The following is a 57,048-nucleotide window of genomic DNA, read 5'->3' on the forward strand; positions in this document are numbered from 1 at the left end:
CCTGGCCGCGCGTCCAGCCGACCGGCCGCGGCCCGGCCGTACAGCGCGGTCTGGACTTCTACCGGCGGCTGGTGGACGCGCTGCTGGCGGCGGGCATCCGGCCGGTCGCCACGCTCTACCACTGGGATCTGCCCCAGGAGCTGGAGGACGCGGGCGGCTGGCCGCAGCGCGACACGGCGGCGCGGTTCGCGGAGTACGCGCGGATCGTCGCCGAAGCACTCGGCGACCGGGTGGCCACCTGGACCACCCTCAACGAGCCGTGGTGCGCGGCGTTTCTGGGGTACGCCTCCGGTGTCCATGCCCCGGGCCGTACGGATCCGGTCGCCGCGCTGCGCGCCGCGCACCACTTCAATCTCGCCCATGGCCTGGCCACCCGCGCGCTGCGCGACGCCCTGCCGAGGAAGTCCGAGATCTCGCTGACCCTCAATCTGCACGCCGTCCGGCCGCTGACGGACTCGGCGGCCGATCTCGACGCGGTGCGCAGGATCGATGCCGTCGGAAACCGGATCTTCCTCGATCCGGTCTTCCACGGGCGGCTGCCCGCGGATCTGGTCGAGGACACCGCCGCGCTGACGGACTGGTCGTTCGTCCGGGACGGCGATCTGGCGACCGCCGCCACGCCCATCGACTCGCTGGGGATCAATTACTACTCCCCCACGGTCGTCGCGGCGGGCTCCTGCGACACCCCGTCACCGTGGCCCGGCGCGGAGGAGCATGTGCGGTTCGTACCCGCGCCGGGACCGCGCACCGCGATGGACTGGCCGATCGACGCGGACGGACTGTACGAACTGCTGACACGGCTGCGGGACGAGCTGCCGGCCACCCCGCTGATGGTCACCGAGAACGGCGCGGCGTACGACGACTACGCGGATCCGTCCGGCGCGGTGCACGACCCCGAGCGGGTGGCCTATCTGCGCGCCCATCTCCACGCCGTCCACCGCGCGATCGCGGACGGCGCGAAGGTGCGCGGCTATTTCCTCTGGTCGCTGCTGGACAACTTCGAGTGGGCGTACGGCTACAGCAAGCGGTTCGGCGTCGTCCATGTCGACTTCGCGACCCAGCGCCGTACGGTGAAGGACAGCGCGCGCTGGTACGCGGGAGTCATCGGCCGGGGCGGTCTGGACTGAGCCGTGGCCGCCGTACTCCGGTCCTGACCGATAGGCGCGGGGGCGCCACCCGGCCGTGGCGCCCCTTTCACCGTGCTGGTGGCACAGCAAAGTGGCACAGCAATACTGTTGTACCGAGTCGACCTGTCGATCCGTCGGCCCACAGCAGCGAAAGGCGAGGCGCGGAAATGGCCACGGGGTCCGAGGAGCCGACGCTCACCGTCGATGAGCTGGCGGCCCGCGCCGGGGTCACCGTACGCACCATCCGCTTCTACAGCACCCGAGGGCTGCTGCCGCCGCCGGTGATCGGGCCGCGCCGGGTCGGCCACTACGGGCAGGACCATCTCTCCCGGCTGGCCCTCATCGAGGAGCTTCAGCACCTGGGGATGACGCTCGCCGCGATCGAACGCCATCTGGAACGGCTGCCGCCCGATCTGAGCGCGCACGATCTGGCCGTCCACCGGGCACTGGTGGCCTCCTGGGCGCCGGACTCCGCCGAGGACGCGACCCGGGCCGAGGTGGAGCGCCGGGCCGGGCGGGCGCTGTCCGAGGAGGACATCGACCGGCTCACCGCGATGGGCGTCCTGGTACGCGCCGATGGCCCGGACAGCTACCGGCTCGATCCCGGGCTGCTGCGGCTCGGCGTCGAGCTGCTGGACGTACCGATCCCGCAGGAGACGATCCTCGCGGCGCGCACGGTCCTGCTGGAGCACACGCGCGAGGCGGCGTACGAGCTGACGCGGCTGTTCCGGGACGAGGTGTGGACCCCGTACCGCGACCAGGGGTCCGACCCCGAGCATGTCGCGGCGATGAAGTCGCTCTCGGCCCATATGCGGCCGCTGGTGGTGCAGGCGCTGGTAACGGCGTTCCAGCGGTCGCTGAAGGAGGAGCTGCGGGCCGCGTTCCAGGCGGAGTGAGTCCCCTCGCGCCCCGAACGCGGCCGTGCCATGGGCCGGGTCTCCGCTCGGCCCTCCTGCCTCAGGCGTCGTCGCCGAACGTCTCGCCCTTCTCCGCCTTGTCGACCAGCAGCGCGGGCGGCTCGAAACGAGCGCCGTACCGCCGCGCCAGCTCCCGGGCGCGCGCCACGAAGCCGGGCAGACCGCCCTCGTACCCGTTGATGTACTGGAGCACTCCGCCCGTCCAGGCCGGGAAGCCGATGCCCATGATGGAGCCGATATTGGCGTCGGCCACCGAGGTCAGGACGTTCTCCTCCAGACAGCGGACGGAGTCCAGCGCCTCGGAGAAGAGCATCCGCTCCTTCATGTCGAGGAACGGGACGTCCGTACGTGCCTCGCCGGCCGGTGTGCCGAAGTGCTCGCGCAGACCGGGCCAGAGGCGGGTCCGCTTGCCGTTCTCGTCGTACTCGTAGAAGCCCGCGCCCCCGCTGCGTCCCGGCCGGCCGAACTCGTCCACCATCCGGTCGATGGCCGCGTCCGCCGGGTGCGCGGTCCAGGTGCCACCGGCCTCCTCGACCGCGCGCCTCGCCTCGTTCCGGATCTTCCTGGGCAGGGTGAGCGTCAGTTCGTCCATCAGCGAGAGCACCTTGGCGGGGTAGCCGGCCTGCGCGGCGGCCTGCTCGACCGAGGCGGGTTCGACGCCCTCGCCGACCAGCGCCACCCCCTCGTCGATGAACTGCCCGATCACCCGCGAGGTGAAGAAGCCGCGTGAGTCGTTGACCACGATCGGGGTCTTCCTGATCGCGCGCACCAGATCGAACGCGCGGGCCAGCGCCTCGTCCCCGGTCCGCTCGCCCTTGATGATCTCCACGAGCGGCATCTTGTCGACCGGCGAGAAGAAGTGCAGCCCGATGAAGTCGGCGGGCCGGGCGACCCCCTCGGCGAGCACGGTGATGGGCAGGGTGGAGGTGTTGGAGCAGAGCAGCGCGTCGGGCTCGATGATCTCCTGGATCTCCTGGAACACCTTGTGCTTGAGCGCGGTGTCCTCGAAGACCGCCTCGATCACCGCGTCACATCCGGCGAGGTCGGCGGGGTCGGCTGTCGGGGTGATCCGGGCGAGCAGCGCGTCCCGGTCGGCCTCGGTCGTACGGCCCCGGGAGAGCGCCTTGGCGAGCAGCTTCCCGGAGTACGCCTTCCCCTTCGCCGCGGCCTCCTCCGAGACGTCCTTCAGTACGACGTCGATTCCGGCGCGCGCGCAGGAGTACGCGATGCCCGCGCCCATCATCCCGGCCCCGAGGACCGCGACCCTGCGGATCTCGCGTGGTGCGATGCCCTGGGGGCGGCCCGCGCCCGAGTTGACGGCCTGGAGGTCGAAGAAGAACGCCTGGATCATGTTCTTGGCGGTCTGGCCGGTGACCAGTTCGGCGAAGTAGCGGGCCTCGATGGTCTGCGCGGTCTCGAAGTCGACCTGGGAGCCCTCGACGGCCACCGCGAGGATATTGCGCGGCGCCGGGTAAGGGGCGCCCGCCGTCTGCTTCTTCAGATTGGCCGGGAACGCGGGCAGGTTGGCGGCGAAGCGGGGGCTGGACGGCGTACCGCCGGGGATCTTGTAGCCCTTGACGTCCCACGGCTGGGACGACTCGGGATGAGCGTCGATGAAGGCGCGGGCGCGCGCGAGCATGTCGTCGGCGGTGGCGGCGACTTCATGGACGAGCCCGTTCTCCAGGGCGCGCGCCGGGGTGTACTGGGTGCCCTGGAGCAGCACCTTGAGCAGCGCGTCCGCGACGCCCATCAGCCGTACGGTACGGATGACCCCGCCGCCCCCGGGCAGCAGTCCGAGCGTCACCTCGGGCAGCCCGATCCTGGAGCCGGGCGCGTCCAGGGCGATCCGGTGGTGGCAGGCGAGCGCGATCTCGTAACCGCCGCCCAGGGCCGCGCCGTTGAGCGCCGCGACCACGGGCTTGCCAAGGGTCTCGATGCGGCGCAGGGCGCGCTTCATGACCAGGCTGCTCTCGAAGATCTGCCCGGCGTCGGCCGGACCGAGCTTGATCATGTCCTTGAGGTCGCCGCCCGCGAAGAAGGTCTTCTTCGCGGAGGTGACGATGATGCCGCGGATGCTGTCCTGCTCGGCCTCCGCGCGGTCGGCGATGGCCACGATGGACTGCCGGAACGCCTGGTTCATGGTGTTGGCGGACTGGGTGGGGTCGTCGAGGACGAGGGTGACGACGCCGGTCCCGTCCTGCTCCCAGCGAATCGCCGGGGAGGCCGGGGTGGTGGACTCGCTCATGCTGCTGCTCCGTATCGGGGGAATCCGGGCGGGGGTCCAGGAGGGGCGGACGTGCGGGCCGTCAGAGGCGTTCCACGATGGTGGCGACCCCCATGCCGCCGCCGACGCAGAGCGTGGCGAGGCCGTACCGCTTGTCCTGGCGCTCCAGTTCGTCCACGAGGGTGCCGAGGATCATCGCGCCGGTGGCCCCGAGCGGGTGGCCGAACGCGATGGCACCGCCGTTGACATTCACCTTGTCCAGCGAGAGACCCATCTCCCCGACGAAGCGCAGGACGACCGCCGCGAAGGCTTCATTGATCTCCACGAGGTCGATGTCCTCGATGGTCAGTCCGGCCTTGGCGAGTGCTTTGCGGCTGGCGGGGGCGGGGCCGGTCAGCATGATGGTCGGCTCGGAGCCGGAGACGGCCGCGGAGACGATCCGGGCGCGGGGCGTGAGTCCGTAACGTTCGCCGGTCTCGCGGGAGCCGATGGCGACCAGGGCCGCACCGTCCACGATGCCGGACGAGTTGCCCGCGTGATGGACATGGTCGATCTTCTCGACCCAGTGGTACTTCTGGAGGACGACGGCGTCGAAGCCGCCCATTTCACCGATTCCGGCGAACGACGGCTTCAGAGCGGCGAGCGAGTCGGCGGTGGTGCCGGGGCGCGGATGCTCGTCGTGGTCGAGGACGGTGAGCCCGTTGCGGTCGAGGACAGGCACGACCGAGCGGCCGAAGCGGCCCTCCTTCCACGCGGTGGCCGCCCGTTCCTGGGACAGCGCGGCGAACTCGTCCACATCGCGCCGGCTGAAGCCGCCGACGGTGGCGATCAGGTCGGCGCCGATGCCCTGCGGTGCGAAGCCCGTGGCGAAGCTGGTCATCGGGTCCATGGCCCAGGCCCCGCCGTCGGAGCCCATCGGCACCCGCGACATCGACTCGACGCCACCCGCGAGGATCAGGTCCTCCCAGCCGGAGCGGATCTTGGCGGCGGCCAGATTGACAGCCTCCAGCCCGGAGGCGCAGAAGCGATTCTCCTGGACGCCGGCGACGGAGTCGGGCAGTCCGGCGGCGATGGCCGCGACCCGGGCGATGTCCGAGCCCTGGTCGCCGAGCGGGCTCACCACACCGAGGACGATGTCATCGATCGCCGCCGGGTCGAGTCCGGGGAAGCGGCGGCGCAGCTCATGGATCAGTCCGACGACGAGATCGATCGGCTTCGTGCCGTGCAGGGCGCCATTGGCCTTGCCGCGGCCGCGCGGGGTGCGGATCGCGTCGTAGACGAACGCTTCGGTACTCACGGCGACTGCCTTTCGGGACAGCGGGATGGGGCGGGGGACGAAACGATGGGGATCGGGGGAGGTGGGGGCCGGGAGAGGTGCGGGCCGGGAGAGGTGGGGATCAGGAGGGCGGGGATCAGGAGGGGGGATCAGGAGAGGATCGAGCGGCCGATGATCTCCTTCATGATCTCGGTCGTACCGCGGAACGCCGCGTGCTCGGCGGCGAAGATCCGGCGCTTCAACTCGGCTGTCCTCCTTGGCTGTCCTCCGTGGCGCGTACGGGCAGATCCCAGTCGCGGGCCACCTCGGCGGTGTCCGCGCCGGGCCGCGCGGGCGCGCGGCGCACCGACCCCGGAGTGACGGAGAACCGCGGCGCGGGGGCGGGCTGGGTGAGTCCCGCGTGCTGGGTGAAGGTGCCGCGGGCCGCCAGATGCGGGTGGGCCGGAGCCTCGCGCAGGGAGAGCACCGGCGCGACACAGGCGTCGGAGCCCTCGAAGACCGCCGTCCACTCCTGGCGCGTTTTCGTTCTGAACCGGGCCGCGACCGCCTCACGCAGTTCGTCCCAGCGCCCGAAGTCCTTGCGCGGCGGGAGCTCTTCGGCGATGCCGAGCAGTTCCACGAACTCGTTGTAGAACCGCTGCTCCAACGCGCCGACCGCCATGTACTCGCCGTCGGCGGTCTCGTAGGAACCGTAGAACGGACTGCCCCCGTCGAGCAGATTGGCGCCCCGGCGGTCCTGCCAGCCGCCCGCGCCCATCATGGCGTGGATCATGGTGGTGAGATGGGCGGTGCCGTCGACGATCGCCGCGTCCACGACCTGTCCCGCGCCGTCGGGCGTACGCGCGTGCTGAAGCGCGGCGAGGATCCCGATGACCAGATAGAGCGAGCCGCCCGCGTAGTCGCCGAGCAGGTTCGCCGGGAGCGCGGGGGGCTCCCCGGCCGTGCCGATCATGGAGAGCGCGCCGGTGACGGCGATGTATCCGATGTCGTGCCCGGCGCGTTCGGCGAGCGGACCGTCCTGGCCCCAGCCGGTCATCCGCCCGTACACCAGCCGCGGATTACGCTCCAGACACTCCCGGGGGCCGACGCCGAGGCGCTCGGCGACCCCCGGCCGGTACCCCTCGATGAGTACGTCGGCGCGCTCGGCCAGATCGAGGACGCGGGCCGCGCCGTCCTCGGTCTTGAGGTCGATCAGTACGGACCGCTTGTTGCGGTTGGTCAGGTCGTACGCCGGATCGATCCCGAGCCCCGCGCCGCCCGGACGGTCGACCCGTACGACATCGGCGCCGAGATCGGCGAGGGTCATCGCGGCGAAGGGGCCGGGGCCGATACCGGCCAGCTCGACCACGCGTACGCCCGTCAGCGGACCGTTTCCCGCACCGTTTCCCGCACCATTTCCCGCGGCTGCCATCCGGCTCCCATCTGGCTCCAGGCACTGTGTGACACAACTGATGTCACACCGGCGATGCTAAGAACGTGTTCCACTCCGCACAACCCTTCGGCCCGAGCAAGCGCTTAGGGCCTGTATCGAGCCTATGCCGACCGGACAGGTTCCCGCGATGAGCGTTCCCGCTCACTCCACGAGATCTCACGCTAGCCTCAGCCACCGGCAATGGCGCGGGCGAACGGCGGAGGAGCCAATGGCCAGGAGGAACGGGACGGAGCGCCCGTACGACATCGTGCTCTTCGGGGCGACGGGCTTCGTGGGGACGCTGGCCGCGAAGTATCTCGCGGCCCACGCCCCCGAGAAGTGCCGCTGGGCCATCGCCGGGCGCGATCACGCCCGGCTGGAGCGGCTGCGGGAACGGCTCACCGCGCTCAATCCTGGCTGCGCCGTGCTCCCCGTGCTGCGGGCCGACTCGGCGGACCCCGATTCGCTGCGAGCCCTCGCCGAGTCCGCCCGGGTCGTCGCGTCGACCGTCGGACCGTATCTCCGGTACGGCGAGGGGCTTGTCGCGGCGTGCGCGGAGGCGGGGACCGACTACGCCGATCTGTGCGGCGAGGCCGAGTTCCTGGACCGGATGTTTCTGCGTTACGACATCCGCGCCCGGGAGACCGGGGCACGGCTCGTGCACGCCTGCGGCTTCGACGCGGTCCCCAGCGATCTGGGCGCGTACCTCACCGTCCAGCGGCTGCCGGAGGACGTACCGCTGCGCGTGGACGCGTTCGTACGCTCCAACGCCCTCTTCTCCGGCGGAACACTCGCTTCCGCGATGACGGCCATGAGCCGTGGCCGGCAGCTGCTGCACGCCGCCCGGGAGCGGCGGCTGTACGAGCCGAGGCAGGTCGACCGCCGCGTGCGCGGATCGCTCGGCGCACCGCACTTCAGCCGGGAGACCGGGTACTGGGCGCTGCCGCTGCCGACGCTCGACGCACAGGTGGTGGCGCGCTCGGCGGCGGCGCTGCCGCGCTACGGCCCCGATTTCCGTTACCGGTACTTCGCCGGGGTGAAGACACTGCCGGTGGCGCTGGGCGGCAGCGCGGCGGCCGGGGTGGGCGTCGCGCTGGCCCAACTGCCCCCGTTCCGGGAGTGGTTGACGCGGCGCTTCGAGCCGGGCAGCGGCCCGGACCTCGAACGCAGGCGAGCGAGCAGCTTCTCGCTGCGCCTGGTGGGCACGGGTGGCGGACAACGGGTCTTCACCGAGGTCTCGGGCGGCGACCCCGGCTATGACGAGTCGGCGAAGATGCTGGCCGAGTCGGCGCTCTCGCTCGCCCTGGACGAGTTGCCCGCCACCGCCGGGCAGGTGACCCCGGCGGTGGCGATGGGCGACGCGCTGCTGGGGCGGCTGCGGGCGGCGGGGCTGGGGTTCAGGATCGTGGACGCGCGCGAGCTGGATCCGGCCGGCTGAAGCCCGCCCGGTGGAGCGGACAGAACCTAGCGGGTCGACAGGACCTAGCGGGTCGCCTCGCGCAGCGCGCGGCGACAGAGCGCGTCGGCCCGCCGGGTGGACTCCGGGAGGCGGTAGTCGGGCGCCAGCCGCAGGGTGTGGGCGCAGGCGTTGGCGAGGCCGACGCGGTGGCCGACCGAGACGAACACCGGTTTGACGCCCTCCTGTGTGCGCAGCGCCCGCCCCACCTCCTCGCCGTCGTCGGCCAGCAGCGGCGAGGAGTCGCCGCGCCGGCTGCCCGGCTGTTCGTACGAGAAGGTGAACGGGTTCTTGGCCACGCCGATCACCGGGAGGCCGGTGAGCACCCCGAGATGCGCGGCGAGCCCGAAGCGCCGCGGATGAGCCAGGCCGTATCCGTCGCACACGACGAGACCGGGCTCCGAGGTGAGCGCTTCGAGAGCGGCCAGGACGGTGGGGATCTCCCGGAAGGCCAGCAGTCCGGGTACGTACGGGAAGGCGACCGTGCCGACGGCGGTGGCCTCCTCGACGACGGCGAGGGTGGCGGCGTCGAGCACGACGGCCGCGGCGGCGACGACATCCCGCTCGTCGTCGTACGCCACGTCCACCCCGGTCACCAGCCCGGTTCCGGGCGGCGGCCCCGGCTCGTCCCGTACGACCAGGCCGCGCAGCTCGTCCTGGATGGCACGGGCCTCGATCTCGTCGCCGGGCGTTCTGAACGTCTTCATGGTCATCACACAGTAGTGCCGTGACCGGGAATGTCCGCCCGCCAAGGGACGGCAGCCGACCCTAGACGGCGACGAAGCGACGGCTTCCGTCGGCCGCGATGCGGTTGCGTGCGGCGGAGGCGGCGGCCGGGTCGACGTCCCAGATTGGGTGCGCCCGTCCGGGGTCGGAATCACGCCATGGCGGAGGCCGTCGGCGGGCACGGTGACACAGCTCACTCCCGTTTTGGAGCACGTATCGAGGCGCTCCACCGTCTTTCCCATAGAAGAAGACCTCATCCAGGTCCGACGAAGGGGAGCAGTCCATGACGCTCGTCATTGAACAGGCCGTACAGGCCCGGCTGGTCGCGTCCATTCCCCGGCTGGAGACCGTACCCGCGACCCTGCGCTACGACCGGGCGGACCCCTTCGCCGTACGGATGGCGTTCCCGCCCCCGGCGACGCTGGAGGGCACCGAGGTGACCTGGGAGTTCTCCCGCGAGCTGCTGGCGACGGGCATGACCGAGCCCGTCGGGGTCGGGGACGTACGGGTGCGGCCCTTCGGCTACGGCCGTACGGTGCTGGAGTTCCACGCTCCCGAGGGCACCGCCATGGTTCATCTGCGCACCTCCGAGCTGCGGCGTTTCCTGGAGCGCTCGCAGGATCTCGTGCCGGCCGGCCGCGAACATCTCTATCTGGATCTCGACCACGATCTGACCGAGCTGCTGCGCGACGCCTGCTGAGCCCGCTGCCCGCCCGCTGCCCGCCGCCCGCCGCCCGCCGCCCGCCGCCCGCCGCCGCTCGACGCGGAAACTCGACAGAAGGTGTCGGGATTCCCGGTTAGCGTCGGGGCATGCCTCAGAACATCACCATCACGGGAGCCCGTGAGAACAACCTCCGGGATGTGTCCCTGACCATTCCGAAGGGCAAGATCACCGTCTTCACCGGGGTGTCGGGATCGGGCAAATCGTCGATCGTCTTCGACACCGTCGCGGTGGAGTCACAGCGCCAACTGAACGAGACCTTCAGCTCGTTCATCAGAAGCTTCCTGCCGAAGTACGAGCGCCCGCAGGTCGACGGGATCGATGATCTCTCGGTGGCGGTCGTCGTCGACCAGAAGCCGATCGGCGGCAACGTCCGCTCCACGGTCGGCACGATGACGGACATCTACTCGGTGATACGGGTGCTGTTCTCGCGCCATGGCGTGCCGAGCGCGGGAACGGCGACCGCGTACTCCTTCAACGACCCGTCGGGGATGTGCGCGGTCTGTGACGGGGTGGGCCGGGTGGTAGCGCTCGATATCGACCGGGCGATCGACTGGTCCAAATCGCTCGACGAGGGCGCGCTGCTGCTGCCTGGGCTCTCGGTGAACAGCTGGGAGTGGAATCTGTACGCCGAGTCGGGCCGTTTCGACCGGGCGAAGCCGCTCGGCGAGTACACCGACGAGGAGCGTGAACTGCTGCTGCACGGCGGCGACTTCAAGGTCCGGATCGAAGTGAAGTCGGGCGCGGTCGATATGCGGTTCGAGGGAATCGTCTCCCGCTTCACCCGGCTCTTCCTCAATCGTGACACCGCCAGTCTCTCCGAGAAGCGCAAGGAGGCGGCGGCACGCTTCACGGTGGAGCGGCTGTGCGAGGCGTGCGGCGGGGCGCGCCTCAACGAGGCCGCGCTCGCCTCCCGGATCGACGGGCTGAGCATCGCCGATCACAGCCGCATGGAGGTCGCCGATCTGGTGGAGGTGCTGGGCCGGATAGACGATCCCGTGGCGACCCCGATCGCGGCGGCCGCCCGTGAGCGGCTGGAGCGGCTGGTCGGGATCGGGCTCGGCTATCTCAGTCTCGACCGGGAGACCACCACACTGTCCGGCGGCGAGGGCCAGCGGCTCAAGATGGTGCGCCATCTGGGGAGTTCACTGACCGGCCTCACATTCATCTTCGACGAGCCGAGTGTGGGACTGCATCCGCGCGACGTCGGACGGCTGAACGATCTGCTGGTACGGCTGCGCGACAAGGGCAATACGGTGCTGGTGGTGGAGCACGACCCGGATGTGATGGCGATCGCGGACCATATCGTCGACATGGGCCCGAAGGCCGGGACGGACGGCGGCCAGGTCGTGTACGAGGGCCCGGCGGACCGGCTCCGGGAGGCCGATACGCTCACCGGCCGCTGTCTGCGCCGCCGTACACCCGTCAAGGAGTCGTTCCGCTCCGCCGCCGACTGGCTTCCGGTGACCGGAGCGGCGCTGCACAACCTCAAGGGCGTCGACGTACGGTTCCCGACCGGCGTGCTCACGGCCGTGACCGGGGTGGCGGGGTCCGGCAAGTCGACACTGATCTCGGAGGTGTTCACGGCGGCGTACCCGGAGGCGATCGTCATCGACCAGGGCGCCATCACCGCCTCGTCCCGCTCCACCCCCGCCTCGTACCTCGGCGTCATGGACACCGTCCGCAAGATCTTCGCCAAGGAGAACGGGGTCGCGCCGGGGCTGTTCAGCTTCAACTCCTCGGGGGCGTGCGGGGAGTGCTCGGGGCGCGGGCTGATCTACACCGATCTCGCCTTCATGGACCCGGTGACCACGACCTGCCACGCGTGCGAGGGCCGGCGCTTCCACGACGAGGTCCTGCGGCACACGGTGAAGGGCCGCTCCATCGTCGACGTACTGGACATGACGGCGGCGGTGGCCATGGAGTTCTTCGGGGACAAGGCGCCGCTGCGCAAGCTGCGTACGCTCAATGACGTCGGGCTGACCTATCTCACACTCGGCCAGCCGCTCAGCTCGCTCTCCGGCGGCGAGCGCCAGCGCATCAAGCTGGCCACGCAACTGCACCGCACGGGCAGTGTGTACGTACTCGACGAGCCGACCACCGGGCTGCACATGGCGGACGTGGACACACTGGTCGCGCTGCTGGACCGGCTGGTCGACGCCGGGAACTCGGTGATCTGCGTCGAGCACAACATGGATGTGGTCAAGCGGGCCGACTGGGTGATCGATCTCGGTCCGGACGGTGGCAAGCACGGCGGAGAGATCGTCTTCGAGGGCACTCCGCGGCAGCTGCTGGAGCACCCCAAGTCCTTCACCGCCGAATATCTGCGCCGGGAGCTGGAGCGGGCACCTCTGCCGGCCTGAGCGGGCACGGGCCGGGTCCGGTGGGCACAAGGCCCGGTGGGCACGGGCCGGACCGGTGGGCACAGGTCGGACTGGCGGGCACGGGCCGGACCGGTGGGCACAGCCCGGGTCATGATGGGTGGTCCGGAGCCATACGGGTCCGGCCCCCGCACCGATCTGGAGACTCACCCGTGCCCAGCAGGAAAGCCCTGATCCGACGCCCGAGCCCGCGCCTCGCCGAGGGATTGGTCACCCATATCGAACGCACCCCCGTCGACACCGGGCTCGCGCTGCGCCAGTGGGAGCGGTACACCGAGACGCTGCGCGCACACGGCTGGGAGACGGTGGAGGTGGCGCCGGCGGACGACTGCCCGGACGGGGTGTTCATCGAGGACACCGTCGTGATGTTCCGGAACGTCGCCCTCGTCAGCCGGCCGGGCGCCCTTTCCCGCCGACCAGAAACGGCGGCTGTGGAAACGGAGTTGGCCCGGCTCGGCTGCTCGGTGAACCGCGTACGGGAGCCGGGCACGCTCGACGGCGGGGATGTGCTGAAAGTCGGCGACACCGTGTACGTGGGGCAGGGCGGCCGGACGAACACGGCGGGCATCCAGCAGCTGCGCGCGGCCTTCGAACCCCTCGGGGCGCGGGTCGTCGCCGTACCCGTACGTACCGTGCTGCATCTCAAGTCCGCGGTGACGGCTCTGCCCGACTCCACCGTCATCGGCTACGAGCCACTGGTGGACACCCCGACCGTCTTCCCGCGCTTTCTGCCCGTGCCCGAGGAGCCGGGCGCTCATGTGGTGCTGCTCGGCGGCGGAAAACTGCTGATGGCCGCGAGCGCGCCGCGGAGCGCGGAGCTGTTCGCGGGGCTCGGGTATGAGCCCGTACCGGTCGACATCAGCGAGTACGAAAAGCTCGAAGGGTGCGTGACGTGTCTCTCTGTGCGGCTTCGCGACCTCTCCGACCTGCGTGCATGACCGAGCGTAGAGATGTTCGACGTCGACGGGCTTGGCCTTCGCCTTACCGCGGCCTTAACCTACGGTGTCGTAACCTACGAACCCGTAGGTAAACCTCCCGTCCCCCCTGGAGTACCCCCGTGTCGATCACCTCTCCCCACCTCGGCAGTTCGGACGCGTGGACCGACGCCCGACTGCTGTACGCCCTGGAAGAGGTGGTGGAGAAGGAACTCAACCGCCATCTCAAAGTCGCCAAGGACTGGATGCCGCACGAGTACGTGCCCTGGTCCGACGGCCGCAACTTCCCGGGCATCTTCGAGAACGGCGAAGCCTGGGACCCCGAGCAGTCGAAGGTCACCGACATAGGCAAGATCGCGCTCGTGGTCAATCTGCTGACCGAGGACAACCTCCCCAGCTACCACCACGAGATCGCGAGCCTCTTCGGCCGCGACGGAGCCTGGGGCACCTGGGTGCACCGCTGGACCGCGGAAGAGGGCCGGCACGGCATCGTGATGCGGGACTATCTGCTCACCTCGCGGGCCGTGGACCCGGACAAGCTGGAGCAGTTCCGGATGGCGCACATGGCGGAGGGCTTCGAGTCCGACAACCGCCACTCCATGCTGCACTCCGTCGCCTACGTCGCCTTCCAGGAGCTGGCGACCCGGGTCTCGCACCGCAACACCGGACACCAGTCGGGCGACCCGGTCTGTGACCGGATGCTGGCGCGGATCGCCACGGACGAGAACCTGCACATGGTCTTCTACCGGAATCTGCTGGGCGCCGCCTTCGAGATCGCCCCGGATCTGACGATGCGGTCCGTCCGCGATGTCGTCGTCAACTTCCGGATGCCCGGACACGGCATGCCCGGCTTCGAGCGCGCCGCCGCGCAGATGGCCATTGGCGAGATCTACAACATGCGGATCCATCACGACGATGTGCTCCAGCCGGTGCTGCGCTACCTGAAGGTCCTGGACATCGACGGGCTGGGCCCGGAGGGGCTCAAGGCGCAGGAGGAGCTGGGCATGTACATGGGCGGTCTGAACAGCGAGGCGAGCAAGTTCGACGAGAAGCTCGCCGCGCGCAAGGTGCGAATGGCGGCGCGCGCCGCGGCCGCGGGCTGATTCCGCCTACCGGTTCCGCGTAGCGGCTGCCCACGCCCGTATCGTCGCCGTCGCCGTCGCCGTGATCTTCGGCGGCGGCGACGATCCACTCGGACGCGCTCCGTCCACGCCCTTGGTGCACGCGCTCGTTCACGCGCTCGGTTCACGCGCTCTTTCGCGCGCTCGGTTCAGCTGCTGCGAAGACCGGCCGCGTCGCGCCGGAGGTTCTGCCGCTCCTTCTCCGAGAGACCGCCCCAGACGCCGAATCGCTCGTCATTGGCGAGTGCGTACTGGAGGCAGGCCACCCGGCCCTCGCAGGCGCCGCAGAGCCGCTTCGCCTCCCGGGTGGAGGAGCCGGGGGCGGGGAAGAAGAATTCCGGCCCTGTCTGGGCGCACAACGCGCTCTCCTGCCAGGAGAGTTCGTGTTCACTGCGGTCGGTCGCGTCGCTCGTGCTGGTGGTGATGTCGGTGATGTTGATCGGCATGTCGGACAGGCTGCCCGGCCGCGATAAACAGGTGATTGACGAACCGTCAACGAGATGGACGGTCACGGGACGGTCGGCCCATGAAGGACCGGGGGCCTCCCCGCGCCGCCGTCAGCCGGCCCGGTCCACGCCCTGCATCAGCGCGAACCGAGTCCCCGAGGGATCGGCGAGCTTCGCGAACCGCCCGACGCCTTCGATATCGGTCGGCGCGACCCGGACCGTACCGCCCAGCTTCCGCGCGGTCGTCACAGAAGCGTCGCAGTCCGTGACCGCAAAGTACAGGAGCCAGTGCGGCCCCGTGTCGGACTCCGCCGGGTCGGTGCCGAGCGGCACGAAGCCGCCGAACATCCCCTCGGCGCCCTGGCCCGCCGGGTTCACCATCCGATAGCTGCCGCTTCCGTCCGGCATCGGCATGCTGGTGGTCTCCCAGCCGAAGACCGAGTTGTAGAAGCGGTACGCGGCGTCCTCGTCCGGGGTGTACAGCTCGCCCCAGCAGAAACTGCCCGGCTCGTTGACGGCGTCCATGCCCTTGTTCCTGCCCGGCTGCCAGACCGAGAAGCCCGCGCCCGACGGATCGGTGAAGACCGCCATCCTGCCGAGGTCCATCACGTCCATCGGCTCGAAGACAACGGAACCGCCGCCCTGCTGAACGGACTTGGCCGTGGCGTCGGCGTTGGGCGTCTGGAAGTACAGGGACCAGGCAGGCGGTGCCTGGCCGGGCTCCACGGGCATGACACCGGCCGCTGTCCTCCCGTTCAGCTGGAGCAGGCCGTAGCCGCCCGCGTCGGGGCCGGCGGAGACGAAGTCCCAGCCGAATATGCCTTTGTAGAAGGCGGCCGCGCCCTCGATATCGGGGGTGCCGAGGTCGATCCACACCGGGGAGCCAGTGACAAACGGGGTACTGACCATGGCGCGCTCCTTCATGGGATCCCATAGCCCTTCCTTCCCTCCGAGTTTCCTCCCGGCGTGGCGCCCCCGCATGTGCTGCCGGGCCCGACAGGAGGCCGCACGATCGTGCGTTCAGTAGAGTGGGGGAATGAGCGGCACACGCGGCGACGGACATACGCGGATCCGTACGGGCGGCCACACCGGACGCGGTACCGACGGACGCGGTACCGACGGGCGCGTCGAGCGCGGCAATCAGACCCGGCGGCTGGTGCTCGACCGCACGATGGACATCGCGTCGGTCGAGGGGCTGGAAGGGCTCTCCCTCGGCCGTATCGCCACTGAGCTGAAGCTGAGCAAGAGCGGCGTCTTCGCCCTCTTCGGCTCGAAGGAGGAACTTCAGCTGGCGACGGTACGGGCAGCCACCGATGTCTACACCACGCATGTCGTCCGCCCGACGCGCGAGCTGCCCCCGGGCGCCGGGCGGGTGTGGGCGCTGTGCCGCAACTGGCTGACGTACTCCTCGACCCGGGTCTTCTCCGGCGGTTGCTTCTTCTACGCCGTCGCCGCCGAATTCGACGCGCGCAGCGGTCCGGTGCACGACGCGATCGCCACTTCCCTGGACGACTGGGTGAGTTATGTGGAGCGCACCATCGAGAAGGCACGTCTCGCGGGTGGATTCGGGGCTGAACTGGACGTGCCGCAGCTGGCGTTCGAGGTCATCGCGCTGATGGAGGCGGCCAACGCCAAGTCCGTACTGCACGGCGACGGGGTCGCGTACGAGAGGGCGGCCCGGGGCATCCTGAACCGGCTGCGCGCCGCCGCGACCGACCCGGCCGCCCTGCCGGAGAGCCCTGACTTCGGGAGGGACGCCGTACGGACGTCAGGGACGGCCGCGTCAGAGGACGGCTGATCCGGGGCGCGGAGCGGCGTCCCGCACGACCGGCTCGATCCGTGGCTCCAAAGCGGGCTGCCGCTGCCGCCGCTGACGTACGAAGTCCACAGCGGCGGCGACTGGCGGATACGGCTGCGGCCGGCGGGACGGAGAGAGACGGCGAAGGCGGCGCGTCCGGCCAGCCGGGGGGCGAGGAACGAGGTGGTGTTAAGGGCGGTGCGCAGGGCGGTACGAGAGACGGTCTGGACGAGCGCGGTCATGGGTGACATGGCTCGGATCTCCTTGATCGGCCGGCGAATGGGAAAATGCTAGCACGATCGTTCGTTTAGTTTTGATGGCCTGCCTGGGCCGGGCCGGAGCGTTACGTCCGGTGGGCGTGGGAGCATATGAGCCGGTCAGGTGCGGACAGAGCGGGTCAGTCCGGTATGGGGTGTCGGGTGGAGCGGCGTATGAGAGGTGCGGGAACCACGCCGGGACGCGCTCCGGTGCCCGCGGGACGAAAAGCGGCGGCCGTGCTCGACGCGGCGATGTCGCTGCTCGACGGCGCGCAGCGGCTGCTCGACGACCACGACCGGGCCGTCACCGCCGTACGGGACGTCTACCGTCCGCTCCAGCGGGAGCTGACGGGCGCGGAACTCGCCGCCATCCCGGTCTCCCGGCTGAGGGACGTCACCGCCGGCCGGTTACGGCTCGGCGCGCTCGAACAGGCCGGTTTCACCTCCGTGGGCGAGGTGTACGAGGCGGGCCGGCACGCCCTGCGCCAACTGCCCGGCGTCGGTGGACACACCGCCGACCAGGCGGTGGCCGCCGCCACCCGGATCGCCGAGGCCGTCGGGGAAACCGTCTCCGTACGCATCGACATAGACCGCCCCGAGCCACGCACCACGGCGCTGGTGAGCGCTCTGCACCGGCTGGTCGAGGCGGGACCGGGGCTCCGGCGCGCGCATGACTCCGCCGAGCGGATCACCACGGAGCTGCGCGCACTGCTGCCGGAAGCCGAGCCCACGCGCGGCCGGCTGCGTATGGCTCTCGCGGGACGGGACCGGCGGGAGCGGGCCCTCGGCGCGGTCGGCCGGATCCGGCAGCGGGTCGACGAGGCCGCGGAAGCGGATGTACCGCTGCTGCTCGCGCAGATCTCGGTGGATCTGCTGCGGGAGCCGGCCTCGGACATCGAGTGCTGGGTCGACTTCGAGCTGCGCTCGGCCGAGTACTACAGCGTGCTCGCGGAGACCACGGGCAGCGCTCCCGACGTCGCCGCGTCCGAGGGGTTCATGCCGTCCGAGATCGCGGGGCGGGTACGGGCCCAGCAACTGGACGACACCAGACTGCGAGTGTCGCTGCGCGGCTACCAGTCGTTCGGGGCGCGCTTCGCGCTGAGCCAGCGGCGGGTGATCATCGGCGACGAGATGGGGCTCGGCAAGACGGTGCAGGCCATCGCCGCGCTCGCGCATCTCGCGGCGCGCGGCGGCACGCACTTCATGGTGGTGTGCCCCAACAGTGTGCTGATCAACTGGACCCGGGAGATCCGCGCCAGGAGCACGCTGCGGGCGGTTCCGGTGCACGGCCCGGAGCGGCGGGAGGCGTTCACGGAGTGGCGCGAGCGGGGCGGCGTCGCCGTCACCACCTTCGACTCCCTGCATACGCTGCCACTGGCCGGGGACGCGGAACCGCCGGCCGGGGCCGTGAAGCCGCTGCCCCGGGAGCCCCGGATGCTGGTGGTCGATGAGGCTCACTACGTGAAGAACCCGGACACCCGCAGATCCCGTGCCCTCTCCGGCTGGACGGCACAGGCCGAGCACGTCCTGTTCATGACGGGTACGCCGATGGAGAACCGGGTCGCGGAGTTCCGCAGCCTGATCCAGCGCCTCCAGCCCGAACTGGCCCCGGCTGTCGAGGGAATCGACGCGGTCGCGGGCTCCCATGCCTTCCGCCGCGCGGTGGCCCCCGCGTATCTGCGCCGCAACCAGCAGGACGTCCTCGCCGAGCTGCCCGCGCTGGTCCAGGTCGACGAGTGGGAGGAGCTGAGCGCCGGGGATCTGGCGGCCTACCGGGAGGCCGTGGCCTCCGGGCACTTCATGCGGATGCGCCGGGCCGCGTACGCCCGCCCGGAGACATCGGCGAAACTCGGGCGGCTGCGTGAGCTGGTGGCCGAGGCGGCGGAGAACGAACTGAAGGTCGTTGTCTTCTCGTACTTTCAAGATGTCCTCGCCACGGTCCGAACGGCCCTGGGCGAGGGGGCGTTCGGCCCGCTCTCCGGCGACGTACCGGCGGCGCGCCGCCAGGGGATTGTCGACAGCTTCACCGCCGCTCCGGGCCACGCCGTGCTGCTGAGCCAGATCCAGGCGGGCGGCATCGGGCTCAACATGCAGGCCGCGTCGGTGGTCATCCTCTGCGAACCACAGGTCAAACCCACCCTGGAACACCAGGCGGTGGCCCGCGCCCACCGGATGGGACAGGTCCGTCCGGTGCAGGTCCACCGACTGCTCGCGGTGGACAGTGTGGACCAGCGCCTGCTGGACATCCTCGCGAACAAAAGCCGCCTGTTCGACGCGTACGCACGACGCAGCGACCTGGCAGACGCCGCACCCGACGCGATCGACATCTCGGACCGCGACCTCGCGCGCAGGATCGTGGAGGAGGAGCAGCAGCGGCTGGCGGAAGAGGGGGGACCCGACCACCCCGGCGGTGAACACCGCCCCGGCCGACGCGGTGACACGGCGCGGGTGAGGACCGAGGGGTAGTCGGGGTGGGCCGGAGGGCCAGTCCTGTGACCGGGATGGTTCACCGTGGTCGGGAGACGGCTCGCGGGACGAGCGCGGTCCGCGAGGCAACTGGTATTACTGGTGCATGCAGGAAGAAACCGCGCGGTCCGCGATCGACACGTTCATCTCCGCGTTCAACGCCTCGGACGACAGCTATGTGACTGCGCTGCTCTCCCAGGCCCTCACCTCGGACGTGGTCTTCTGGGGACCGTTGGGCCGCAGTGAGGGGATCGAGGCGGTCGAGCGGTTCGTGCTGGACATCCGGCGCCACCCCGCGGGGACCGGCACGATGGTGCGCTGTTCGGCGGTGGACATGCCGGACGAGTGGGCCCGGTACCAGTGGGTCTTCACGACGCCGGACGGAGGCCCCCGCCTGGCGGGAACGGACGTCGTCCATCTGCGGCGGAGCCTCATCGACCAGGTCATCGTCTTCGCGGGGGAGATCGAGCCGTCCGCCTCCTGAGTCATTCTCCTCTGGCGCCGTCCTTCTCCTGAACCGGCCCCGTTCGGGGCTCCGGGTCTGCCCAGCCGAGATCATCTTCACAACGCTTCGGCCCGGCCCCGGTTCAGCGGGCAGGTGTGGGTGGGTAGTTGGGCTTCATGCCCCGCTGGTGAGGGTCCGCTGTCGGCCGCTCCTGTAGCCCAAGGCGGACGAGACCTGCAACCCGCCCCCTATGTCCCAGTTTAGTGAGCCTTTCGGAGGGTCCTCGGACCGGTGATGCGTCCTGCGGCCAGTTAACCGGGCTCCACGACACATCACGGACTCTCAGGAGCCCACTCACCAACTCCCCCGTCACACCCACCCCACCACCCACACACCGTCATCAGCGGGGCATGAATCCCGGCCCGCCACGGGGGCAAGTCGCCGAGCCGGGGCCGGGCCGGCCCCACACCACTGGTGCGCAGCCCCGCAGGGCCCCCGGACCTGCGGTCGGCAACCGGCCCCCGGAACAAGGGAGCGGCTCCCGGGACCCCTCCCCCCGGGGCCGACCCCCCTCGAAGCCGCACTTGCGGTGGAGGGGTGGGTGTCCAGGGTGGAGCGCAGCGGAATCGGCGCAGCCGACGCGACGCAGGAGCGCCCTTGACGCCCAACCCGCAACCGCGAAACTGAAACCTCAGGGGCGGCCCCCACCCGACACCACACCCTCCGGGTGAGCCCGACTACCCCTCGGTCCTGACCGGCAGTTGCCCCCTCGGGCCCCGCCACGCCGCCCCACCCCACACCCCCGCACTCCCTAATGCCCCGAATGCTCCGATCCCTGCTCCGATCCCGACTCCGACCCCTTCATTTCCCCCGCCCCCATCGGGTGATCCGGATGGTGCGGCTCGTACCCCGGGATCGTGCCGTCCGGCTTCGCCACCAGGAACAGGCCGGCCATCCCCATGTCCGAGTGGCTCTGGACATGGCAGTGGTACATCCAGGCACCCGCGCCCACGAGTTCGCCCGCGATGATCTGGAAGCCGAAGGAGTCCGCCGGGCCGGTGATCTTGTTGTCGATCACACGGCTGGGGTCGTCCGGGCCGGTGAGCAGGCCCGTTCTGTTGTCCGCCCAGCGATGACCGTGCATATGGAACGTGTGATAGAACTCGCCGTGCGTGATCATGATGATCTCGACGCGATCCCCCACCGTGGCCTCGAAGTTGGGGCTCTCCGCACCCGGCTTGTTGTTGATCGTCATGTCGTTGAAGACGATCGTGAACTGCTTGTCCGGGAGGATGTCACCCTTCCTGCGGACAACCACCGGACCGTAGAGGCCCTTCCTGATACCGCCCGTGCCGTGATCCGTGCCGACGACATGGTCGTGGTAGTGCCAGTACCCCGCGCTGCCCGGCCGGTAGGTGCCGTCCGCGCGCCTGCCGGGCACATGGGTGCGCCAGGTGTACGTACGCGTACCGCCGGGCTCCACATGGCTCTTACTCATCCTGGTGCCGTCGCTGGCGATGTCGTAGTCCACGCCGTGGACATGGAGGCTGGCCGCCACATCCGTCGTGTTCTCGAACTCGATATGGAGGGTGTCCCCCTCCGTGATCTCGATCAGCGGGCCCGGGACGCTCGCCTTGCCCTTCTCCAGGCCGTAGCCCATCTGACCGTTCGGCAAGGTCTCGGCGTACAGCTTGAGATGACGTACCTGACCGCCCGCCGGTGCGGTTCTGGGCGGAGTCACCGCCGAGGGCGCCGAAGTGGCCGCGGGGGCCGAGGCCAACGACAACGATGTCGCCCCCGTCGCGGCGACCGCGCCTCCCGCCAACAGCCGCCGATTGAAGCTCCGTCTGTCCATGGCCATACCGAACTCCCCAGTGCCGTACGGATATTCACGGGGCACATGAGGCCCCGGGGACGGCCACACGGTAGACCAGTGATCTTCGTTTATCCACACTCAGGACAAAGTTGGTGGGATTGCGGTCGTACCTATTGGCGAACTGACGAAAGAGGTCTAGCTTCAGGCGCTGTTGCTGTGACCAAAGAGGGGTGGGTGAACACATGCAGCGCGCACCACATCACCGGTCAAGATCCAGGCGCGGAATGGCCGCGGCCCTGGTGGCCGGAACCATGGCGGCGTCCCTGCTCGGCGGCACCGCCGCCACGGCCAAGCCGTACCCGGAGCCGCCGTCGACAACGTTGTCTCTTCCGTCGCCGCCCGGCGGCGAGAACGTCAAGGTCCTGGTCTTCCACGCCTCGGCCACCGCGGAGTCGCCGGTCGTCAACGCCGGTATCGAGGCGATCGAGACGATCGGTCTGACGGGACCCGCGGCCGGACGCTTCAAGACCGAGGCCACGGACGACGCTTCGGTCTTCACCAACGCGACGAGGCTCGGCAAGTTCAACGCGGTCGTCTTCCTCACGGGCGGCGGCGATGTGCTCGACCCCGATCAGGAGGCGGGCCTCGAAGCCTATGTGGAGGCCGGTGGCGGCTTCCTCGGCCTTCATGACGCGGCCCGTACCGAGCCGTACTCCGACTGGTTCACCGGGCTGATCGGAGCGCGTCCCACGACCAGTCCCACCACCGTCCAGCGCGCGACGGTCGAGGTCGGCGACCGCGTCAACCCGGCCACCAAGAGCCTGCCGCTGGAGTGGAAGCGGCCGGACAAGTGGCTCAACTGGGCCACCAACCCGACCGGCAAGGTGCATACGGTCGCCCGCGTCAGGGAGGCCAGCTACAAGCCCGGCACGGGTGCCAACGGCGCCGACCACCCGATCTCCTGGTGCCGTGACTACGACGGCGGCAGGTCCTTCTACACCGGGATGGGCGGTACGGCCGACTCGTACGCCGAGACCGACTTCCGCACCCATCTGCGCGGCGCGCTCCAGTGGACCACCCGTATCTCCCCCGCCGACTGCAAGGCGACGATCGACTCCAACTACAAGGCGGAGCGCGTCACTCAGGCGAACCAGGCGGGCCAGCAGGACCAGATCGGCGAGCCGCACGGCCTGGTCGCGGCGCCCGACGGCCGCGTGCTGTACATCGGCCGCGGCGGTGGCGACAACAGCGCCCCCGTGGTGACCGACTGGGCCGACCCGAACATCGGCAAGGGTCTGGGCCAGATCCATGTCTATGACCCGAAGACGAAGAAGGTGACGCTCGCGGGCGCGCTGACGATCTTCGGGAACAAGGGCGGCGGCGATGAGCTGATCAAGGTCGAGGAGGGGCTGCTCGGTATTGAGCTGGACCCCGCCTTCGAGACCAACGGCTATGTGTATCTGCACTACACCCCGCACTCCCAGCTCAACCGTGACACCCGGATGGCGGAACGCCGCGTCTCCCGCTTCACGCTGGACCTGGCGACCAACAAGCTGGATCTCGCCTCCGAGAAGGTCCTGCTGAAGTGGCCGGTGCAGGTGAACAGCTGCTGCCACGCCGGCGGCGGTATGGCCTGGGACTCGAAGGGCAACCTCTACATCGCGACCGGCGACAACAACTCGTCCGGATTCAGCGACGGTTACTCGGGCAACAACCCGCAGCCGAACTACAAGGGCGTCTCCTTCGCGGACGCGCGCCGCACCGCGGGCAACACCAACAACCTGAACGGCAAGATCCTCCGTATCCACCCCGAGTCCAACGCCACGTACACGCTGCCCGAGGGGAACCTCTTCACGGGCAAGGAGGAGGCCGAGGGCGGCGGCAAGACCCGTGGCGAGATCTATGTGATGGGCGTGCGCAACCCGGCACGTATCTCCATCGACAAGAAGACCGACACGCTGTACGCGGGCTGGGTCGGCCCGGACGCCGGTTCGCCGTCCACCGTCTGGGGCCCGGCGAAGTACGACACCTTCGCCGCGATCACCAAGGCGGGCAACCACGGCTGGCCGTTCTGCATGGGCAACAACCAGCCCTACCGGGACCGTAATCTGCCCGACCCGTCCAAGCCGCTCGGCTGGTACAACTGTGCCGCGCCGAAGAACGAGTCGCCCAACAACGACGGCCTGGTGAACCTGCCTCCCGTCACGGGCAACACCATCTGGTACTCGCCCCAGGGCGGCGCCCCGGACTACCCGCGCGACGCCAACGGCGTGCCCAGCTACAAGCCGGAGGAGGCCAAGTACCTCCTGCCGTGGCTCAAGGGCGGCGGCCAGGCCACCATGAACGGCCCGCTCTACCGGTACGACGCGCAGAGCGCCAGCACCGAGAAGTGGCCGGAGTACTGGGACGGCAAGTGGTTCGTGGGTGACTTCTACGACGCCGCGGACAGCCCGCGCCACGCGGTGGTGACGGACCCGAAGACCGTCGGCAAGGGCGGTCTGCCGGTGACGGCGGAGTCGCTGAAGAAGATCATTCCGGTCGGTCAGGGCGGTATCCGCAACCTGATGGACTGGAAGTTCGCCCCGGACGGCTCGCTCTATGTCCTGGACTACGGGCGGGGCTTCTTCACCTCGGACAACCAGTCCGCGCTGTGGCGCGTGACGTACAAGGGCGGCGCGGCGACACCGGCCGCCGACAACCTCGTCAGGAAGGCGGCGCAGTGAGACACCGATCTCCCCTGAGGCATCGGCCTCTACGCCTGTGGACGGCCCTGGTGGGTGCGTTCCTGATGGTGCTGGGGCTGACCTCGACGGCGGCGTACGGGCGTGGCGACGACCGTACGGACGGCGGGAAGGCGGCCGCGGCCCAGGTGCTGACCTGGACGGCCGGCGACCCCATCGACAAGTACCTGTCTTTCCCGACCACCGCGCTGGCCGGGCCGACCACGATCGTCTTCGAGAACAGCGCGGCCACCGGCAACACCACCGGGATGCCGCACACGCTGACCTTCAACGTGTCCGATCCCGAGTACAACAACGATGTCCAGCTGAACATCCTGGCCAACCCCAGTGACGCCAACGGCGGCAAGTACACGGCCGAGGTCAATCTGACCCCGGGCAAGTACCGCTTCCACTGCTCCATCCCGGGGCACGGGCAGATGACCGGTGTGCTCACCGTGACCGAGGTCGGTCCCGGGGACACCACGGCTCCCGAGACCGCCGCCAAGGTGGAGGGGCAGCAGAACGCCGACGGCGCGTACGTCGGTTCCGCGACGGTCTCGGTGACGGCGACCGACGCGGGCTCCGGGGTGGCGACGACCGAGTACGCGGTCGGCGCCGACGGACCGTGGCAGCCGTACACCGCTCCGGTGGTGGTCGACCAGGTCGGTGACCACACCATCAGATACCGGGCCACCGACCAGTCGGGGAACGTGGCGGCGGAGAAGTCCGTCTCGTTCAAGGTCGTCTCCCCGCCGACCGATGACACGACCCCGCCGGAGACCTCGGCGACCGTGAGCGGCGAGAAGGACGAGGACGGCAACTATCTGACGATGGCCACGGTCACCGTCACCGCCTCGGACACCGGCTCGGGCGTCAACACCATCGAGTACGCGCTCGGGGCCGATGCCTGGCAGCCGTACACCGCTCCGGTGATGGTGCACGAGACCGGTACCCACAAGGTTCGCTACCGCGCGACCGACAAGGCGGGCAACGCGGCGGCCGAGAAGTCCGTCGACTTCACGGTCGTGGAGGCGCCGGCGAAGGACACCACTCCGCCGGTGACGGGTGCGGTCGTGACCGGTGACAAGAACTCCAACGGCGCGTTCATCACCAGCGCCAAGGCGACCGTCACCGCGACCGACTCCGAATCCGGAGTGGACAAGATCGAGTACTCCCTCGACGGCGGCCCGTATCTCGCGTACACGACGCCCGTGATCGTCGACCAGGTCGGCTATCACGTCCTCGCGTACCGGGCGACCGACAAGGCGGGCAACACCTCGCAGGCCGCGCAGGCGTCGTTCACCATCGCGCAGGGCGGCGGCGTTCCCGCGCCCAACTGCCCGGAGTTCGACGAGCGGTTGACGGTCATCGTCGGTACGGTCGACACGGGCGTGCCGAACCGGCTGACCCGTAACCGGTGCACGATCAACGAGCTGATCGAGGACGAGAAGGACTGGAGCTCGCACGCCCTCTTCCTCAAGCACGTCGACACGGTGCTCGACAAGCTGCTGGCCGACAATGTCATCGACCAGCGCGAGTTCAACAAGATCACCAGGGCCGCCAAGCAGTCCAAGATCGGCAAGCCCGGACAGACCGAGGGCTACCGCGATCTCTTCGACGGCACGGCGGCGTCCCTCGCCAAGTGGCAGCAGGTCGGAGGCGGTAAGTTCGCGCTCTCCGGCGACGGTGCCATCACCAGCAGCACCACGGTCGCGGGCATGGGCATGCTGTGGTTCCCGGAGCGCAAGTACGGCGACTTCTCGCTGAAGCTCCAGTTCCGCGACGACGCCCCGGGCAACGGCAACGCCAACGGCGGTGTCTTCGTCCGCTTCCCGAACGTCCATGACCACCCGGAGGAGTCCCGGCCGGAGTGGGTCGCCATCAACTACGGCCACGAGATCCAGATCCTCGACAGGCCCGACGGCGACATGTACAAGACCGGCTCGGTCTACGGCTTCGACCGTGTGGGTCTTGGCGGCGCGGGAGTCACGCCGAAGGGCACCTGGAACGACTACGAGATTCGCGTGGTCGACCAGCACTTCACGATCCTGCGCAACGGTGTCGTGATCAATGAGTTCGACAATGTGGGCGGGCAGACCTTCTACCCGGAGCGCGCCGGAGACCCCGGCACGGACGGCCGGCGGTACGCCACCGGTTATGTCGGGCTTCAGGTCCACGGCACCACGGACGTGATCTCGTACCGCAACATCCGCATCCAGGAGCTGTAGGCCGCGGAAGCGTCACCACGTGTGTGCCCCCTCTCCACGGAGAGGGGGCACATCCGCGTCTACGGTTCGTCTTTCCTGGCCCGGCTCGGCTGGACCCGCTTCGGCTCGCCCGGCATCTTCGGGTAGTCCGGCGGGTACGGCATGTCCCCGAGGCCGTGGTCCCGCTCGTAGCGGTCGGCCAGTTCGAGCAGCCCTTCCAGGCTGTGCGGCCGGTCCGCCATCTCGGCGTGCGGATCGCCCACTTCGGTGAAGCGCACCGGCATCGTCGCCAGATCGAAGTCCTGCGGTGCGACCTCGTCCAGCTCGTCCCAGCGCAGCGGCGCGGAGACCGGGGCGTGCGGCTTGGGGCGTACGGAGTAGGCGGAGGCGATGGTGCGGTCGCGGGCTGTCTGGTTGTAGTCGACGAAGATCCGCCGGCCGCGTTCCTCCTTCCACCAGGCGGTGGTCACCCGGCCGGGCATCCGCCGCTCCAGTTCATGGCCGACGGTGATGGCGCACCGGCGTACCTCGGTGAAGGTCCAGCGCGGTTCGATCGGTACGAACACATGGAGGCCGCGTCCTCCGGAGGTCTTGGGCCAGCCGCGCAGCCCCTGTTCCTCCAGGAACGCGTGCAGTTCATGGGCGGCGGCGACCGCGTCCTTGAAGTCCGTGCCGGGCTGCGGGTCGAGGTCGATACGCAGCTCGTCGGGGTGGTCGGTGCGGCCCTTGCGCACCGGCCAGGGGTGGAAGGTGAGACAGCCGAGGTTGGCCGCCCAGAGGACGGCGGCGACCTCCGTCGGGCAGATCTCGTCGGCCGAACGGCCGCTGGGGAAGTCGATGCGGGCGGTGGGGATCCAGTCGGGCAGGTTCTTGGGGGCGCGCTTCTGGAAGAAGGACTCGCCGTCGACGCCTTCGGGGAAGCGCTCCAGCGTCGTGGGCCGGTCGCGCAGGGCGCGCAGGATGCCGGGCCCGACGGCGAGGAAGTAGCGCGCGACATCCAGCTTGGTGAAACCGCGCTCGGGAAAGTAGATCTTGTCCGGGCTGGACAGCCGTACGGCCCTGCCGCCCGCTTCCAGCTCCACCGCTGCACCACCCATGTGCGCCACGGTAGGCCGGGCCCGCGCGGAGCGCATATCGGGCGCGGCTCGCTGTTCCCGAGCACAATCGGGGCATGGATCTGCCGGTGATGCCTCCCGTGAAACCCATGCTCGCCAAGTCAGTGGCGCGTATCCCGCCGGGGATGCAGTACGAGGCCAAGTGGGACGGCTTCCGGGCGATCGTCCACCGGGACGGCGACGAGGTGGTGATCGGCAGCAGAACCGGGAAGCCCCTGACCCGGTACTTCCCGGAGCTGGTCAGGGCCCTGCGCGCCGAGTTGCCCGGTCGCTGCGTGGTGGACGGCGAGATCGTGATCGTCCATGAGGACCGGCTGGACTTCGACCGGTTGACCGAACGCATCCATCCGGCGAAGTCCCGGGTGGATCTGCTCGCCGAGCGGACCCCGGCGAGCTTCGTGATCTTCGATGTGCTCGCCCTCGGGGACACCTCACTGCTCGCCATGCCCCAGGCGCTGCGCAGAGAGGCGCTGGAGGCCGCCTTCGCGGTGCTGCACCCTCCGGTGTATCTCGCGCCCGCCACGAGCGATATCGAGGTGGCCCAGGAGTGGTTCGAGCGGTACGAGGGCGCCGGTCTTGACGGGGTGATCGCCAAACCCCTCGATCTGCCGTACCGGCCGGACACCCGGTCCATGTACAAGATCAAGCACGAGCGGACGGCGGATGTGGTCGTCGCCGGCTACCGCCACCACAAGAGCGGCCCCGTGGTGGGCTCGCTGCTCCTGGGGCTGTACGACGCCTCGGGCGCGCTCCAGCATGTCGGGGTGTGCGCGGCGTTCCCGATGAAGCGCCGGGCGGAGCTGATCGAGGAACTGGCGCCGCTGCGCATGGAGTCGGCGCAGGGCCATCCCTGGGCCGCGTGGGCGGAGGAGTCGGCGCACGAGAGCGCCCGGCTGCCGGGCGCGCCGAGCCGCTGGTCGGGTACGAAGGATCTGTCGTGGCTTCCGCTGCGGCCCGAGCGGGTGTGCGAGGTCGCGTACGACCATATGGAGGGCGACCGGTTCCGGCACACCGCGCAGTTCCGCCGTTGGCGGCCCGACCGTACGCCCGCGAGCTGCACCTACGCGCAGTTGGAGGAGCCGGTGCGGTACGACCTGGCGGAGGTGCTGCGGGCGCCGGGCCACTGAGCGCGCCCCGCGCGCACCAGGTCGGCCACACGGGGGCCGCGATCTTACGGACCTGTGACGCCCCGGCGCGTGGCCGCGCGTGGCGGCCGGGCGCCGCATAGCGTCCCCGCCATGCGTGTACTCGTCACCGGAGGCGCGGGCTTCATCGGCTCGCACATCGTCACCGCTCTCGGCTCCCTCGGCCATCGGCCCGTCGTCCTGGACTCCCTGCTGCCCTCGGCACACCCCGTGCCACCACCGCGTCCCCCGGAGGCGGAGTGGATCCACGCCGACGTACGGGACCGGACGGCCCTCGCCGCCGCCCTGGTGGGTGTGGACGCGGTCTGCCACCAGGCGGCGATGGTCGGGCTCGGTAAGGACTTCGCGGACGCCCCCGACTACGTCAGCTGCAACGATCTGGGCACGTCCGTCCTGCTCACCGCCATGGCGGAGGCGGGGGTGCGGGATCTGGTGCTCGCCGGGTCGATGGTCGTCTACGGCGAGGGCCGCTACGACTGCCCCCGGCACGGCCGGGTCGCGCCGGGGCCACGGACCGTGGGTGACCTGGACGCCGGGCGCTTCGAGCCCGGCTGCCCGTCCTGCGGCGCGGAGTTGGCGCCGGGGCTGATCGGTGAGGACGCGGCCACGGACCCGCGCAATGTGTACGCGGCGACGAAGCTGGCCCAGGAGCATCTGGCGGCGGCCTGGGCACGGGCCACCGGCGGCCGGGCCGTCTCGCTGCGCTACCACAATGTGTACGGGCCGGGGATGCCGCGCGACACCCCGTACGCGGGGGTCGCCTCGTTCTTCCGCTCCTCGCTTGCCCGGGGCGAGGCGCCACGGGTCTTCGAGGACGGCGGGCAGCAGCGGGACTTCGTTCATGTACGGGATGTGGCGTCGGCGAACGCGCTGGCGCTGAGTGCCGTACGGATCCGGGAGCCCGGCGTGCTGAGCGCGTTCAACACCGGCAGCGGCGAACCGCACACGGTCGGCGAGATGGCCGGGGCGCTGGCGGCGGCGCACGGCGGCCCCGATCCGGTGGTCACCGGGGAGTACCGGCTCGGCGACGTCCGGCACATCACGGCGTCGTCGGCGCGGCTCAGGGCGGAGCTCGGCTGGCGGCCCTCGGTCGGATTCGCCGAGGGTATGGCGGAGTTCGCCGCGGCGGGCCAGCGGGCGGCCGCGGTCCTCTGACCGCCGGGTACGCGCCGGTCCTCCGACCGCCGGGCGGTGTGCTGTGACCCGAACGGCCCGGGGCCGGTCGCCACCACGCCGATGTCCGTGTTTCGTAAGGCCTCACATCCCTTTTGTCGGTTCCCGAATTCATACGGTGATGGACGTGACCCCCTCCGAACCCACGACGGTTGACGTCGTACTTCCCTGTCTCGACGAGGCCCTGGCCCTGCCATGGGTGCTGAAGCACATACCGGAAGGCTGGCGCGCGATCGTCGTCGACAACGGCTCGACCGACGGCTCGGCGCGGATCGCCGCCGGACTCGGCGCGACGGTGGTGCCCGAACCGCGGCGCGGATTCGGGGCCGCCTGTCATGCCGGACTGCTCGCGGCCGAGGCGGAGTTCGTCTGCTTCTGCGACTGCGACGCCTCCCTGGACCCCGGGCTGCTGCCCGGCTTCGTGGCGGAGATCGCGGCGGGCCGGGCCGATCTGGTGCTCGGCCGCCGCAGGCCGCGGGAGCGCGGGGCCTGGCCGGCGCACGCGCGGGCCGGGAATCTGGCGCTGGCGCGGATGCTGCGCCGCAGAACCGGCCTGCGGCTGCACGACCTCGGGCCCCTGCGCGCGGCGCGCCGCGAGGCGCTGCTCGGACTCGGCCTCACGGACCGCCGCAGCGGCTACCCGCTCCAGATGGTCGTACGGGCGGCCGACGCGGGCTGGCGGGTGGCGGAACGCGATGTGCCGTATCTGCCGCGTACCGGCAGGTCGAAGGTGACCGGCACCTGGCGCGGCACCTGGCAGGCGGTGCACGACATGCGCGGAGTGCTGGCGGAGCCGCCGGCCGGGGCCGGAACGGACGGCTCGCGCGCCGGGCGGAGCGGCACGAACCGGGCGGGTGCCCGATGACCACTCTCCTTGTGCTGGCGAAGGCGCCCGTGGCCGGGCGCGTCAAGACACGGCTCACTCCCCCCTTCCGGCCGGACGAGGCCGCCCTGCTCGCGGAGGCGGCGCTGTGCGACACGCTCGCGGTGGTGCTGGCCGCGCCCGTACGACGGCGGTTGCTCGTCCTCGACGGTGTTCCGGGAGACTGGCTGCCGGCCGGGATCGAGGTCATACCTCAGTCGGGCGGCGGGCTGGACGAGCGGCTGGCCGCCGCCTTCGGACTCTGTACGGGGCCCGCCGTGCTCGTCGGGATGGACACCCCGCAGCTCACCCCCCAGCTGCTGGCCCCCGCTCTCGCGCCCGACGCGTGGCAGGGCTGTGACGCGTGGTTCGGGCCCGCTCTGGACGGCGGGTTCTGGGCGCTGGGCCTCGCCGCGCCGGACCCCGCGCTGCTGCTGGGCGTACCGATGTCGGTGCCCGAGACCGGGGCCGTACAGCGCGCTCGGCTGCTGGGCGCGGGACTCGTCGTACGGGATCTGCCGCCGTTGCGCGATGTCGACACCGCGCGGGACGCCACGCTGGTCGCGGCCGAGGCACCGGACAGCCGGTTCGCCGCGGCCCTCGGCCGGCTCGCCGGGGCCGGGGTGCGATGACGACCGCCGAGACCACCGCCCAGGCCCAGGCCCAGGCCCGCGCCCAGTCGCGCGCCCCGGCCCCGCCCCGGTCGCCCGCCGCGGGCGCCCTGCGGCAGCGCCGTGCGGCTCCCTGGCAGGCGGACCCGTACACCGACGCGCTGCGTAGCGGCCGCGGCCCGCTCTTCCTGCGGCGCTCCGACGGCTGGCTGCTGCCGCTGGAGGTGGAACGCTGGTGCTCGGAGCCCGACAGCGCGGATCTGACGGTGCTTGAGCGCTGCCGGGGCACCGTACTCGACATCGGCTGCGGTCCCGGCAGGCTGGTGGCGGCGCTGGCGTCCCGGGGCCGGCCCTCCCTGGGCATCGACATCAGCCCGGCTGCCGTGGCGCACGCCGTGCGCGCGGGCGGCAGCGCGCTGGTGCGGTCGGTGTTCGATCCGCTGCCGCGTGAGGGTGGTTGGCACACCGCGCTGCTCATGGACGGCAACATCGGTATCGGTGGAGATCCGTTGGCGCTGCTCTCCCGGCTCACCCGGGTGGTCGGCACGCCCGGTTCGCTGATCGTCGAGACGGCCGCGGCCGGAATGGACGCCGAGTTGGACGAGCGCGTGCGGGTACGGGTCGACAATGGCAACGGCGCTCCGGGCGAGGCGTTCTCGTGGGCCCGGGTCGGCGCCCGCGCGCTCGTACGGCACGCCCGCGCCACGGGCTGGGCCCCGTCCGAGCAGTGGGCGGTGGCGGGCCGCCGCTTCGTCGCGCTGGAACGTCCGGACCGCACGGCCGGGCGCGGGGCGCACGCCTCATAGGCCCTGTCCGGTCGGACAGAACACCCAGCCAGGCGGCCGCTCGGCGCGGTCCCCGCCATCTCGCCCCCGTGAGCGGCGCATCGGCGTGACTCCCCCGACAAGAGCGTGTTACCAAGAGTCATGGCTGCACAAGCGGAATTCACCCAGGACGTCTACGACGTCGTCATCGTCGGTGGTGGTCACAACGGGCTGGTGGCCGCCGCCTATCTCGCTCGGGCGGGGCGCTCCGTGCTCGTACTCGAACGTCTCGGCGTCACGGGCGGCGCCGCCGTCTCGACCCGGGCCTTCGCGGGCGTGGACGCGCGTCTGTCGCGCTATTCGTACCTCGTCTCTCTCCTGCCGTCGAAGGTCGTCGACGACCTGGGGCTGAGCTTCGCCGTACGGAAGCGCTCCGTGGCCTCCTACACGCCCACGGTGCGCGACGGCCGTGCGACCGGGCTGCTCGTCGGCGGCGGTGAGGAGCGCACCCGCGCGTCCTTCCGGGCCCTCACGGGATCCGACGCCGAGTACGAGGCGTGGCAGGACTTCTACGCCACGACCGGGCGCGTCGCCCGGAGCGTCTTCCCCACGCTCACCGAGCCGTTGCCCACCCGCGAGGCGCTGCGCGCGCGGATCGGCGACGACGCCGCCTGGCACATGCTCTTCGAGCAGCCGCTGGGTGTCGCGATCGAAGAGCGGTTCAGGGACGACCTGGTGCGCGGTGTCGTTCTCACCGACGGCATCATCGGTACCTTCAGCGATGCGCACGACGCGTCCTTGGCCCAGAACGTCTGCTTCCTGTACCACGTGATCGGCGGTGGCACGGGAGACTGGGACGTCCCGGTCGGCGGCATGGGCGCCTTCACCGACGCGCTGGCCCGAGCGGCCCGAGCGGCCGGGACCGAGATCGTCACCGGCCATGAAGTGCTCCGTATCGACCCGGACGATCCCCACTCCGTCGTCACATATCGCACCCGGGCGGGAGAAGGCACCGTCGCGGCGCGCAAGGTCCTGGTGAACGCGTCCCCCGAGGCCCTGGCCCGGCTCGTCGGCGACGAGGCTCCGACCGACCGGCCCGAGGGCGCCCAGCTCAAGGTCAACATGCTGTTGCGCCGGCTGCCGCGGCTGCGTGACACGTCCGTCGACCCGCGCGAGGCGTTCTCCGGTACGTTCCACATCGCCGAGGGCTACGGCCAGCTGGCCAGGGCCTACCGGGAGGCAGCCGGAGGAGCGCTGCCGTCGTCACCGCCTTCGGAGATCTACTGCCACTCGCTGACCGACCCCAGCGTCCTCGCCCCCGAGCTGGTCGCCCGCGGCTACCAGACGCTGACGATGTTCGGAGTCCACACGCCGGCGCGGCTGTTCGAGGATGACAACGACACAAAGCGGGAGGCCCTGCTCAAGGCGGCTCTCGCCGAACTCGACGCGGTGCTGGACGAGCCGATCGCCGACTGTCTGGTACGGGACGAGGACGGCAGGCCGTGCGTCGAGGCGAAGACACCCCTCGATCTGGAGGAGGAACTGCGGTTGCCACGGGGGAACATCTTCCACCGGCCGCTGGCGTTCCCGTTCGCCGACGAGGACAAGGGCACCGGCCGCTGGGGAGTGGAGACCTCGCACACGAACGTACTGCTCTGCGGCGCGGGAGCGGTGCGCGGCGGCGGTGTGAGCGGTATCCCCGGGCACAACGCGGCCATGGCCGTGCTGGAGCAGTGAGTTCGTCATTGCCGTGCCCTCGCGCGGAGGCCGGGACGGTCCCGGCCTCCGCGTTCGAAACGGTCCGACGCGGTCGGACAGCGAGTCTTCGCTCGGCGCGAGGGTGAGGGTGAGGGTGAACAGGCGATTGGCCTCAGCGCGGGCCGCCAGGGCCGCCTGCGATGGGGTGTGCTGTTCCGGCGGCCCCGGCGTGCCGGCCGAACCTGGCCTCGATGTGAGCGATCTTGCGGTCGACCACTCCGAGAGCCGCTTCACGCGGTGTGACGCCGTGCTTCTCGGCGTCCGAGAGCATGTCGGTGGTGAGGCGGCGCATGGCCTCCCTCACCTTCGCGTGGGCCTGGGCGGAGTCGGCGCCGATGTCACCGAAGAGCGTCCACCACCACCAGGCGTTCGTCGCCGAGTTGGCCACGAAGTCCGGCAGGACCAGGGTGCCGCGCGCGTGCAGCGCGGCTTCCGCCTCGGGGAGCGTGGGCATGTTGGCGGCCTCGGCGATGATCCGGGCCGTGATCCGCGCCTGGTTGGACGCGTCGACGCAGTAGGAGACCGCCGCCGGGACGAGGATCTCGCAGTCGATGTCGAGCCACGCGTCGTCGGCGGCGGTCCGGGAGTCGCCGGGGCGCAGCCGTGAGCGGTCGATTCCGCCCAGGCCGTCGCGGGTGAGGAGCAGTCGCTCCACGTCGAGCCCTTCAGGGTTGACGATCACTCCCCGGGCGTCGGCCAGCCCCACCACGGTGACACCCGCCCGGGCGAGATAGCGTGCGGTCGCGCCCCCCATCGATCCGAATCCCTGGACGACGGCCCGTGCCGACGTGCGGGCGATACCGAGGTGGTCGAGCGCGGTGAGGGCCGATTCGGCGACACCGAGGCCGCCGACGAGTTCGGGGAGCGGAATACCGTCGACAGCGATGGCGAACGCGTCCGCCAGTCGTTCGCGTGCTTCCGCGGCATCGTCCAGCAGCGGGTAGATGGCCTCGATGGAACTGCCCAGGCCCAGTTCGGCGAGGACTTCGTCGATGGTGTCCTGGCGCAGTCCCAGGTCCTCGCCGGTGGTCCAGTGGTGCTTCAGGACGGACCGTACGGCGTCGAGGAAACGCCCGAGGACGGCCCGCGCCTCCGGGTCGTGCGGCCCGCAGTCGATGCCGCCCTTCGCGCCACCGAGCGGGACGTAGCGGCCGGCCGGGTCGTAGTGGAGCGCTTCCTTACGGGTCATTCCGGCCGCCAGGCCGCGCACTTCGTCGAGTGTGCAGCCCTCGCGCATGCGGAGTCCTCCGCTGGCGACGCCTCTGACCAGCCGGTCGATGACGACGAATCCCTGCCGTCCGGTGACCGGATCGGTCCAGATCAGCTGAAGGTGCGGCGGTGCGGCGACGGTGGTGGGGCCGGGGGTACTCGGTGGGTCGGCTTTCATGTAAGCGCGTCGCTCGGGGGCGTCGTTCACGCGTGCCCCACGTACACCCAGGCGCCGTCGTGGCGCGCGAACCGGCTGCGCTCCTCCAGGACACCCGGCTCGCCCCGCTGGGTGAAACGCGCCCGGAAGGTGACCGTGCCCGTGGTGTGGAACGGGCTGCCGTCGGTGGTGTCCAGGACCTCCAGGCCGGTCCAGCGCGTCGCGGGGTCGAGATCGACGGTCGGCGGGCGGGTGGCCGGGTCCCAGGACCGCAGCAGATAGGCCGCGTCGAGGACGGCGAAGGCGCTGTAGCGGGAGCGCATCAGCAGCTCGGCGGTGGGCGCGGAGGCGGGACCGGTGTGGAACCGTCCGCAGCAGGCGCCGTACGTGGCGTCCAGCCCGCAGGGGCAGGGCGAGCCGGCGGTGACGGCGGACCGGCCGGGGCGTGCGGGGCGGCTGGGGCGTGCGGGGCGTCGGGCCATGCGCCCATTCTCGCCGCCGAGCCGCGCCCCTCCCACATGGGGCCGGCCCTCATCGACGCCGGCATCCGCGTCGCGGTCACCGCCCGCTCCCACGGCTTGTCCCTCCACCTCGACCTCGCGGTCAGCCACACGCGCTGATCGCGGGGCGGTGCCGGGCACACCGGGCTCGTGGGGCGGTGTGAAAGCGCCCGGCGCCTCCACACCGTCTGCCGGCCGTTCAGAAGTCGGGCCGGTCGTCCGGGACAACGATCCGGGCGACGTAGACATTCGGCCTGCCCTGACCCGCTGACCTGGCAAGATGACAACGATCGGTCATCTGATGCACCGCACTTCGGTGTATGGACTGGACACGTGGGGGGATGGATGACGACGGGTACGACGACAGACCGGCGTGGTGTGGCCGTGGTCGGTGCACTGATGTTGGGCGCGTTCGCCTTCAACACCACTGAGAATCTGCCGATCGGCATTCTCGAACTGATGTCCGATGACCTGGGACAGTCGTTGCCGGCTGTCGGCCTGCTGGTCTCCGGTTACGGCCTCACGGTGGCCGTCGTCTCCGTGCCGATCGCCAAGGTGACCCGGTCGGTTCCGCGTCGCCTCGTCCTGTGCGTACTGCTGGCCGCGCTGTTCCTCGCGAGCGTTGCGGCGGCCGTGGTCTCTTCGTACTGGGTGCTTCTGGCCGGCAGGTTGGTCACCGCGGTGGCCCAGGCGCTGTTCTGGGCGGTGATGGGGCCCGTCGCGGTCGGTCTGTTTCCCCCGCATGTCCGTGGGCGCGTCATCGGGGCGCTGTCCGTGGGCGGTTCGCTCGCCCTCGTACTAGGAGTGCCCGGCGGCACCTGGCTGGGCCAGCACGCCGGCTGGCAGGCGCCGTTCCTGGTGGTTGGCACGATCGCCATCCCTTCCTTCATCGTGATCGCCGCCGTGCTGCCGACGTCCCGCCCGGAAGAAGGACACGCCGTGCGCGGTGTCGCGCCGGACACCCGCCGGTTCGCGGTCGTACTGACCGTCACCGGGCTCACGGTCACCGGCGTCTTCGCCGGGTACACGTACATCTCCCAGTTCCTCGTGGACGAAAGCGGGTTCGGCGAGTCCTCCGTCAGCACCGTTCTCCTGGCTTTCGGTATCGCCGGCATCGTCGGCGTCGCGGTGTACGGGCGGTTCCTCGACCGCTGGCCACGGGCGACCCTCGCCCTCCCCGTGACGACGCAGGCGGTGGCGCTGCTGGGCTTGTACGCGGCCGGTGGGTCGCGGATCGTGGCGGTGATCATGGTGATGTTCCTTGGTGCCTCCGTGGGGCCCGTCTTCATGGCCACGCAGAGCCAGGTCATGCACTTCGCGCCAGGCCGGACGGAAACGGCCATCGCCGCGAACGGCGCCGCCTACAACTCGGGCGTGGCGGCCGGTGCCTTCGCGGGTGGCCTGCTGCTCTCCCACCTTGGTGTGCGTGGTGTCTTCCTGGTCGGCGGCCTGATGACGGTTGCTGCCCTGCTGGTCCTGCTCGAAGAGCAATTTCTCTCCCTGGGCGGCAAGGACCGGTGGACCGACATCCCGGAACTGGCACGGGACGCGGGTGCCGTCCGCTCTCAGCCCTGAGGGGCTGGGCCGACCGGTTGCGAGTACCGGAGCGAATCGGACTCGGCCGAATCGGGACGCGGCAGCGCACCGCGGCCGCCTCGGTCACCGTCGGCTCGTCACCGCCCGCGGTGGCCGAGCCGCGCCGAGAGCGCGCCCGCGCCCTTCACAGCGAGCCGGGCAAGCTCCTCCTCGCGCGCGTCGCTCCACCGGATCATCGGCACGGAGATGGACAGGGCCGCGACGACCCGGCCCGCGCTGTCCCGTACCGGCGCCGCCACACAGCTCACATCGGGGTTGGACTCGCGGTGCTCGACGGCGACGCCACGCTCCCTGATCCCCGCCAGTTCCGCCCGCAGTACCTCCGGATCGGTGATGCTGGCGGGCGTCATCGCGGTGAACTCGTGCCCGGCGATACGATTCTCCAGCTCGTCGGCGGGCAGTGAGGCGAGCAGCATCTTGCCGACCGAGGTGCAGTGGGCGGGCAGCCTGCGGCCGGCCGCCGAGACCATCCTGACCGCGTGCGTGGAGTCCACCTTCGCGATGTAGATGACATCGGTCTCCTCCAGGATCGCGACGTGTACGGTCTCGTCGCACGTCTCGGCGATCTCGCGGGCGACATGCCCGCCTTCGGCGGCCAGATCGAGCTGCTCCGCGTATCTGCTGCCGAGTTGGTAGGAGCGCACACCGAGCCGGTAGCGCCCGGGCTGTCCCGGGACGGCCGCCAGATACGAGCGGGCCGCGAGCGTGGTGAGCAGTTCGTGCACGGTGGTGCGCGGCAGTTGGAGTTTCCTGATGACATCCGGCGCGGTGAGCGTGCCGTCGCCGTCCAGGAAAAGTTCGAGTATGTCCAGGGCCCGCGTCACCGCGGGGACCAGCCGTCCCACGACCGCTCACCCACCCCTCTTGTTCGGTGTCTCGGCCATCGGCCGGAATGACGAACACAGGCTAGCCGCCGCGCTACCCATTGACACCCTTCGGAGTGCCTGAATACCGTCACGCCACGATTTCGAACGGGTGACGAAATACCGAACGAGATGAGGGCAACTTCCGTGCGCATGACGGGAATCAGCACACACGTGGTCGGTACGCCCTGGCGTAACCTCACCTATGTCCTCGTTCATACGGACGAAGGGCTCACCGGGGTCGGCGAGACCCGGATGCTCGGCAGAACGGACGCGCTGCTCGGCTATCTGCGCGAGGCCGAGGCCAACCACATCCAGGGCTCGGACCCGTTCGCCGTCGAGGATCTCGTACGGCGGATGAAGTACGGCGATTACGGGCGGGCCGGCGAGATCGTGATGTCGGGCATCGCGGTCGTGGAGATGGCCTGCTGGGACATCAAGGGCAAGGCGCTGGGCGTGCCGGTGTGGCAGCTGCTCGGCGGCAAGGTCACCGACCGGGTCAAGGCGTACGCCAACGGCTGGTACACCACGGAACGGACCCCGGAGGCGTATCACAAGGCGGCCGAGGCGGTGATCGCGCGCGGCTACCGGGCCCTGAAGATCGACCCGTTCGGCACCGGCCACTTCGAGCTGGACCGGGCGGCGTCGAACGAGGCGGTGGCGCTGATCGAGGCGGTACGGGACGCGATCGGGCCCGACGCGGAGCTGATGCTGGAGATGCACGGCCGGTTCAGCCCGTCGACCGCCGTACGGCTGGCGCGCGAGCTGGCGCCGTACGCTCCGGCCTGGCTGGAGGAGCCGGTGCCGCCGGAGAATCTCAAGGCGCTGAGCAAGGTCGCCGGGAAGGTCGAGCTGCCGATCGCGACCGGTGAACGGATCCATGACCGGATCGAGTTCCGTGAGCTGTTCGAGTCGCAGGCGGCCGACATCATCCAGCCGGACGTGGGGCACATCGGCGGCATCCTGGAGACCCGGAAGCTCGCCGCGACCGCCGAGACGCACTACACACTGATCGCGCCGCACAATGTCGGCGGTTCGGTGCTGACCGCCGCGAGCCTTCAACTGGCCTCCTGCACACCGAACTTCAAGATCCTTGAGCACTTCAATGACTTCGCGGACGCGGAGATCAAGAAGGTCGTGACCGGCGCTCCTGAGGTCGATCCCGAGACGGGCTGTTTCGAGGTGTCGTACGCGCCGGGTCTCGGGGTCGAGTTGGATGTGGCGGCGGCGGCCGAATTCCCGCAGCAGCACGCGCGGTTCGACCTGTGGGCCGAGGGCTGGGAGAAGCGCGACCCGAAGGAACCGCGATGACCGGCCGGGCCGCGGACGCAGCGGCCGGTCGGGCGATCGTCGTCGACCGGCCCGGCGTCCACCGGCTGGTGAGCGGTGCTGTGCCCGTCCCCGGGCCCGGCGAGGTGCGGGTACGGGTCGCCGCCGCCGGGATCTGTATGAGCGACCGCGAGGTCTACGACGGCCGTCGCGACCCGGCCTATGTGCGCTATCCGGTGACGCCGGGTCATGAATGGGCGGGGACGGTCGACGCGGTGGGCGAGGGCGTCGACGCGCGGCTGACCGGCCGCGCCACGGTCGCCGAGGGGTTCCGTGCCTGCGGGACCTGCGCGCGGTGCCGGGCCGGTGAGACGTCGCTGTGCGCCGGCGGCTACGACGAGACGGGCTTCACCGTTCCCGGCGCGTTCGCCGACCATGTCGTGGTGCCCGCACGGCTGTTGCATCCGCTCCCCGACGACGCGGATCTGCGGGCCGCCGCGTTGCTGGAACCGGCCGCCGTGGTGGCCGCGGCCGTACGGTCCTGCCGGCCTGAGCCCGGTGAGCGGATCGCGGTGGTGGGCGCGGGCACGCTGGGGCTCCTCGCCGTACAGCTGCTCGGGGCCTCCTCCCCCGCCGAGCTGGCGGTGATCGATCCACGGACCGAACGGACCGTGCTGGCGACGCGGTTCGGCGCGACCCTGACCGGGAGGCCCGAGGACACGAAGGAACTGCGCGGCCGGTACGACCTGGTGGTGGAGACCGCGGGCGCACCGTCCACGGCCGCCTCGTCCTGTCTGCTGGCCCGGCGCGGCGGCCGGGTGGTGCTCACGGGCATGTTCGCCCCCGGCGCGGCCGGGATCGATCCCGTACTGCTGACGCTGAATCAGCTGACGGTACGGAGTGTCTTCGGCGCGCCGTCCGCCGCCTGGGCCTTCGCCGTACGGGCGTTCAGCGCCGGGCTGCTGGCCCCGGCCCCGCTGATCACCCATGAATTCCCGCTGGAGCGGTACGGCGAGGCCGTGGCGCTGGTCGGCGGCGGCGCTCCCGGCACCGGAAAGGTGCTGCTGCGCCCCTGACCCGGGTCCGGACCCGCACCACACCGCGCACCACCGAACCGGAGGACTCGTCCGTGACCGACGTATCAGCCCCCGCCCCCCGCCGCCCCGGCGAACCGGCGCTCACCACGCTCGGACTGACCGCGCCCGCACCCCACCCCGCGGACGCCTCCCCGCACACATTCCCCGACGGTGGCCGCTGGCGTACCGAGATCCCCTCGGTCGAGGGCCTCGAGTGCCTGGCGGAGGTCCTCAAGGAGTCGGCCCGTCTCGATGTGCCCATCCACCGCGTCAGCCAGGGCAGCGGCGTCTGGATGCTCTCCGACGCCGACATCACCGAGATGGCCGACGCCTGCGCGGCCCGCGACATCGAGCTGTGCCTGTTCACCGGGCCGCGCGGGACTTGGGACACCGGCGGCTCGACCCGTACGGATTCCGGCGGCGCGGGACTGCGCGCCCGGGGACATGACGCCCTGGCCGGCTGTGTCGAGGACGCCCTGCGCGCGACCGGGCTCGGGGTGAAGTGCCTGCTCGTCGCGGACGAGGGCGTGCTGTGGACCCTGCACCGGCTGCGTGCCCGGGGCGTGCTGCCCGCCGACACCACGATCAAGGTGTCGGCGCTGATCGGCCCGGTCAACCCGGCGTCGTACGCGGTGTTCGAGCAGCTGGGCGCCGACTCGATCAATATCCCCTCGGATCTGGCGCTCGCGCATTTCAGCGAGATCCGCCGGGCGAGCCGGGCGCCGATGGACCTCTATATCGAGGCGCCCGACGATCTCGGCGGCTATGTGCGGATGTACGAGACGGCGGAGCTGATCCGGCGCGGCGCCCCGCTGTATCTCAAGTTCGGACTGTCGAAGTCGCCCGGAATCTATCCGTACGGCGCCCAGGTGCGGGACACCGCCCTCAGCAGCGCCCGCGAACGGGTCCGCCGGGGCCGGCTCGTCCTCGATCTGCTCATCCGGCACGGCGCCGACGGCGGAATGTCGCCGCTCGGCTCCCGGCTGCCCGGTCCGCTCAGCCGCTTTCCCCTGACCCCGGACCAGCCATGACCACAGGCCGGCCAGGACCAAGACCAGCCAGGACCTCGTACCAGCCACGACCCCGGACAAGGACTGATGCCCCCATGCGCACTCGCCGAGCCGCACTCGCCGTCACCGCCGTATCGCTGGTCCTCTCCCTCGCCGCCTGCGGGCAGAACAGCGAGGGCGGCAGCAAGGACGACACGAAGGACAGCGCGGGCTCCACCATCGGTATCGCCATGCCGACCAAGTCGTCCGAGCGCTGGATAGCCGACGGCGCGAACATGGTCGCCCAGTTCGAGAAGCTGGGCTACGAGACCAACCTCCAGTACGGCGAGGACAACGTTGCCCAACAGGTCGCCCAGATCGAGAACATGATCACCAAGGGCGTGGACGTTCTGGTGGTCGCGGCCATCGACGGCCGGGCCCTCAGCGATGTCCTCCAGCAGGCGGCCGACCGGAACATCAAGGTGATCTCCTACGACCGGCTGATCCTCGGCACGAAGAACGTCGACTACTACGCGTCCTTCGACAACGAGAAGGTCGGCGTCCTCCAGGCCACCTACCTGATCGAGAAGCTGGGTCTGAAGGACGGCGGCAAGGAGGGCCCGTTCAACATCGAGCTGTTCGCCGGTTCGCCGGACGACAACAACACCCGCTACTTCTTCGACGGCGCGTGGAAGACCCTCAAGCCGTACATCGACGGGAAGCAGCTCGTCGTACGGAGCGGGCAGACCGCGCTGGACCAGGTCACCACGTTGCGCTGGGACGGCGGCACCGCGCAGAAGCGGATGGACGACCTGCTGACCGGGGCGTACGGATCGCAGCGGGTGGACGCGGTGCTCTCGCCGTACGACGGCATCTCCATCGGCATCCTGTCGGCGCTCAAGTCCGACGGTTACGGTACGGCGGCCCAGCCGTATCCGCTGGTCACCGGGCAGGACGCGGAGATCGCCTCGGTCAAGTCGATCATCGCGGGCCAGCAGACGCAGACGGTCTACAAGGACACCCGCGCGCTGGCCAAGCAGGCCGTGCGGATGGCGGACGCCGTGCTCAACGACAAGAAGCCGGAGGTCAATGACGAGAAGACCTATGACAACGAGGTGAAGGTCGTCCCGTCCTATCTGCTCGATCCGGTCAGCGTCGACAAGTCCAACTACCGGGCGGAGCTGGTGGATTCCGGCTATATCAAGGCGAGTGATCTGTCATGACCGACGGCCACCCCGACGGGCCGGCCCCGGTCCTGGAGATGCGCTCCATCGTGAAGACCTTCCCGGGGGTCAGGGCGCTCTCCGATGTCAGCCTCACGGTCGCCCGGGGCGAGGTGCACGCCGTCTGCGGTGAGAACGGCGCGGGCAAGTCGACACTGATGAAGGTGCTCAGCGGGGTTCATCCGTACGGCAGTTACGACGGGGAGATCCTGTTCGAGGGCTCTCTCTGCGCCTTCCGCGACATCAGGGCCAGTGAGGCCCAGGGGATTGTGATCATCCATCAGGAACTGGCCCTGATCCCCTACTTGTCGATCGCGGAGAACATCTTCCTCGGCAACGAGCACGCCACCCGTGGCTTCATCAGCTGGAACGACACCCTCGGACACGCCGCCTCGCTGCTCAAGCGGGTGGGTCTGGACGAGCGTCCGGGGACCCGGGTCGCCGATATCGGGGTCGGCAAGCAACAGCTCGTGGAGATCGCGAAGGCGCTCGCCAAGAGGGTGAAGCTGCTGATCCTGGACGAGCCGACCGCCGCGCTCAACGATGGCGACAGCGCCCAGCTCCTGCTGCTGATAAGGGAGTTGAAGGAGCAGGGCATCACCTCGATCATCATCTCGCACAAGCTGAACGAGATAGCGGAGGTGGCCGACTCCGTCACGATCCTGCGGGACGGCCGGACCATCGAGACCCTTGATGTGAAGGCCGGGTCGACCACCGAGGACCGGATCATCCGGGGCATGGTCGGCCGCGATCTCGACCACCGCTTTCCCGAACGCACCCCCTACGAGGGCGATCCGGCCGCCCACCCCGCGCTGGAGGTGCGCGACTGGACGGTGCACCACCCGATCGACCAGCAGCGCAAGGTCGTCGACGGTGTCTCGGTCCAGGTGCGCAGGGGCGAGATCGTCGGGATCGCGGGGCTGATGGGCGCGGGCCGCACCGAGCTGGCGATGAGTGTCTTCGGCCGCTCGTACGGCAGGAACATCAGCGGGACCGTACTCAAGGACGGCCGGGAGATCGGTACGCGGACGGTGCCGGAGGCCGTCGCGCACGGCATCGCGTATGTCACCGAGGACCGCAAGCGGTACGGGCTCAATCTCATCGACACCATCGGCCGGAACATCACCCTGAGCGCCCTGTCGAAGGTCGCCAGACATGGGGTGGTCGACGAGCACGAGGAGACGCGGGTCGCCGAGTCGTACCGCGCGAGGATGAACATCAAGGCGCCGACGGTCTTCGAACAGGCCGGCCGGCTGTCGGGCGGCAATCAGCAGAAGGTCGTCCTCAGCAAATGGATCTTCGCGGGACCCGAGGTGCTGATCCTCGACGAGCCCACGCGCGGGATCGATGTCGGCGCGAAGTACGAGATCTACACCGTCATCGACCGGCTCGCCGCCGAGGGCAAGGCCATCATCCTCATCTCCTCCGAACTCCCCGAACTGCTCGGCATGTGCGACCGCGTCTACACGATGGCGGCGGGCCGGCTCACCGGTGAGATCCCTCGGGCGGAAGCGACCCAGGAAGTCCTGATGCGTCACATGACCAAGAACACGAGGTAGTCGACATGGGTCCGGTCACCACCGGTACGCCGAAGGGCGACACACCGAAGGAATCCCCACCGTCGCCCCCGTCCGGGCGGAGCGGTACGGGGGCGCTCCTGCTGGAGGCCGCGCGCCGCGATATGCGGCAGTACGGCATGCTGATCGCGCTCGGCCTGATCGTCGTCCTGTTCGAGATCTGGACCGACGGCGTCCTCCTCAAGCCGAACAACGTCACCAATCTGGTGCTCCAGAACAGCTACATCCTGGTCCTCGCCATCGGCATGATGATCGTCATCATCGCGGGCCATATCGATCTCTCGGTCGGCTCGCTGGCCGCGTTCGTCTCCGCCGCCTGCGCGGTGATGATGGTCGAGCACGACATCCCGTGGGTGCTCGCGCTGGTCCTCGGACTGCTCATCGGGGCGGTCGCCGGGGCCTGGCAGGGATTCTGGATCGCGTATGTCGGTATTCCGTCATTCATCGTCACGCTCGCCGGGATGCTGCTGTTCCGGGGCGGTACGCAGATCTTCCTGGGGTCGCGTTCGCTCGGCCCGTTCCCCGAGGGCTTCCAGAAGATCTCGACCGGCTATCTGCCCGAGATCGGCCCGGCCACCAACTACCACAATCCGACACTGCTGATGGGGCTGGCGCTGCTGGCGTTCGCGCTGTTCCAGGAGTTCAGGGACCGGCGCCGGCAGCGGGCGTACGACCTGGAGGTGCTTCCCCGTAACCTCTTCCTCGTCAAGTGCGTGGCGCTCGCCGCCGCCGTACTCGCCTTCACGATGACGCTGGCCAGCTACCGCGGGGTGCCGGTCGTCCTGCTGCTGCTCGCGGCGCTGCTGATCGGCTTCGGCTACGTCATGCGCAACGCCGTCGTCGGCCGTCATGTGTACGCGCTCGGCGGCAACCAGGCCGCGGCGAAGCTGTCCGGGGTCAAGGACAGGCGCGTCACGTTCCTCGTCTTCGTCAATATGGGGGTACTGGCGGCGCTGGCCGGAATCGTCTACGCGGCCCGGCTCAACGCGGGTGTGCCCCAGGCCGGGATCAACTTCGAACTGGAGGCCATCGCGGCCGCGTTCATCGGCGGCGCTTCGATGAGCGGCGGCGTCGGCACGGTCTTCGGCGCGATCATCGGCGGGCTGGTGCTCGGCGTGCTCAACAACGGCATGTCGCTCGTGGGCATCGGCACGGACTACCAACAGGTCATCAAGGGGCTGGTGTTGCTGGCCGCGGTCGGCTTCGACGTCTGGAACAAACGCCGAGTGGGCGCCTGAGAAAGCGGAGAAAGCCACTCGCGCGCGGCGTCCGCATGACTTGCGCGCGGCGTCGCAGCACACCTGAATAGTGCTGCGACGCCGCGCCCCCGTTACCGGTTACAGCTTGCGTGCCACGGCCGCGTACCCCGGGATCGGCTCGTTGCCGGGGACCGGCACGACCTCACCCAGCTCCGGACGCCAGTCGGCGGCCAGCGAGACCCCGGGCTCGACCAGATCGAGCCCGGTGAAGAACGCGGCGAACTCGTCCCGCGAACGGAGGGCCAGGGTCAGACCACGCTGCCGGTACAGCGCACGGGCCTGGTCCGAGCTCTCCCGGTCGAAGTCGCCCGTGGCGTGGGAGACGACAAGATAGCTGCCGGACGGCAGCGGGTCGAGCAGTTGGCGCACCAGTTCGTACGCGCCGTCCTCGTCCGAGACGAAGTGGAGCAGCGCGACGAGCGAGAGCGCGACCGGACGGGTGAGGTCCAGGATCGTGCCGGCGGCCTCGATGATGCTCGCCGGCTCGCGCACATCGGCCTGGACGTACTCGGTGACGCCCCCCGGGGTGCTGCGCAGCAGCGCCTCGGCGTGCCTGAGGACGATCGGGTCGTTGTCCGTGTACACGATCCGGGAGTCGGGTGCGACCTCCTGGGCTATCTGGTGGAGATTGGGCTCGGTGGGGATGCCCGTACCGATGTCGAGGAACTGGCGCACCCCGCCCTCGGTGCCGAGCCAGCGGGTGGCGCGGTGCATGAACGCCCGGTTGACCCGGGCCATTTCAGGACCCCGGGCGTCCAGTGCGAGAAGCTGCTTCGCCATCTCCTCGTCCACCGGGTAATTGTCCTTGCCGCCGAGGAACCAGTCGTACACCCGGGCCGGATGCGGCCTGGTGGTGTCGATCGGGTCATGCCCGGTCATGTGCGCTCCACGGTTCTCAGGTCAATGAGTCGTCGATGAGTGGAGATATGCGGATGGGGAGAAGAGGAGAACGGGGAAAGCAGGGGTTGAGCGGGTTCGGCTGGGGGGACCGGCTGAGCGGGTCCGGCTGAGGGGATCAGGTGAGCAGGAAGTCCGCCTGGCCCGACTTGGCACCCTGGATGAAGGCGGCGATCTCATTGGTGGTGTAGATCAGTGCGGGGCCGTCAGGGTCGGCGGACTGGCGCACGGCGACTCTGCCGTCGGCCAGCTTCATGGCCTCGATGCAGTTGCCGCCATTACCACCACTCCACGGCTTGTGCCAGCCTTCGGCGCCGAGGTCGGCGGCGGGCATGCCGTTGTATATGGGATCCATTCACAGCTCCTTGCGGACATCCTTGAGGATGTCCTTCGTGCGTTGTGCAGTTGCGGCCTGGGCCGCCATCCGGTCCATGACCTCCAGGTGGGTGGCCACTTCGGGACGAGCGTCGAGGTAGACAGCACCGGTGAGATATTCGCTGTAGACCATGTCCGGCAGCTCCGGTTCGGCGAAACGGAAGATCACGAACGGCCCGTAGGTACCGGGGTGGTGTCCGGTCGCGAATTCCGCGATCTGCAGGGTCACATTGGGCAGGGCGGCGGCTTCGAGCAGCCGGTCGATCTGTTCCCGCATGATCTCCGGGCTGTCGCCCACCGGGCGGCGCAGCACCGTCTCATCCATGATCACCCAGAATTTGGGCGCGTCCGCACGGGTCAGCAGCGACTGGCGTTCCATCCGGAGCGCCACATGGCGCTCGATGTCCTCCGGCTGCGCCTGTCCCACGGCGCCGGCGTTCATGACGGCGCGCGCGTAGCCCTCGGTCTGGAGCAGCCCGGGGACGAAGTGCGGTTCGTACGCCCTGAGCAGCGCGGCGGACCCCTCCAGGCTGACATACATGCTGAACCAGTCGGGCAGGATGTCGTGGAACCGCTGCCACCATCCCGGCTTATTGGCTTCCTCGGTGAGTTCGACGAACGCGTCGGCCTCGGCCTCGGGGATCCCATAGGCCCTGAGCAGCACCTGCACATAGGGGATCTTGAGAGCGACCTCGGCCGTCTCCATCCTGCGTATGGTCGCCGGTGCCACGCGGAGGAGTTTGGCGGCCTCCTCACGCTTCAGGCCGGCACGCTCACGCAGATCCTGTAGGCGTCTGCCCAGTACGACCTGTCCCACGGTCGGGGCGGACCGCGGTTCACTCACTTTTGGGTCCTCCCCACGCACGGTTGACAGCAGTCTGCCATGTCTCTTCCACGAAGAACACGGCACTCTGGAAAATTCAGAGTGCTACTTGCCAAGTGTCCTCGGCGGGTGGAGAGTGGATCGGTGAACCAGTTCACGCGGTTGTCGCGCTCTGCCACGGGAGAGGTCTTGCGCGCGAACGCCGCTCCCCCACCGTTAGGAATCGGTCGTGGCACCTGGTAACGCGCTCACCCCCCAGCTCATAGCCCTGTGCCCCGGCAACGTTGTCCGCCGTTACGGGTTTCAATTGCCGGCTCACGCCGAGTCCGTCTGTCGCGCGAGACAGCTGACCCGCGACCGGCTCGTCACCTGGGAGGTGGACGAGGAGACCCGCGAGACCGCGGTGCTCGTCGTATCGGAGCTGGTCACCAACGCGGTGGTGCACGCCGCGGGCGACCATGTCATCTGCGAACTACGGCAGAGCAACGGAAAGCTGCGGATCGCCGTGGAGGACCAGGGGTACGGGCCGACGGGGCCGCAGCTGCACCGCACCGCGGAAGGCGAGGCCGAGGGCGAGGGCGGCCGTGGACTGTTTCTCGTGGAGTCCATATGCGGCAGCTGGGGAGCCCACGACACCTCGGGATACGGACCCGGGCGGGTCGTCTGGGCGGAACTGCCACAAGGAGCGGAGCAGTCATGCTGAAGACCGCGCTGCAGCGCATTTCGCGCGGCCTGCGCACGGAGTCGTCTCCCGGACACGTACAGCTGCCGCTGCCGCCGACCCTGCCCGCCTCGCTGGGGTGCGACGCCGTGGGAGTCCCGGCGCAGCACGGCTTCCGGCTGATGGCGCGGCTGCCGAGGAAGGGCTGTGTCTTCGCCGACGCCGAGTGGTGGTGGTGGATCGTTCCCGCGGGCTCGGACCTCGATCTGACCTGGCCGTCCCCGGCCCGCTATGTCGCGGGGACGACCGTACCCGCGACGCACCCCCGGCTGATCCACTGGCCGGAGGACCCCACGCCGTACACCCCGCCGATCCCCTTCTACCTCATGGTCTGCCAGCTGACCGGCACGGCCCCGTCCTGGACGCCGGACGGCACGGCGGGGACGGTACCGGCACAGCGGGGCTAGCGTCCGTCCGGCCCCGGGTCCTCTCCTGGAGCGGGACCGACTGATCGGCCGGTCGGCTTGGCGCTCCACTCCCGCCACCACGGGCCGATCACATAGGCTCGTCAGCGAGATGAACAACAACCACACTTCCCTCGGCCCGAAGGCCGACAAAGAGACCGTGCGCCGGCACAATCTGAGCCTTGTGCTGCGAGCGGTACGGGACGAGGGCGAGGCGACCCGGGCCGGTGTCGCGGCGCGGGTGGGCCTGACCCGGGCGGCCGTGTCGTCCCTGGTCGAACAGCTGCTGGACAGCGGGTTCCTCTCCGAGTCCGGCAAGACGTTCAGCGGTCAGGCCGGGCGCCCCGGCACGGTGCTGAAGGTGACGCGCACGGGACCCGCGGGCATCGGCGTCGAGATCAATATCGACTATGTGTCGGTGTGCGTGGTCGACCTGTCCGGCACCGACCGGGTCCGGCTGACCGAACACCTCGACAACCGGGGCTCCCGGCCCACCGATGTGCTGGCCCGCTGCGCCAGGATCGCCGCCCGCACCCTGGAGTCCGCCGCCCAGCAGGACTTGCTGCCGGTCGGGGTTCAACTCGCCCTGCCGGGGCTGGTGTCGGGCGGTACGGTCCGACAGGCCCCGAACCTCGGCTGGAACCTCGTTCCCGCCGACGAGCTGTTCGCCGCCGCGCTGGCCGAACTGCGTCCCGAACTGCCGCCGCTGCCGGTGAGTTCGGAGAACGAGGCCAATCTGGCGGCGCTGGCGGAGCTGTGGTTCGGCGAGCTCGGGCCGCTGCGTACCTTCCTCTATCTGACGGGCGAGATCGGCGTCGGCGGCGCACTGGTGCTCAACGGCGACCTGCTGCGCGGGGCCCATGGGTTCGCCGGGGAGATCGGCCATGTGGTCGTCGATCCGGAGGGTCCGCTGTGCCGTTGTGGGTCCCGGGGATGTCTGGAGCAGTACGCGGGCCAGTCCGCGCTGCTGCGGGCGGCCGGGATCGACGAGAACGCGGGAGTGCCGGGCGTGGCCGAGCTGGGGCTGCGGGCGGACGCGGGCGACCCGCAGGCCGTCGCCGCCGTGGAGCGGGCCGGGCGGACGCTGGGCCGGGTGCTGTCGGGCGCGGTGAATCTCTTCGATCCGGACGCGGTCGTCCTCGGCGGGATCTACCGGGAGCTGATGCCCTGGCTCTCGCCGGCGGCGGACCGGGAGCTGACCGCCCGGGTGGTGTCGGGTCTGTGGGAGAGCGACAGCGGGCGGCTGCGCGGGTCCTCCTCGGCGGGGGACGCGGCACGCGGCGCGGCGGCTCTGGTCGTCCAGGCGGTGCTGGCCGATCCGGTGGCGTACGTACACCGCGAGGCGCGCGGGACGGGCTGACGTACGCCCGTCCCGCGCGCCCGCGGCACAGCCCCCGCGGCCTCTGCTCTCAGCGGACGCCGAGGAGGTGGTCCATGGCGAGCTGGTCAAGGTGCTCGAACGCCATGCCGCGCGCGGCGGCGGCGTCGACATCGAACTCCTCGTAGGCGGTGCGGTCGGCCAGCAGCGCGGTCACACCCTCGGGGGCGGTCGGCTGGGCCAGTTCGTCCACGCGGGAGGCGCGCAGCGCCTCCTGGACGAGCGGGTCGGCGCGGAAGGAGGCGGCGCGCTCCTTGAGGATCAGATAGTTGCGCATACAGCCGGCGGCGGAGGCCCACACTCCGTCGAAGTCCTCGGTGCGCGGCGGCTTGAAGTCGAAGTGCCGTGCGCCCTGCCAGCCCGCGTTCTCCAGCAGGTCGACCAGCCAGAAGGCGGCGCGCAGGTCTCCGGCGCCGAACCTCAGGTCCTGGTCGTAGCGGGTGCCGTGCTGGCCGTTGAGGTCGATGTGGAAGAGCTTGCCCGACCAGAGGGCCTGGGCGATGGCGTGCGGGAAGTTGAGCCCGGCCATCTGCTCGTGGCCGACCTCGGGGTTGACGCCGAACAGCTCGGGGCGCTCCAGGCGGTCGATGAACGCCAGGGCGTGGCCGACGGTGGGCAGCAGGATGTCGCCGCGCGGCTCGTTGGGCTTCGGCTCGATGGCGAACTTGAGGTCGTAGCCCTGCTCGACGACATACTCCCCGAGCAGGTCGAACGCCTCCTTCATCCGGTCGAGGGCGAGGCGGATGTCCTTGGCGCCGCCCGACTCGGCGCCCTCACGGCCGCCCCAGGCGACAAAGGTCCTGGCGCCCAGCTCGGCCGCGAGGTCGACATTGCGCAGCACCTTGCGCAGCGCGTAGCGGCGGATGTCGCGGTCGTTCGCGGTGAAGCCGCCCTCCTTGAAGACGGGATGGGTGAAGAGGTTGGTGGTGACCATCTCGACCGTGATGCCGGTCTCCTCGGTCGCCTGCCTGAACCGCTTGATGTGCCCTTCACGCTCCGCCTCCGTCGAGCCGAACGGAATGAGGTCGTCGTCGTGGAAGGTCACACCCCACGAACCGAGCTCCGCGAGTCGGTGAACCGATTCGACGGGATCCAGCGCCGGGCGGGTCACGTCGCCGAACGGGTCCTTGCCCTGCCAGCCCACCGTCCAGAGGCCGAAGCTGAACTTGTCCTCGGGGGTGGGTGTGAAGCGTTCCGTCATGACTGTGGCCGCCTTCGATACCTCAGGTCCGGCACGTGCCGACCTTATTTGTTTCCTGACATGACTAATAATGCACGGGGATGCGGGTACGCAAAAGCCCCCGCACGCCCACGGACACAGGATGATGATCGTCGGCACGGTTCCCGTGTGTCACGCCATCGCGTAATTTGTTTCCTCGACGCTCAATCTGGAGGTACGCCCATGTCGCGGAACCCGGTCGTCATCGGCGTGGACAGCTCAACCCAGTCCACGAAGGCGGCTTTCACGGACGCCACCACAGGCCGGCTGCTCGCCGTGGGCCGCGCGCCGCACCGGGTGACCGGTGAGGGCGGCGCCCGGGAGACGGACCCGGAGGTGTGGTGGAACGCGCTGCGCGAGGCGGTCGCCGCCGGTCTGAAGGAATCCGGGGTGGACGCCTCGGACGTGACCGGTATCGCCGTCGCCGGGCAGCAGCACGGTCTGGTGGTGCTCGACCGCAGCGGCCGGCCGCTGCGCCCCGCGCTGCTCTGGAACGACACCCGCTCCGCCCCGCAGGCCGCCGCGCTCACCGAGGCGCTGGGCGGCCCGGACGCCTGGACGGCGCGCACGGGCTCCGTGCCGGTGGCCTCGATGACGGCTTCCAAATGGCAGTGGCTGCGGGAGAACGATCCCGCCATCGCGGAGGCCACGGCGGCCATCCGGCTCCCCCACGACTTTCTCACCGAGCGGCTTTCCGGCACCGCGGCCACCGACGCGGGTGATGCCTCGGGCACCTGCTGGTACTCCACGGCCACCGGCGAGTACGACCCCGAACTGCTCGCGCTCCTCGGTCTCGACGCCGATCTGCTGCCCGCCGTCGCCGCGACCGGCGCGGCGCGCGTCGGCTCGCTCACAGCGGGATCGGCGGCGGAACTGGGCCTGCCGGCGGGCATCGCCGTCGCCGCGGGCACCGGCGACAACATGAGCGCGGCCGTCGGTCTCGGCTTCGGCGGCGCCGGGCTGCTGGACCATCCGGTGCTGAGCCTCGGCACGTCGGGTACGGTCTTCGCCGCCACCCGCACCCGCCCCGACGCCCCCGCGCTCGCCGGGTTCGCGGCGGCGGACGGTACGTATCTGCCGCTGGCCTGCACGCTCAACTGCACGCTCGCCGTCGACAAGGTGGCCTCGCTGCTCCGGCTCGACCGGGAGGACGCGGTACCGGGCGGCGAAGCCGTACTGCTCCCCTATCTGGACGGCGAGCGCACCCCCGATCTCCCCGCCGCCTCGGGCCTATTGACCGGGCTGCGCCACGACACCAGCCCGCAGCAGCTGCTGGGCGCCGCCTACGAGGGCGCGGCCGTCACCGTACTGCGCGCGCTGGACGAGGTGCTGCGCGCCTGCGGCCTGGACCCCGCGGCCCCGGAGGTGGCGGGCCGCCCGCTGCGTCTGGTCGGCGGCGGTGCGCAGGGCCGGATGTGGGTGGATACGGTCCGCAGGCTCTCCGGCCGCCGGGTGATCGTCCCGACGAGCGGCGAACTGGTCGCGCTGGGCGCCGCCGCGCTGGCCGCGGGCGCGGCGACGGGCGAGGACCCGGTGGCGATCGCGACCTCCTGGGGGACCGGTGACGGGCCCGAACTGCCCTCGGTGGAGCGGGACATCGAGACCTGGGAGCGCGTGGGATCGGTACTGGACAGGGCGGCGCCGAGCCTGCTGGGCTGAGCCCCCCACCGTGGCGTCAACCACGGGTTGACACCAGCTGGACTGTCAACCTAGGGTTGCCTCATGGTGGAACCGACTCAGATCAATAACTCCGTCCGCCTCGACGACCTCATCGAGGCGATCAAGAAGGTGCACGGCGACGCTCTCGAACAGCTCCAGAGCGCTGTCGTCGCCGCTGACCATCTCGGTGAAGTGGCCGATCACCTCATCGGCCACTTCGTCGACCAAGCCCGCCGCTCCGGCGCCTCATGGACCGAGATCGGCAAGTCCATGGGGGTCACACGGCAAGCCGCCCAGAAGCGGTTCGTGACGAAGGACGAGCCGGCGCCCGACACGGACCAGAACTTCGGCAGGTTCACCCCGCGGGCCAGGAGCGTCGTCGTCGCGTCCCAGAACAAGGCCCGCGAACGTGGGCACACACAGATCGGCACAGGGCATCTCTTGCTCGGCCTGCTCGACGACCCGGAGGGGCTGGCCGCACACGTACTCGTCGCCCAGGACGTACAGCTGGAGGCGATCGCGGCCGCCGTCGCCGAGACGCTGCCGAAGCCCTCCGGCGACCCCGTGCCCGACCTCGTCCCCTTCGACGCCCGGGCGAAGAAGGTCCTCGAACTCACCTTCCGCGAGGCACTGCGGCTGGGCCACAACTACATCGGCACGGAGCACCTGTTGCTGGCGCTGCTGGAGCAGGAGGACGGCGAGGGCGTACTCAGCGGGCTCGGCCTCGACAAGACGAGCACCGAGGAGCGCGTGTCGGCCGTCCTGAGTTCGATCCAGGCGAAGCCCCAGGAGTAGGAGCGAGGGCGCACCGGCCCGCCCGTGTCCGGCGGGCGGGCCCGCACCCCCAGCGGTCCCGCCGTCAGTCCGTCGTCAGGCCGCCCGCCGCGCGCGCCAGCGCGTCGAGGACCGGACGGATCAGCGGGTGCGCCTCCGCGCCCCGGCGTACGGCGGCGAAGACCCTGCGGGTCGCGGCCGGGCCCGCCACGGGGCGTACGACCGTACCCTTCAGCTCCATACCGCGCAGCGCGGAGCGCGGGACCAGCGCCACTCCCGCGCCCGCGCCCGCGAGGGCGACGACCGCGCGGAAGTCGTCGGAGGAGTGCGCCAGGCGCGGCTGGAAGCCCGCCAGTTCGCAGGCGAGCTGGATCACGTCATGGCAGGGGTTGCCGGGGTACGGGCCGATCCAGTCGCTGTCGGCCAGCTCGGCGAGCTCGACCACGGTGCCGAGGCCGAGCGGATGCGCGGCGGGCAGGACCGCGTCGAACGGCTCCGCGTACAGCGGCACCCGCCACAGCCGCAGATCGTCCTCGCGCGGGGCGCCCCGGTACTCGACCGCGACCGCGAGATCCGCCTCCCCGTCGAGCACCATCGGCAGGCTCTCGTCACCCTCGGCGTCCCGTACGCGTACCCGGATGTCGGGGTGCGGCCCGCCGAGCAGCTGGAGGGCCGGGGCCAGTACTTCCGCGATGCCCGTGGCGAAGGCGGCGACCGTGACCTCACCCGCCGCCCCGCCCGCGTACGCCGCCAGCTCCGCCTCGGCGCGCTCCAGCTGGGCGAGGACGGCGTGCGCGTGGGTGAGCAGGATCTCCCCGGCGGCGGTCAGCCGTACGCCCCGGCCGCTGCGGGTCAGCAGCGCGTGCCCGGTCTCGTGCTCCAGCGCGGCGAGCTGCTGGGAGACGGCCGAGGGGGTGAGATAGAGCGCGGCGGCCGCGGCGGTCACCGTACGGTGGTCCGCCACGGCCCGCAGGACGCGCAGCCGCCGGGGGTCGATCACCCGGCCCATTTTGCCAGGTCTGCCCGGAACTCCACCCCCACCGGCATCGGCCGCCCCACCCGCATCGGCGCTCAGCCCTCCCGCTTCATCGCCTCGCGCGCGTCGACGAACGCCGCGACCGCCCGCTCCACGTCCGCCGTGGAGTGCGCGGCGGACAGCTGCACCCTGATCCGCGCCCGGCCCATGGGGACGACGGGATACGAGAAGCCGATCACGTACACCCCGCGCTCCAGCAGCAGTTCGGCCATCCGGCCCGCCTCGGCGGCGTCGCCGATCATGACGGGAGCGATGGCGTGGTCGCCGGGCAGGATCTCGAACCCCGCGTCCGTCATTTCCCGGCGGAAGAGCGCGGTGTTGGCGTTCAGCCGGTCCCGCAGTTCGTCCGCGCTCTCCAGCAGATCGAGGACCTTGACCGACGCGGCGGCGATGACCGGGGCGAGGGAGTTGGAGAAGAGATACGGACGGGAGCGCTGGCGCAGCAGCGCGACGATCTCGGCGCGGGCCGCGACATAGCCGCCGGAGGCGCCGCCGAGCGCCTTGCCGAGCGTGCCGGTGATGATGTCGACCCGGTCCATGACGCCGTGCAGTTCGGGGGTGCCCCGGCCGCCGGGGCCCACGAAGCCGACGGCGTGCGAGTCGTCGACCATGACCATCGCGTCGTACCGGTCGGCGAGATCACAGATCTCGGCCAGCGGGGCGACGTACCCGTCCATCGAGAACACGCCGTCCGTGACGATCAGCCGGCGACGGGCGTCCTGGGATTCCTTGAGCCTGCTCTCCAGTTCGGCGAGGTCGCGGTTGGCGTACCGGAGACGACGGGCCTTGGAGAGCCGGATGCCGTCGATGATGCTGGCGTGGTTGAGGGCGTCGGAGATGACGGCGTCCTCCGGGCCGAGAAGCGTCTCGAAGACCCCGCCGTTGGCGTCGAAGCAGGAGGAGTAGAGGATCGTGTCCTCCTGGCCGAGGAACGCGGACAGCCGCTGCTCCAGCTCCTTGTGGATCTCCTGCGTGCCGCAGATGAAGCGTACGGACGCCATGCCGTAGCCCCAGCGGTCGAGCGCGTCCTTGGCGGCGGCGACGACCTCGGGGTGGTCGGCGAGCCCGAGGTAGTTGTTGGCGCAGAAGTTGAGGACATCACCGGGGGCGCCGCCCGCGGTGACGGCGACGGAAGCGCTCTGCGGGGTCGAGATCACGCGCTCGGGCTTGAAGAGACCCGCGTCGCGGATCTCGTCGAGGGTGGCGGACAGGTCGTCCCGGACGGACGCGTACATGAAAGGCTCCTTCTTCTGGGGCTCGTGGGGCCCGGTGCGCTGCGGGGGCCGGTGGGGCGGTCGGACGCTCAAGCGGTCAGACGGCTCCAGTCGAGGATGATCTTGCCGCTGCGGGCGGAGGACGCTTCGTCGAACGCGGCGTCGAAGTCCTCGTACCGGTAGCTGCCGGTGATGACGGGCGTGAGGTCGAGCCCGCCTTCGAGCAGGACCGTCATCGCGTACCAGGTCTCGAACATCTCGCGTCCGTAGATGCCCTTGACCGTGATCATCGAGGTGACGATCTTCGACCAGTCGACGGCGAACTCCTCGGCGGGAAGCCCGAGCATGGCGATCCGGCCGCCGTGCGTCATGTTGTCGACCATGTCGCGCATGGCCTCGGGGCGTCCCGACATCTCCAGACCGACGTCGAAGCCCTCCTTGAGGCCGAGCAGCCGCTGCGCGTCGGCGATGCCGATGTCGGCGGGAGAGACATCGAGGGCGAGGGTGGCGCCGGCCTTGCGGGCGAGTTCGAGACGGTGCGCGCTGACGTCGGTGATCACGACATTGCGCGCGCCGGCGTGCCGGGCGACGGCCGCGGCCATGATGCCGATGGGGCCCGCGCCGGTGATCAGTACGTCCTCGCCGACGAGCGGGAAGGAGAGCGCGGTGTGCACGGCGTTGCCGAACGGGTCGAAGATCGCGGCGACATCGAGATCCACCTCGGCGCGGTGCACCCAGACGTTCGCGGCTGGCAGGGAGACGTACTCCGCGAAGGCTCCGTCGCGGCCGACACCGAGCCCAACGGTGCTGCGGCAGAGGTGCCTGCGGCCGGCGAGACAGTTGCGGCACTTGCCGCAGACGAGATGGCCCTCACCGCTGACCAGATCACCGACGGCGACGTCCTGTACGGCCGGCCCGACGGCGGCCACCTCGCCGACGAACTCGTGGCCGA

Annotated in this window: 48 protein-coding genes (2 of these 48 cut by a window edge); 30 read left to right on the plus strand and 18 right to left on the minus strand. The window is 70.3% G+C overall.

Features of this window, described 5'->3' with window-relative positions:
• A protein-coding gene (locus tag ACFRMN_RS14960; protein WP_383018774.1) for a GH1 family beta-glucosidase crosses the window boundary here: on the plus strand, positions 1-1,127 show its 3' portion. Its footprint begins 271 nt before the window's first position; the window shows 1,127 of its 1,398 coding nt (coding positions 272-1,398); its start codon lies beyond the left edge, outside the window; it ends in the stop codon at positions 1,125-1,127.
• Positions 1,128-1,294: 167 nt separating this feature from the next.
• Positions 1,295-2,023, plus strand: a complete 729-nt coding sequence (locus tag ACFRMN_RS14965; protein ID WP_383018777.1) for a MerR family transcriptional regulator — start codon at positions 1,295-1,297, stop codon at positions 2,021-2,023.
• A gap of 61 nt (positions 2,024-2,084) precedes the next feature.
• On the opposite strand, the gene ACFRMN_RS14970 is transcribed toward ACFRMN_RS14965, so the two are convergent.
• From ACFRMN_RS14970 to ACFRMN_RS14980, 3 genes are all read right to left on the minus strand, one after another.
• The gene (locus ACFRMN_RS14970) at positions 2,085-4,289 is read right to left on the minus strand and encodes a 3-hydroxyacyl-CoA dehydrogenase NAD-binding domain-containing protein (protein WP_383018780.1); all 2,205 of its coding nucleotides are present in this window, start codon (positions 4,287-4,289) and stop codon (positions 2,085-2,087) included.
• Positions 4,290-4,350: 61 nt separating this feature from the next.
• The gene (locus tag ACFRMN_RS14975) at positions 4,351-5,565 is read right to left on the minus strand and encodes an acetyl-CoA C-acetyltransferase (RefSeq protein ID WP_383018783.1); all 1,215 of its coding nucleotides are present in this window, start codon (positions 5,563-5,565) and stop codon (positions 4,351-4,353) included.
• Between the two features lie 217 nt (positions 5,566-5,782).
• The gene (locus tag ACFRMN_RS14980; RefSeq protein WP_383018786.1) at positions 5,783-6,955 is read right to left on the minus strand and encodes a CaiB/BaiF CoA transferase family protein; all 1,173 of its coding nucleotides are present in this window, start codon (positions 6,953-6,955) and stop codon (positions 5,783-5,785) included.
• A gap of 229 nt (positions 6,956-7,184) precedes the next feature.
• Between ACFRMN_RS14980 and ACFRMN_RS14985 the strand changes: the two genes are divergently transcribed.
• Complete coding sequence (locus tag ACFRMN_RS14985) at positions 7,185-8,393, plus strand: saccharopine dehydrogenase family protein (RefSeq protein ID WP_383018789.1); 1,209 nt, start codon at positions 7,185-7,187, stop codon at positions 8,391-8,393.
• Between the two features lie 44 nt (positions 8,394-8,437).
• On the opposite strand, the gene ACFRMN_RS14990 is transcribed toward ACFRMN_RS14985, so the two are convergent.
• Complete coding sequence (locus tag ACFRMN_RS14990; protein WP_383018792.1) at positions 8,438-9,118, minus strand: endonuclease V; 681 nt, start codon at positions 9,116-9,118, stop codon at positions 8,438-8,440.
• Positions 9,119-9,420: 302 nt separating this feature from the next.
• Between ACFRMN_RS14990 and ACFRMN_RS14995 the strand changes: the two genes are divergently transcribed.
• The 4 genes from ACFRMN_RS14995 to ACFRMN_RS15010 all read left to right on the plus strand — a co-directional run bounded on the left by ACFRMN_RS14995 (position 9,421) and on the right by ACFRMN_RS15010 (position 14,277).
• The gene (locus ACFRMN_RS14995) at positions 9,421-9,837 is read left to right on the plus strand and encodes an SsgA family sporulation/cell division regulator (RefSeq protein WP_383018794.1); all 417 of its coding nucleotides are present in this window, start codon (positions 9,421-9,423) and stop codon (positions 9,835-9,837) included.
• 110 nt (positions 9,838-9,947) lie between these two features.
• Positions 9,948-12,221: an ATP-binding cassette domain-containing protein gene (locus tag ACFRMN_RS15000; RefSeq protein WP_383018797.1), complete on the plus strand. Its 2,274-nt coding sequence runs from the start codon at positions 9,948-9,950 to the stop codon at positions 12,219-12,221.
• A gap of 170 nt (positions 12,222-12,391) precedes the next feature.
• Positions 12,392-13,177 (plus strand): dimethylargininase, encoded by a 786-nt coding sequence (ddaH, locus tag ACFRMN_RS15005; RefSeq protein WP_383018800.1) that lies wholly within the window; start codon positions 12,392-12,394, stop codon positions 13,175-13,177.
• Positions 13,178-13,296: 119 nt separating this feature from the next.
• On the plus strand, positions 13,297-14,277 hold the full coding sequence (locus ACFRMN_RS15010; protein ID WP_383018803.1) for an acyl-ACP desaturase: 981 nt from the start codon (positions 13,297-13,299) through the stop codon (positions 14,275-14,277).
• 167 nt (positions 14,278-14,444) lie between these two features.
• On the opposite strand, the gene ACFRMN_RS15015 is transcribed toward ACFRMN_RS15010, so the two are convergent.
• Both ACFRMN_RS15015 and ACFRMN_RS15020 read right to left on the minus strand, forming a co-directional pair.
• Positions 14,445-14,741 (minus strand): WhiB family transcriptional regulator, encoded by a 297-nt coding sequence (locus ACFRMN_RS15015; protein WP_383018806.1) that lies wholly within the window; start codon positions 14,739-14,741, stop codon positions 14,445-14,447.
• A 111-nt stretch (positions 14,742-14,852) separates the two neighbouring features.
• The gene (locus ACFRMN_RS15020) at positions 14,853-15,650 is read right to left on the minus strand and encodes a VOC family protein (RefSeq protein ID WP_383018809.1); all 798 of its coding nucleotides are present in this window, start codon (positions 15,648-15,650) and stop codon (positions 14,853-14,855) included.
• Between the two features lie 127 nt (positions 15,651-15,777).
• Between ACFRMN_RS15020 and ACFRMN_RS15025 the strand changes: the two genes are divergently transcribed.
• The 3 genes from ACFRMN_RS15025 to ACFRMN_RS15035 all read left to right on the plus strand — a co-directional run bounded on the left by ACFRMN_RS15025 (position 15,778) and on the right by ACFRMN_RS15035 (position 19,746).
• Complete coding sequence (locus ACFRMN_RS15025; RefSeq protein ID WP_383018812.1) at positions 15,778-16,539, plus strand: TetR/AcrR family transcriptional regulator; 762 nt, start codon at positions 15,778-15,780, stop codon at positions 16,537-16,539.
• Positions 16,540-16,970: 431 nt separating this feature from the next.
• A complete protein-coding gene (locus ACFRMN_RS15030) occupies positions 16,971-19,262 on the plus strand; it encodes a DEAD/DEAH box helicase (RefSeq protein ID WP_383018815.1) in 2,292 nt (763 codons plus the stop codon).
• 106 nt (positions 19,263-19,368) lie between these two features.
• Positions 19,369-19,746, plus strand: coding sequence for a nuclear transport factor 2 family protein (locus tag ACFRMN_RS15035; RefSeq protein WP_024757633.1), 378 nt, complete (start codon positions 19,369-19,371; stop codon positions 19,744-19,746).
• A 772-nt stretch (positions 19,747-20,518) separates the two neighbouring features.
• On the opposite strand, the gene ACFRMN_RS15040 is transcribed toward ACFRMN_RS15035, so the two are convergent.
• Positions 20,519-21,562 carry a multicopper oxidase domain-containing protein gene (locus ACFRMN_RS15040; RefSeq protein WP_383019083.1) on the minus strand — a complete coding sequence of 348 codons (1,044 nt, stop codon included), beginning with the start codon at positions 21,560-21,562 and terminating at the stop codon, positions 20,519-20,521.
• A 203-nt stretch (positions 21,563-21,765) separates the two neighbouring features.
• On the opposite strand from ACFRMN_RS15040, the gene ACFRMN_RS15045 reads away from it, so the two are divergent.
• Positions 21,766-24,246: a ThuA domain-containing protein gene (locus ACFRMN_RS15045; protein WP_383018818.1), complete on the plus strand. Its 2,481-nt coding sequence runs from the start codon at positions 21,766-21,768 to the stop codon at positions 24,244-24,246.
• Complete coding sequence (locus tag ACFRMN_RS15050) at positions 24,243-26,471, plus strand: OmpL47-type beta-barrel domain-containing protein (protein ID WP_383018821.1); 2,229 nt, start codon at positions 24,243-24,245, stop codon at positions 26,469-26,471. The genes ACFRMN_RS15045 and ACFRMN_RS15050 overlap by 4 nt, the downstream gene beginning before the upstream one ends.
• Positions 26,472-26,530: 59 nt before the next feature.
• Here the strand turns inward: ACFRMN_RS15050 and ligD are convergent, their stop codons facing one another.
• The gene (ligD, locus tag ACFRMN_RS15055; RefSeq protein WP_383018824.1) at positions 26,531-27,547 is read right to left on the minus strand and encodes a non-homologous end-joining DNA ligase; all 1,017 of its coding nucleotides are present in this window, start codon (positions 27,545-27,547) and stop codon (positions 26,531-26,533) included.
• 74 nt (positions 27,548-27,621) lie between these two features.
• On the opposite strand from ligD, the gene ACFRMN_RS15060 reads away from it, so the two are divergent.
• The 6 genes from ACFRMN_RS15060 (at position 27,622) to ACFRMN_RS15085 (ending at position 33,857) form a co-directional block, all read left to right on the plus strand.
• On the plus strand, positions 27,622-28,692 hold the full coding sequence (locus tag ACFRMN_RS15060; protein ID WP_383018829.1) for an ATP-dependent DNA ligase: 1,071 nt from the start codon (positions 27,622-27,624) through the stop codon (positions 28,690-28,692).
• 111 nt (positions 28,693-28,803) lie between these two features.
• Entirely contained in the window at positions 28,804-29,865 is a 1,062-nt protein-coding gene (locus ACFRMN_RS15065) for an NAD-dependent epimerase/dehydratase family protein (RefSeq protein WP_383018832.1), read from the plus strand.
• A 139-nt stretch (positions 29,866-30,004) separates the two neighbouring features.
• Positions 30,005-30,748, plus strand: coding sequence for a glycosyltransferase family 2 protein (locus ACFRMN_RS15070; protein WP_383018835.1), 744 nt, complete (start codon positions 30,005-30,007; stop codon positions 30,746-30,748).
• Complete coding sequence (locus ACFRMN_RS15075; RefSeq protein ID WP_383018838.1) at positions 30,745-31,377, plus strand: DUF2064 domain-containing protein; 633 nt, start codon at positions 30,745-30,747, stop codon at positions 31,375-31,377. Before ACFRMN_RS15070 ends, ACFRMN_RS15075 begins: the two co-directional genes overlap by 4 nt.
• Positions 31,374-32,162, plus strand: coding sequence for a class I SAM-dependent methyltransferase (locus ACFRMN_RS15080; protein ID WP_383018840.1), 789 nt, complete (start codon positions 31,374-31,376; stop codon positions 32,160-32,162). Before ACFRMN_RS15075 ends, ACFRMN_RS15080 begins: the two co-directional genes overlap by 4 nt.
• Before the next feature lie 120 nt (positions 32,163-32,282).
• The gene (locus ACFRMN_RS15085) at positions 32,283-33,857 is read left to right on the plus strand and encodes a phytoene desaturase family protein (RefSeq protein ID WP_383018843.1); all 1,575 of its coding nucleotides are present in this window, start codon (positions 32,283-32,285) and stop codon (positions 33,855-33,857) included.
• A 133-nt stretch (positions 33,858-33,990) separates the two neighbouring features.
• Here ACFRMN_RS15085 and ACFRMN_RS15090 read toward each other — a convergent pair whose 3' ends face one another.
• Positions 33,991-35,265 carry a Glu/Leu/Phe/Val dehydrogenase dimerization domain-containing protein gene (locus tag ACFRMN_RS15090; RefSeq protein WP_383018845.1) on the minus strand — a complete coding sequence of 425 codons (1,275 nt, stop codon included), beginning with the start codon at positions 35,263-35,265 and terminating at the stop codon, positions 33,991-33,993.
• 26 nt (positions 35,266-35,291) lie between these two features.
• Entirely contained in the window at positions 35,292-35,726 is a 435-nt protein-coding gene (locus tag ACFRMN_RS15095; RefSeq protein ID WP_383019085.1) for a YchJ family protein, read from the minus strand.
• Positions 35,727-36,089: 363 nt separating this feature from the next.
• Here ACFRMN_RS15095 and ACFRMN_RS15100 point away from each other — a divergent pair, with 363 nt between their 5' ends.
• Entirely contained in the window at positions 36,090-37,319 is a 1,230-nt protein-coding gene (locus ACFRMN_RS15100; protein ID WP_383018848.1) for an MFS transporter, read from the plus strand.
• Positions 37,320-37,417: 98 nt separating this feature from the next.
• Here ACFRMN_RS15100 and ACFRMN_RS15105 read toward each other — a convergent pair whose 3' ends face one another.
• On the minus strand, positions 37,418-38,185 hold the full coding sequence (locus tag ACFRMN_RS15105; RefSeq protein ID WP_383018850.1) for an IclR family transcriptional regulator: 768 nt from the start codon (positions 38,183-38,185) through the stop codon (positions 37,418-37,420).
• Positions 38,186-38,350: 165 nt separating this feature from the next.
• Here ACFRMN_RS15105 and ACFRMN_RS15110 point away from each other — a divergent pair, with 165 nt between their 5' ends.
• The 6 genes from ACFRMN_RS15110 to mmsB all read left to right on the plus strand — a co-directional run bounded on the left by ACFRMN_RS15110 (position 38,351) and on the right by mmsB (position 45,575).
• A complete protein-coding gene (locus ACFRMN_RS15110) occupies positions 38,351-39,514 on the plus strand; it encodes a mandelate racemase/muconate lactonizing enzyme family protein (protein ID WP_383018852.1) in 1,164 nt (387 codons plus the stop codon).
• A complete protein-coding gene (locus tag ACFRMN_RS15115; protein ID WP_383018855.1) occupies positions 39,511-40,548 on the plus strand; it encodes a zinc-binding dehydrogenase in 1,038 nt (345 codons plus the stop codon). Before ACFRMN_RS15110 ends, ACFRMN_RS15115 begins: the two co-directional genes overlap by 4 nt.
• A 53-nt stretch (positions 40,549-40,601) precedes the next feature.
• Positions 40,602-41,579, plus strand: coding sequence for a hypothetical protein (locus tag ACFRMN_RS15120; RefSeq protein WP_383018857.1), 978 nt, complete (start codon positions 40,602-40,604; stop codon positions 41,577-41,579).
• Between the two features lie 74 nt (positions 41,580-41,653).
• Entirely contained in the window at positions 41,654-42,760 is a 1,107-nt protein-coding gene (gene chvE, locus ACFRMN_RS15125; RefSeq protein ID WP_383018860.1) for a multiple monosaccharide ABC transporter substrate-binding protein, read from the plus strand.
• Complete coding sequence (mmsA, locus tag ACFRMN_RS15130) at positions 42,757-44,319, plus strand: multiple monosaccharide ABC transporter ATP-binding protein (protein WP_383018863.1); 1,563 nt, start codon at positions 42,757-42,759, stop codon at positions 44,317-44,319. Before chvE ends, mmsA begins: the two co-directional genes overlap by 4 nt.
• Positions 44,320-44,324: 5 nt before the next feature.
• The gene (mmsB, locus tag ACFRMN_RS15135) at positions 44,325-45,575 is read left to right on the plus strand and encodes a multiple monosaccharide ABC transporter permease (RefSeq protein WP_383018866.1); all 1,251 of its coding nucleotides are present in this window, start codon (positions 44,325-44,327) and stop codon (positions 45,573-45,575) included.
• Positions 45,576-45,674: 99 nt separating this feature from the next.
• Here the strand turns inward: mmsB and ACFRMN_RS15140 are convergent, their stop codons facing one another.
• The 3 genes from ACFRMN_RS15140 to ACFRMN_RS15150 form a co-directional block, all read right to left on the minus strand.
• Positions 45,675-46,475, minus strand: coding sequence for an SAM-dependent methyltransferase (locus tag ACFRMN_RS15140; RefSeq protein ID WP_383018869.1), 801 nt, complete (start codon positions 46,473-46,475; stop codon positions 45,675-45,677).
• A gap of 136 nt (positions 46,476-46,611) precedes the next feature.
• Entirely contained in the window at positions 46,612-46,848 is a 237-nt protein-coding gene (locus tag ACFRMN_RS15145) for a DUF397 domain-containing protein (RefSeq protein WP_030350290.1), read from the minus strand.
• The gene (locus ACFRMN_RS15150) at positions 46,849-47,712 is read right to left on the minus strand and encodes a helix-turn-helix domain-containing protein (RefSeq protein ID WP_383018872.1); all 864 of its coding nucleotides are present in this window, start codon (positions 47,710-47,712) and stop codon (positions 46,849-46,851) included.
• A gap of 208 nt (positions 47,713-47,920) precedes the next feature.
• Between ACFRMN_RS15150 and ACFRMN_RS15155 the strand changes: the two genes are divergently transcribed.
• The 3 genes from ACFRMN_RS15155 to ACFRMN_RS15165 all read left to right on the plus strand — a co-directional run bounded on the left by ACFRMN_RS15155 (position 47,921) and on the right by ACFRMN_RS15165 (position 50,176).
• Positions 47,921-48,394 (plus strand): ATP-binding protein, encoded by a 474-nt coding sequence (locus ACFRMN_RS15155; protein WP_383018874.1) that lies wholly within the window; start codon positions 47,921-47,923, stop codon positions 48,392-48,394.
• Positions 48,388-48,819, plus strand: coding sequence for a hypothetical protein (locus tag ACFRMN_RS15160; protein WP_383018877.1), 432 nt, complete (start codon positions 48,388-48,390; stop codon positions 48,817-48,819). Before ACFRMN_RS15155 ends, ACFRMN_RS15160 begins: the two co-directional genes overlap by 7 nt.
• A gap of 109 nt (positions 48,820-48,928) precedes the next feature.
• Positions 48,929-50,176, plus strand: a complete 1,248-nt coding sequence (locus tag ACFRMN_RS15165) for an ROK family protein (RefSeq protein ID WP_383018879.1) — start codon at positions 48,929-48,931, stop codon at positions 50,174-50,176.
• 49 nt (positions 50,177-50,225) lie between these two features.
• Here the strand turns inward: ACFRMN_RS15165 and xylA are convergent, their stop codons facing one another.
• Entirely contained in the window at positions 50,226-51,395 is a 1,170-nt protein-coding gene (gene xylA / locus ACFRMN_RS15170; protein ID WP_383018882.1) for a xylose isomerase, read from the minus strand.
• Positions 51,396-51,596: 201 nt separating this feature from the next.
• On the opposite strand from xylA, the gene xylB reads away from it, so the two are divergent.
• Together xylB and ACFRMN_RS15180 are read left to right on the plus strand one after the other, a co-directional pair.
• The gene (gene xylB / locus ACFRMN_RS15175) at positions 51,597-53,072 is read left to right on the plus strand and encodes a xylulokinase (protein WP_383018884.1); all 1,476 of its coding nucleotides are present in this window, start codon (positions 51,597-51,599) and stop codon (positions 53,070-53,072) included.
• A gap of 63 nt (positions 53,073-53,135) precedes the next feature.
• On the plus strand, positions 53,136-53,867 hold the full coding sequence (locus ACFRMN_RS15180) for a Clp protease N-terminal domain-containing protein (protein WP_383018886.1): 732 nt from the start codon (positions 53,136-53,138) through the stop codon (positions 53,865-53,867).
• Between the two features lie 64 nt (positions 53,868-53,931).
• Here the strand turns inward: ACFRMN_RS15180 and ACFRMN_RS15185 are convergent, their stop codons facing one another.
• From ACFRMN_RS15185 to tdh, 3 genes are all read right to left on the minus strand, one after another.
• Positions 53,932-54,846 (minus strand): LysR family transcriptional regulator, encoded by a 915-nt coding sequence (locus ACFRMN_RS15185; protein WP_383018888.1) that lies wholly within the window; start codon positions 54,844-54,846, stop codon positions 53,932-53,934.
• Between the two features lie 71 nt (positions 54,847-54,917).
• A complete protein-coding gene (locus tag ACFRMN_RS15190; RefSeq protein WP_383018891.1) occupies positions 54,918-56,117 on the minus strand; it encodes a glycine C-acetyltransferase in 1,200 nt (399 codons plus the stop codon).
• Between the two features lie 68 nt (positions 56,118-56,185).
• On the minus strand, positions 56,186-57,048 hold the 3' portion of the coding sequence (gene tdh, locus ACFRMN_RS15195) for an L-threonine 3-dehydrogenase (protein ID WP_383018893.1). Its footprint extends 181 nt past the window's final position; 863 of the gene's 1,044 nt are visible here — the last part of the coding sequence; the start codon falls outside the window, past its right edge — the gene reads right to left on this strand; the stop codon is at positions 56,186-56,188.

It is taken from the genome of Streptomyces sp. NPDC056835 (assembly GCF_042789485.1).
Classification (GTDB): Bacteria; Actinomycetota; Actinomycetes; order Streptomycetales; family Streptomycetaceae; genus Streptomyces.

What these genes read in the sequence shown, in the direction of transcription:
- xylA (WP_383018882.1), bottom strand. Translation starts at nt 51,395, where the DNA reads ATGACGGAACGCTTCACACCCACCCCCGAGGACAAGTTCAGCTTCGGC.
- ACFRMN_RS15090 (WP_383018845.1), bottom strand. Translation starts at nt 35,265, where the DNA reads ATGAAAGCCGACCCACCGAGTACCCCCGGCCCCACCACCGTCGCCGCA.
- mmsA (WP_383018863.1), top strand. Translation starts at nt 42,757, where the DNA reads ATGACCGACGGCCACCCCGACGGGCCGGCCCCGGTCCTGGAGATGCGC.
- ACFRMN_RS15025 (WP_383018812.1), top strand. Translation starts at nt 15,778, where the DNA reads ATGAGCGGCACACGCGGCGACGGACATACGCGGATCCGTACGGGCGGC.
- ACFRMN_RS15065 (WP_383018832.1), top strand. Translation starts at nt 28,804, where the DNA reads ATGCGTGTACTCGTCACCGGAGGCGCGGGCTTCATCGGCTCGCACATC.
- ACFRMN_RS15180 (WP_383018886.1), top strand. Translation starts at nt 53,136, where the DNA reads ATGGTGGAACCGACTCAGATCAATAACTCCGTCCGCCTCGACGACCTC.
- ACFRMN_RS15080 (WP_383018840.1), top strand. Translation starts at nt 31,374, where the DNA reads ATGACGACCGCCGAGACCACCGCCCAGGCCCAGGCCCAGGCCCGCGCC.
- ACFRMN_RS15070 (WP_383018835.1), top strand. Translation starts at nt 30,005, where the DNA reads ATGGACGTGACCCCCTCCGAACCCACGACGGTTGACGTCGTACTTCCC.
- ACFRMN_RS14965 (WP_383018777.1), top strand. Translation starts at nt 1,295, where the DNA reads ATGGCCACGGGGTCCGAGGAGCCGACGCTCACCGTCGATGAGCTGGCG.
- ACFRMN_RS15085 (WP_383018843.1), top strand. Translation starts at nt 32,283, where the DNA reads ATGGCTGCACAAGCGGAATTCACCCAGGACGTCTACGACGTCGTCATC.
- ACFRMN_RS15140 (WP_383018869.1), bottom strand. Translation starts at nt 46,475, where the DNA reads ATGACCGGGCATGACCCGATCGACACCACCAGGCCGCATCCGGCCCGG.
- ACFRMN_RS14995 (WP_383018794.1), top strand. Translation starts at nt 9,421, where the DNA reads ATGACGCTCGTCATTGAACAGGCCGTACAGGCCCGGCTGGTCGCGTCC.
- mmsB (WP_383018866.1), top strand. Translation starts at nt 44,325, where the DNA reads ATGGGTCCGGTCACCACCGGTACGCCGAAGGGCGACACACCGAAGGAA.
- ACFRMN_RS15100 (WP_383018848.1), top strand. Translation starts at nt 36,090, where the DNA reads ATGACGACGGGTACGACGACAGACCGGCGTGGTGTGGCCGTGGTCGGT.
- ACFRMN_RS15035 (WP_024757633.1), top strand. Translation starts at nt 19,369, where the DNA reads ATGCAGGAAGAAACCGCGCGGTCCGCGATCGACACGTTCATCTCCGCG.
- ACFRMN_RS14980 (WP_383018786.1), bottom strand. Translation starts at nt 6,955, where the DNA reads ATGGCAGCCGCGGGAAATGGTGCGGGAAACGGTGCGGGAAACGGTCCG.
- ACFRMN_RS14990 (WP_383018792.1), bottom strand. Translation starts at nt 9,118, where the DNA reads ATGAAGACGTTCAGAACGCCCGGCGACGAGATCGAGGCCCGTGCCATC.
- ACFRMN_RS15095 (WP_383019085.1), bottom strand. Translation starts at nt 35,726, where the DNA reads ATGGCCCGACGCCCCGCACGCCCCAGCCGCCCCGCACGCCCCGGCCGG.
- ACFRMN_RS15015 (WP_383018806.1), bottom strand. Translation starts at nt 14,741, where the DNA reads ATGCCGATCAACATCACCGACATCACCACCAGCACGAGCGACGCGACC.
- chvE (WP_383018860.1), top strand. Translation starts at nt 41,654, where the DNA reads ATGCGCACTCGCCGAGCCGCACTCGCCGTCACCGCCGTATCGCTGGTC.
- ACFRMN_RS15115 (WP_383018855.1), top strand. Translation starts at nt 39,511, where the DNA reads ATGACCGGCCGGGCCGCGGACGCAGCGGCCGGTCGGGCGATCGTCGTC.
- xylB (WP_383018884.1), top strand. Translation starts at nt 51,597, where the DNA reads ATGTCGCGGAACCCGGTCGTCATCGGCGTGGACAGCTCAACCCAGTCC.
- ACFRMN_RS15040 (WP_383019083.1), bottom strand. Translation starts at nt 21,562, where the DNA reads ATGGACAGACGGAGCTTCAATCGGCGGCTGTTGGCGGGAGGCGCGGTC.
- ACFRMN_RS15045 (WP_383018818.1), top strand. Translation starts at nt 21,766, where the DNA reads ATGCAGCGCGCACCACATCACCGGTCAAGATCCAGGCGCGGAATGGCC.
- ACFRMN_RS15020 (WP_383018809.1), bottom strand. Translation starts at nt 15,650, where the DNA reads ATGGTCAGTACCCCGTTTGTCACTGGCTCCCCGGTGTGGATCGACCTC.
- ACFRMN_RS14970 (WP_383018780.1), bottom strand. Translation starts at nt 4,289, where the DNA reads ATGAGCGAGTCCACCACCCCGGCCTCCCCGGCGATTCGCTGGGAGCAG.
- ACFRMN_RS15160 (WP_383018877.1), top strand. Translation starts at nt 48,388, where the DNA reads ATGCTGAAGACCGCGCTGCAGCGCATTTCGCGCGGCCTGCGCACGGAG.
- ACFRMN_RS15060 (WP_383018829.1), top strand. Translation starts at nt 27,622, where the DNA reads ATGGATCTGCCGGTGATGCCTCCCGTGAAACCCATGCTCGCCAAGTCA.
- ACFRMN_RS15075 (WP_383018838.1), top strand. Translation starts at nt 30,745, where the DNA reads ATGACCACTCTCCTTGTGCTGGCGAAGGCGCCCGTGGCCGGGCGCGTC.
- ACFRMN_RS15190 (WP_383018891.1), bottom strand. Translation starts at nt 56,117, where the DNA reads ATGTACGCGTCCGTCCGGGACGACCTGTCCGCCACCCTCGACGAGATC.
- ACFRMN_RS14985 (WP_383018789.1), top strand. Translation starts at nt 7,185, where the DNA reads ATGGCCAGGAGGAACGGGACGGAGCGCCCGTACGACATCGTGCTCTTC.
- ligD (WP_383018824.1), bottom strand. Translation starts at nt 27,547, where the DNA reads ATGGGTGGTGCAGCGGTGGAGCTGGAAGCGGGCGGCAGGGCCGTACGG.
- ACFRMN_RS15165 (WP_383018879.1), top strand. Translation starts at nt 48,929, where the DNA reads ATGAACAACAACCACACTTCCCTCGGCCCGAAGGCCGACAAAGAGACC.
- ACFRMN_RS15000 (WP_383018797.1), top strand. Translation starts at nt 9,948, where the DNA reads ATGCCTCAGAACATCACCATCACGGGAGCCCGTGAGAACAACCTCCGG.
- ACFRMN_RS15145 (WP_030350290.1), bottom strand. Translation starts at nt 46,848, where the DNA reads ATGGATCCCATATACAACGGCATGCCCGCCGCCGACCTCGGCGCCGAA.
- ACFRMN_RS15030 (WP_383018815.1), top strand. Translation starts at nt 16,971, where the DNA reads ATGAGAGGTGCGGGAACCACGCCGGGACGCGCTCCGGTGCCCGCGGGA.